The organism is Paenibacillus massiliensis subsp. panacisoli DSM 21345, assembly GCF_000426545.1.
GTDB classification, from domain to species: Bacteria; Bacillota; Bacilli; order Paenibacillales; family Paenibacillaceae; genus Paenibacillus; species Paenibacillus panacisoli.
Genome location: NZ_AUFO01000034.1, coordinates 1 through 57,671, shown reverse-complemented (window position 1 = coordinate 57,671; position 57,671 = coordinate 1). Strand labels below are relative to the sequence as shown.

Sequence of the window (57,671 nt, the reverse complement as noted above, 5' to 3'; positions counted from 1 at the left end):
TCGTGACATGAAGAAGAACAAGCGCGCCAAGGCGGGCAGGCTGGTGAAGCAGAGCGCTGCTGCACTAGTAGCACTCAACCTCTTGTATGGAGTGGCTTTGCCGTCCGTAAATGTACTTAACCCGGCTTTTGTAGCTGCTGCTGAAGGAACAGCGGCTGCCTCTACGAGTGCTATTGTGGGGCTTGGTGGCATTAAGACACCAGATCTGGAGCTCAGCTCAGCGATCCTGATCGAGCCTACTACAGGACAAGTCATTCTGTCCATGAATCCGGATCAGCCTTTGCCGCCGGCAAGTATGACTAAGATGATGACGGAGTATATTGTAGCTGAACAGGTGAAACAGGGCAAGCTAAGCTGGGATACGGTAGTCACCGTTGGTGAGAATGCTGCCAAAAGTGTAGGTTCACGCATCTTCCTTGCAGAAGGAGATCAACATACAGTTAGAGAATTGTATATCGCCATGGCAGTTGGCTCGGCAAATGATGCTACGGTAGCTTTAGCTGAGCATGTAGCGGGATCAGAGCAAAATTTTGTAGTCATGATGAATGAAGAAGCCCAGCGCATGGGAATGACAAATTCATACTTTATTAACTCAACGGGCCTCGATAAGAAAGATATGCCTGCAAAGTATCAGCCTAGCACGGATCGTGAGACACTAATGACGGCACGTGATGTGGCTACGCTGGCAGGCTATATTGTACGTGATCATCCAGACTATACCGAGTTCACAACAATTCAATCCTACCAGTTTAGAAAAGATGATAAAGCGCCTATTATTAACTGGAACTGGATGCTGGAGGCCAACAAGGATATTCGTAATTTCAAGCAGTATGCTTACGAGGGTCTGAACGGGATGAAGACTGGGCATACCAACGCTGCAGGAAATTGTTTTGCCGGAACAGCTGTACGTGATGGAATGACGCTTATAAGTGTAGTTATGGGAGCTGAATCTAATCCTAAACGTTTTACAGAGACACGTAAGGTGCTCGACTACGGCTTCAATAACTTTGAGATCAAACAGGTGGTAGCTCCAAAATCCGTCGTTCAAGGCGTGGAGAGCGTACCTGTTACCAAAGGTAAAGAGAAGACGGTTGGTGTCGTCACAAGTGACGCTGTGAGCTTCATTGTTCCTAAGAACGCGGCCAATCCGCAGCTTACTTTTTCGACGAATATTACACCTGAGGATCAGTTGGTTGCGCCTTTGACACAAGGTGCCAAGGTTGGAACTGTAACCTACTCCTATAAGACAGATGGGATGGAGCAGGCACAGGAAAAGACAGTGGATCTGATCACGACAGCTGCCGTGGAGGAAGCGGGTTGGTTCAAAATGTTGTTCCGTGCCATTGGAAGCTTCTTCGGGGATCTATTCGACGGGATTAAGAATCTCTTCTAGCTTTGAGCTGTGGGATTTTTGTTGTGATTTTAATCCTATTCCAGTAGAATAACAAGTTAGAATAATACACAAGATCATTGTGTTAACGCACAGTGAATGTCTAGGTTACATGAGCTTACAATTCTTCTATGGTAGAACCATAACACAGGAGGTCAGGTATGGAAACGGGAACATCGCGTGTAAAAAGAGGTATGGCGGAAATGCAAAAGGGTGGCGTCATTATGGACGTCATGAATGCTGAGCAGGCAAAAATTGCTGAGGCTTCGGGTGCCACTGCGGTCATGGCTTTGGAGCGTGTCCCATCTGATATCCGTGCAGCTGGCGGGGTAGCTCGTATGGCTGATCCTACCATTGTGGAAGAGGTTATGAAGGTTGTTACCATTCCCGTCATGGCAAAGGCACGGATTGGGCATTATGTAGAAGCCAAAGTGCTTGAATCCCTGGGCGTCGACTATCTGGACGAAAGTGAAGTTCTTACGCCAGCCGACGAGGTATTTCATATTGATAAAAGAGAATTTACGGTTCCATTCGTATGTGGCGCCAAGGATTTGGGCGAAGCATTGCGTCGGATCGGTGAGGGTGCCTCGATGATTCGTACAAAGGGTGAGCCGGGTACTGGTAATATCGTAGAAGCGGTTCGTCATATGAGATTCATTAACAGCCAGATCCGCAAGGTACAAAATATGTCCAAGGACGAGCTGTACGCCGAGGCTAAAAATCTGGGTGTTGCCTATGAGCTCCTGTTTGAGGTACATGAGAACGGCAAGCTACCTGTGGTGAATTTTGCAGCCGGTGGTGTAGCAACTCCAGCGGATGCAGCGTTGATGATGCATTTGGGTGCTGATGGTGTATTTGTTGGCTCCGGTATCTTCAAATCGGACAGCCCTGAGAAATTTGCACGTGCTATCGTGGAAGCGACCACGCATTATACGGACTATAAGCTGATCGCTGAAGTGTCCAAGAATCTCGGTACGCCAATGAAGGGCATTGAAATCTCCAAGCTAGCTCCACAAGACCGCATGCAGGACCGCGGCTGGTAAGGAGAGCTGGTTCATGAAGATTGGAGTACTGGCGCTGCAGGGCGCTGTAGCAGAGCATTTGAAGAGTATTTCGTCTGCAGGTGCAGAAGGAATTGCCATCAAGCATATCGAACAATTAAGTGAGGTAGCTGGGCTTATCATTCCTGGTGGAGAGAGCACCACGATTGGCAAGCTGATGCGGAAGTACGGTTTTATCGAAGCGATCCGGGAATTCTCGGAGCAGGGCAAGCCGATATTCGGCACCTGTGCAGGTCTAATCGTACTGGCCAAGGACATTGAAGGAAGCGAAGAACCACATCTTGGACTGATGAACATCTCGGTAAGCCGTAACGCCTTCGGTCGCCAACGCGAGAGCTTTGAGACAGATCTGGACATCAAGGGGATCGAGCAACCTGTACGTGCGGTGTTCATTCGTGCTCCGCTCATTAGCCAGGTAGGTGAAGGTGTGGAGGTGCTGTCAGAATACCAGGATGAGATCGTTACTGCGCGTGAAGGCCATCTGCTGGCATCGTCATTTCACCCGGAGCTGACCGACGATTATCGACTGCACCAGTATTTCGTAGATATGGTCAAGCAGCAGAGTATGTAAGATGCATATGTAAGCATAGCATGTCAATCAAACCAACCTTGACCCTTCATTCTGACTCCTTAACTCGGTACAAGTCTCTTGGAGCCGATTAAGGCATAGGATTAGCCAGAGAAGATGTTTCTGCTGGAGGGTCAGGGTTTTTGTGTAGGAGGGCTATTCGTGTTAGATGTCAAAATATTGCGTAACGATTTCAGCCGTGTAGAACAAGCGCTGCAGAATCGCGGCAAGTCGCTGGAGCTCATTAGTGGTTTCCCGGAGATGGATACGCGGCGCAGAGAGCTGCTGCAGGAGAGTGAGGCGCTCAAGAACCGTCGAAATACGGTCTCTGGTGAAGTAGCTAAGCTCAAGAAGAACAAGGAGAATGCAGATGAGCTGATTCTGGAAATGCGTCAGGTATCTGATCGCATCAAGGAACTGGATGATCAGGTCCGTGAGTTGGAGGAGCAAATCGAAGAGCTTACCATGGCAATTCCTAACCTGCCAAGCGGAGATGTTCCCGTAGGAGCGTCCGAAGAAGAGAACCAGGAGGTTCGTCGTTGGGCGGAGCCTAGAGTGTTTGACTTCACTCCCAAGCCACATTGGGAAGTTGCACAGCAGCTCGGAATCCTTGATTTTGAAGCGGGTGCCAAAGTAACAGGTTCACGCTTCACCTTCTACAAAGGGCTGGGTGCACGTCTGGAGCGAGCGCTGATTAACTTCATGATGGATCTGCACAGCACGGAGCATGGCTACGAAGAGATGCTTCCACCATATATCGTCAATAAAGACAGTCTGTATGGAACAGGACAGCTTCCCAAGTTCGAAGAGGACCTCTTCAAACTCCGGGATACCGAATATTATCTGATCCCTACAGCTGAGGTACCCGTAACCAACTATCACCGTGAAGAGATTATGGATGCAGAGGAGCTTCCTAAGCATTATGTTGCCTATAGCTCTTGCTTCCGCTCTGAAGCTGGCGCAGCTGGCCGTGATACCCGTGGATTAATCCGTCAGCATCAGTTCAATAAGGTGGAGATGCTGAAGCTGGTTCACCCGGAGACCTCTTACGATGAGTTGGAGAAAATGACGGCAAATGCTGAACGTGTACTTCAGCTATTGAACCTGCCATACCGCGTATTGTTGCTGTGCACAGGGGATATGGGGTTCAGCTCTGCGAAGACTTACGATCTTGAAGTGTGGCTACCTGAGAGCGGTGTGTATCGTGAGATTTCCTCTTGTTCGAATTGCGAGGATTTCCAGGCACGTCGTGCCAACATTCGTTTCCGGCCAGAGGCCAAGGCAAAGCCGGAGTTCCTGCATACGCTGAACGGCTCTGGATTGGCAGTAGGACGCACGGTAGCGGCTATCCTGGAGAATTACCAAGAGGAAGATGGCTCTGTTCGCATCCCAGAAGTGCTGCAGCCTTATATGGGCGGAGTACAGGTCATTTCCCCACGTTAAGAATAATTGCATTTCTCAATAACTTGTGGTAAAATAATTTTGTTGCGCTCTTGTGAGAAGTCAACATTATGTTTTACCTACTCGGAGAGGTACCGAAGCGGTCATAACGGGGCGGTCTTGAAAACCGTTAGGGGGCAACTCCACATGGGTTCGAATCCCATCCTCTCCGCCATATTATATAAATACAACTACTTGAATTGGATTGAGACCTTATACATGAGTGTGAGGAGGATGCCGTTTAAGTAGTTTTTTTGTATTTGCAGGAGATCACTCTATGATGGAGGTTAAGGGTTATGCACACAATTCAAAAGTTATTTGATCATATGGATTGGGCCAATCTGCGATTGCTTGAGGCATTGCGAGTAGCCACACCCGCTGAGGCAAGTAAAGCTGCAATTCTGTTTCGACACGTGCTCCAGGCGGAGAGCATTTGGCTGACAAGGCTTCAGGGTCAAAGTAGCAAGGGAATTGCAGTATGGGTCCATGAGGCTGACATGGATACTTGTGAGGAGCTAACCAAGGCCAACCGAGAGGGATTTCAGGCTTTGCTGGGCGCATTATCAGAGGATGCATTGGATTTGCCTGTAGAATACGCCAGTCAGAATGGCACACCTCATAGGACATCTACCCGTGACATTTTAATACATATTGCTCTGCATGGTCAGTACCACCGAGGACAAATCAACGCTATGCTTCGTACGGTTGGGTTGGAGCCGGTGCCTATGGACTATATTTTATATTCGCGAATTGCTCCACAATAACGGCCCATGCACAGGGGAATATTAGACGTCACTTTGAGTCACTTACCCAGTTGAGTGTCCCCAAGAAAAGGATAAGAATCAGCTCTAGCCGGGAGTAGGAGAGGATGTATATATTTCGCCTCTTTGCCGCACCTTATCAAGACGGAGGAGGTGCTAACATGAATAAGGAGCTAAACATAGACCAACAGCAGTTAGTTCAAGCTTGGCAAGAGCGTTTGCCTGAGTTGTTGCATCCGGGAGATCATTCGCTGGTCGCGGCAGATGAGGCAAATGGTAAAGCGCTGCGCATTCATATTGATGCTAATGGGCGTCAAAGCTATTCATTGGACTTCGCCTGTACGTACGTCGATACACGCGAGGTGCAGGTCCAGCTTGTCGATGTTGAACGGGATGGACAGACGATCGATGAGCGGGGAGATTATGTCCAGGAGCTCGCCGATCATTACACGAGACATATTCATCAATGCGCCCAAGCATTGCAACAGATTACGAACCCCTAGTTAGTATACGCGAACGTCTACCAGTATAAGAATTGAAAGCAAGGTGTTAAGAAAGCCTTAGGGAAGTGAAGCGTTCCTAATAACGAAGGATGTCCAATCCGATGGAGCATTCAATGGAATGGAAAGGATGTGCAGTGAACATGAGCAAAGCCAAGCAAGGTCTGGACAAAAACCTGAGCAATGTAGTGCAGGACCTGAATACTACCCGTGTGAATTCTCATCACGCACAGCAGCTTCAACAGGATCGCAATGATCGCAGACATCAGGACGGCCTGAACCATGATGAGACTGAGGATATGAACCCGAGTCATTCCTGAAGGCACAGATGAACAAGCTCTCCGGTAGAGAGATAAGCGGTTTATAAGTTCAGAACATCGATCTGCTTGAGATTCAAACACGTACTATACTGGCCAAGTGGACGGCGTCCATGACAGAATACATCTGTGTGCTTCAACTATGTTTGCATAAGGAGGTATATAGGATGAGCAAGCCCAAAGCAGTACCGGTACCGGAAGCTCAGGACAATAAGTCCAGAAGAAATGACGACCGAAGCGGTGGCATGCAGGAGCCGTTGTCGGGCTCCAAAAAGGTGAAAAATCGCAACCATGTCGACCATCTGAATCCGCAAGGCTAGTACCTTAACCGAATCAGATTACATGTGTAATGATCTGGGGCGTAGCATTAGCTGAAAGTGATCTATGCTCCGAATTTGACCTGTTTAAAATAACAGCTTGCGAAAGGAACCCTGATGAGTCACATACTAGTCAGGGTTGTTTTCTGTTCCATGCGTTAATATACACAAAGCTTATGTCTCAGGTATCAATTTCCCTTTAAAGTGTTTCAATACCTCGCTAGTTAGGTTATGATTAAGTTGATATGTGTTGTATTGATGAACAATCGATAAATGCATATCTATTTTTTTGAGGGGTTAATACGAGGGGAGAGACAGAACTTAGCATGAACAGAAAATTGACAACATTGGCAATGTGTGCGCTACTGGTCTTCATGTTGGCACTTGTAGGCTGTGCTAAAAAGCAGGAGCCAAAGGAGCTGATCAACTCAGTTGTAGAGAAGACGAGCACAATGACTTCCTACGAGATGGCTACAAAATTGACTATTAATGACCTATCCTTCACTTCACCAGCGCTGGAGAATGATCCAACAGCTGGCATGATGATGAGTATGCTGAAGGATGCTGAACTTACAGTGAATGGCGTCTACCAGCTGGAGCCAGCACAGACGGAAGTAACAGTAGGTATTCATCTGAAGGGTGATATGGCTACAGAGCTTACGATCCCTATGGTAGTAACCCAAGATAAAATGTATGTGAAAATTCCAAGAATTCCGATGCTGCCAATGCCGGAGACGGTTGTAGGCAAGTTCCTGGAGCTTGATCTGAAGGAGCTGGCGGAGCAAAGCGGTGGCGAGTTCACTGCAGGATCAGTGGATCAAGTCCAAGCACAGAAGCTTGTGAATGAACTGTCTACTGCTGTACTTGCAGAGTATGATCAAGATACCTATTTCAAGGACATTGATCCTAAGGATGCTGCTCTTCCAGAGGGTGTAAATGCCAAGCAAGTCGTGCAATTCAGTGTGACTAATGATAACGTTCAAGAGGCGCTGAATATTTTCATCACAAAGGCACTTCCTAATGTGCTTGATATTCTAGCCAAGGAAGAGTACAAGGAGCTGCTCCAAGGAGATCAGGCTGAGATTGTAAAAGCCAAGGAAGAGCTTCAAGCAAATAGCGGGGAGATCACCAAGCAGCTTGATGAGCTGAAAAAATCGCTGAAGGTGAATCAGTTCGACGTTAACACTGCAGTGAACAGCGACGATCTGCCGATCTATCAAGAAATGAAAGCAAATCTGGAGTTCAACGATGCAGAATCCCAAAGCAATGTGAAGGTTGCCTTCACGGGTACATCCCAATACTCCAAGATCAACGAGAAGCAGACCTTCGTCATTGGCATTCCAACGGGTGATGACGTAATCACGATGGAAGAGTTCCAACAACAGACAGGTGCAGGCTTCTAATACAGCTTCATCTTCATAAACTGACAACCGATTGTTTAGTGGGTTATCTTGCGATTTAAGAGGACCTTTCTACATCTGTTGGCTACAAAAACAACGCCCTACCATGCTAAAGATTGCATGATACGGGCGTTGTTTTGTGTACAGGGGATTCATACTAAATGCTACGCCATGCTAAGCGAGACCAATTAGACTACCCTTGCAAATAATCCAGCTGATCATCTACCATAACAGCGAATCTGCGATGATCCTGCCACTCACCATGAATCTTCAGATAGCGACGCGAGATACCCTCACTCTGAAAACCGGCCTTGAGCAGCACCTTCTGTGAGGCCTCATTATGCAGAAGAGTACAAGCCTGAAGTCGATGAAGCCGCAGGGCGTTGAAGCCATACTGGACAATAAGCTTTAGAGCGGCTGTCATATGGCCTTTTCCAGCATCGTCCTGATTAATGAAGTAGCCAATATCAGCGTATTGGGCCACGCCCCGAACGATATTGGATATGTTAATCTGTCCTATCAATCGCTCATCCTTTAAATCAAACAGACCAAATAAACAACCTCGATCGGCTGTTGCATCATCCAGACGTTGCTGAATAAACTTTTGCTGTCCGTCTAGGGTAAAAAAGGATTCCTCACGGATCGGCTCGTAGATCGCATGTGCCTCTCTATTGTTGATGCGAAGCTCCAGCAGGCTGTGTGCATCCTCTAGCTGAAGCTGGCGCAAAAAGATTCCTTGGGGAGTGTTATATAAAGTAATAGTCATGCTGGATTGCCTCCTTTAGTTTTTTTACGTAGCTGTCGGAAAAAATCAGTAAGCAAAGAGGAGCAGTCCGACTGAAGTACATTCGGAATCACCTCTGTCTGGTGGTTAAAGCGAGGTTCCTGTAACAGGTTCATCAGCGTTCCTGCACAGCCTGCCTTCGGATCTGTTGTTCCATAGATGATTTGGGGAACTCTGGACTGCACGATGGCTCCTGCACACATAGGACAAGGCTCTAACGTTACATACAGACGGCAATCCAGTAGACGCCAAGCGTCCAAATGCTCACTAGCCTGGCGAATGGCAACAATTTCTGCATGGGCTGTGCCATCTTTTGTCGTCTCGCGTAGATTATAGCCCCTTCCAATAATCTCATTATGATGCACAATGACAGCCCCAATGGGGACTTCGCCAAGCTCCTGTGCTTTTAAAGCTTCAGCTATCGCCTGTCTCATCCAATATTCATGATTATGCTCTTGCTCCATGATGCTTAATGTGGGCCCCTTTCTCCAACGGTTATTCGACGAACAAATATTCCGTTGTTAACATGATGTGCATAACTCTGTGTATAAGTCTGAATTTATACACAGAGTTATGCACAAACCGTTAATAATTTTGTGGATTTGTGTATAATTTGTGGATGAAATCCTTCTTTATTGTAGTCAATGCCAGAGTTAATGACAATACCAAGTGATCCAGGCTGAAATAACACCTTCTTTTCTTTTCAAAATGCTGTAAAGCGGTTATGATGGAATTACTATTGCCAGTTATCCCCATAACCCGTTAAGGGGTGAACTTTCAGTGTGTCGATGAAAATAAAACTAACTCTAATTATGTCAGGTTCTGCACTATTGATTCTGTTGTTGAACATTGCGCTTAATCTCTATTTATTGAATGAGAACGAGCGAAGGGCTGTTGAAGTACAGCTGCATCAACTGGCAGAGCAGCTTAGTCACGCTGCCAACGAGAGTGGAAATTATGTGAGTGATAACATTGTAGCGCATACGGTGGAAAGCGATCCAAGAATTCTGGAGATTACGGGTGTGCGCGCACAGCAGCTTTTGGAGGGAACAGCGAACGATAGCTCTTTGGCCGTAGCCTTCGGCAATTATGAGCAGGGTACTCTAAGTGATGAAAGATCTGCCATTGAGGAGGCTGTTCGCACCTCCAATATGGTATTCCAGTACAGTGGCTGGGGGCAGAATCAAGTCGTCAAGATCTTCTATCCGTTCTATTCCAATACCTTCGAGGCATATGTCATCCGCATCATGGCGGATAACTCTCAAGTGGCTATCATGGTACAGGAGCAGCTGCTGAGCATGGTAGTTATCTCATTAGTATTACTTGAGGTCATTATTATCGGCAGCTACTTCTTGGCCGGAATGATTATTAAGCCAATTCAGGGTATTCTCGGCAAAGTGAATGAGATGGCGGCAGGACAGTTTGATACGCGTCTGACGATTCGTAGTCAGGATGAGCTGGGACAGCTGGGAAGCCGTATTAATGTCATGGCCAACAATCTAAGCCTCTATACCCACCGTCTGGAGCAAATGAACGAGGAGAATCGCAAGGTCAAGGATTACCTGGAATCGGTCATTAATCAGACTGCTGATGCTATTCATGTGACGGACGCCAACGGGATTGTTGTGCGTGTCAATCGGGCATTCGAACAGCTATATGGTTGGCGGCAGCAGGAGATTCTGGGCAAGCAGCTGGACTTCATTCCGGAGGAATTGAAGGAAGAGCACATGCAGCAGCAGCTTAGACTGCTCGAAGGGCATCAGATTCATTCGTATGAGTCGGTGAGATTACATAAGGATCGAAGTCAGGTCGAAGTGAGTATCAGTATTTCTCCGATTCATGATGAGAACGAAGGGATTACGGGCTACATCAGCGTCTCTCGGGACATTACCGGGCACAACCGAATGGAGGAGCTGCTCCGTCGCTCCGAGAAGCTGAAGACGGTGGGACAGCTGGCCGCTGGGGTCGCACATGAGATCCGTAATCCGCTTACGACATTGCGCGGCTTTCTGCAGCTTCAGCAGCAGACAGATCGATTGAATGCAAAGCATGTAGACCTTATGCTATCGGAGCTCGACCGTATTAATCTGATTGTGGGTGAGTTCTTGATTCTGGCGAAGCCGCAGGCAGTTCAATATCAGAAGCTGGATATTCGATATGTACTGGGCGATGTGGTATCTCTTCTGGACAGTCAAGCTCATCTGCATGATATCCAGTTCGAGTTGGAGATCAGTCTGGCCTGCGCTATGGTCTATTGCGAGGAGAATCAATTGAAGCAGGTATTCATTAATCTTCTGAAAAATGCCATTGAAGCCATGCCGAGGGGAGGAATCATCCGTATTAGTTTGTTCTCTTCACCGGGAAGCGTTACAATCAAGATCAAGGATCAGGGTCCAGGCATCGCGCCTGAGATTCTGGCGAAGCTGGGTGAGCCCTTCATTACCAGCAAGGCTTCGGGGACAGGGCTAGGACTAATGGTGAGCCAGCGTATTATTCAGAATCATCAGGGTACGCTGGAGATTGAGAGTCATTCAGAGGAAGGAACAGTTGTTACCGTGCATCTGCCCGAGGCCCAGAGACATTCAGCTTCTAAGCTGGCAGGTCCTGCAGAGGGTGAGAATGAGATAGGAGTGTAGAGAGCTTGCGTATCAATAAGTTTATCAGCGAGACAGGCTTCTGTTCGCGACGTGAGGCGGACAAGTTGGTAGAAGGCGGCCATGTGACAATTAACGGCGTGACTGCTGTGCTGGGGAGCCAAGCCGAGGAGGGTGACGATGTCCGTGTGCATGGCAAGCCGCTGACGGGGAAGTCCGGGCATGTCTATATCGCCTTGCATAAGCCTGTAGGCATCACCAGCACTACCGAGAGTCATATTCAAGGGAATATTGTAGATTTTGTAGGACATACAGAGCGAATCTTTCCGATCGGACGGCTGGATAAGGACTCTGAAGGACTTATTCTGCTGACGAATGACGGGGATATTGTGAACAAAATTTTAAGGGCAGAAGGCCGTCATGAGAAGGAGTATATCGTCACTGTGAATAAGCCGGTGACAAGCTCATTCCTGTACGGGATGTCCACAGGGGTAAAGATTCTGGGGCAGCGTACCTTGCCTTGCAAAGTGACTCAGGTCGGGGAGCGAGTATTCCGTATTATACTGACAGAAGGCAAGAATCGACAAATCCGGCGAATGTGTTCTGCGTTCGGCTACGAAGTGCACCGTCTTCAGCGTATTCGCATTATGAATATCCAGCTCGGCACGCTAGCGAGAGGTAGCTGGCGTGATCTATCGCAGGCAGAGAAGCAAGAACTGGGGCAGCTGCTCGATTACAAGCTTACTTAGCATATATGTGCTAAGTCTGAAGCTGGGGAAGAGGTATTCTGCCTGTAGTTCCACCAGCAAGTATATTTGCAGCATGACAAGCACGAAGGCCTCAAGCTTGTAGTAAAAAGGTAGTAAATAGACAGCAAAAGAGGCATCACCTGACTCATGGAGTTCAAGGAGATGCCTCTTTTTCTTATGGATTATTGTTGTCTGAGGTTGCACTTATGACTTGAGTTCCGTTCTGATACTTACGAATGACGGATATTTCAACACGTCTGTTCTTCGATCTACCTACGTTATCATTATTGGAGGCTGCCGGACGATACTCTCCATATCCGATAGCGCTGAATTTGCGTGGGTCCAGCTTGTCGTCCAGCAGGAGAATACGCATGAAATTCAATGCTCGGTCTGCACTCAGCTCCCAGTTCGACGGGTACTGGCTGTTGGAGATTGGTATGTTATCCGTGTGCCCCGATACAATGATATCATAGTCTGGGAAGCGTTCCAGCATAGTAGCAATAGCTAGAGCGATCTCGCGTGATTCAGGCTTCACGATAGCCTGTCCTGATGAGAATAGTGCATTATCGGCGATGGTAATCATGAGCTGGGACTGATTGAGCTTGGTGCTGAGCAGATCTGTGAGGCCGTTGCTTGAGATGTATTGATCCATCTGCTGTTTGAGCTTCTCCAGGTCCTCTTGCTCTTGCTTGGCCAGCTGTTTTTGAAGGTTATCGGTCGTCTGCTTGCTCTTGCCCAAATCTACGGTAGGATCTGTAGGATTGGCAGATTTGTAATCAAGAACGCTTGTGCCGCCATTGAAGGCGGAGCTCATAGACTTCGCCATTTCTTCGAACTGTTTGGCATCCAGAGAGCTCATTCCGAACAGTACGATGAACAGGGCGAGCAGCAGGGTCATTAAGTCCGAATAAGGGAGCAGCCAGCTTTCGTCTGCATGTTCTTCATGCGGCTCATGTCTACCTTTTTTACTCACTGCCCCTCTCCTCCCTGTCGCTCATGGTTGCCCGCTCTGTTGGAGTCAGGAAGACAGTCAGCTTCTGGCTGATTGCGATCGTGGATACGCCAGATTGAATGGACAACAGACCTTCAACCATCATGAGCTTCACTTCGACTTCTTTTTTGGATAGACGCTTCAATTTATTGGACATCGGGTGCCATAGGACGTAACCTGTGAAAATACCGAGCAGGGTAGCGATAAATGCAGCTGCGATCGCATGGGAGAGCTTCTCCATGTCACTAAGGTCAGCAAGGGCTGCAATCAGACCTACGACCGCACCGAGTACCCCGAGCGTAGGAGCATACATGCCGGCCTGTGAGAACATTAACGCACCACTACGGTGTCGATCCTCTGTGGCATTAATATCTTCCATTAATACATCTCTTACAAATTCCTGATCGTTACCGTCGATAATCATCCGCATACCGCCGCGCAGGAAGGCATCATCAATTTCTTCGACTTTGGCCTCCAGGGCCAGCAGACCTTCACGACGAGTAATGGATGCCCATTCCATAAAGGTAGAGATTAATTGCTTGCGGTCAGGCAGCTTTTGTTCGGTGAACAGAATCTTGAACAGCTTAGGGACCCTTTTCATATCGGACATAGGAAAGGCCATGAATACACTCGCGGCGGTACCCACGAAGATGATCATGTAGGCAGCAGGGTTATTCACCAGATTGACAACCGGAGCTCCCTTCAAAATCATACCTACAACGAGCGAAACTAGCCCGAGTACCAGCCCGATAATTGTTGAAATTTGCATGATACACCTCATCCATGAGAAATTATTAACAATCTACGCCGAAAGGACATCCTTGACCCGGCGCATTGAAACGCGATTATAGTATTTATCGACACAATCCGCTTTTTTTTTAAGGGCAATTTTCCGGTATAATATAGTACACAAGAACGATTCTTACTTTTGGCTTACTGAATTTGCCCCAAAAAGAGCATCTAGCGATTGGAAATTATGTAACGGGACAGGGAGCAGAAGCCGCTATAGGAAGGATGAAAGGGCCGGTATGGGAGTAAAGCATGGACGTGAATATGAAGAGATTTTGAGGGAACTAACGACTGCCGTAGGACAGATTGAGGATAGCTATTTATTTTTTGAGATGGAGTCGGACGAATGGGGGGCCCTTGGCCAGGAAGAGCAGCACGAAGTGAATGAGGCGCTTGCGGAAGATTTGTTCTATGCACTGAGTGAGAATCCCGTCATTACGGTGGGCAGTGGGGTCGTCATTCATGATCCGGAACACCATCGGATTAATATCCTCATTGGTGAGGAAGAAATTACCGTTGTATCCCTGGTGTAGAAGCCCTTGGTGGCATTCTGGCTATCGTCATGGTAATATGAAACACGATATTAATCGGCGCATTGCACCATCGAAGGCAGCTGATGCTGTGAAGAGGTGTAATGGCGGGGGTTTGTCTAGCGGAGAGGAGTAGAGAATCATGCCTTTTACACAAGAAGAAGTTGAGGCCCACCTGGAGAAGCTCGAAGGCTGGGAGTTGGAAGAGGGGCGCTGGATTATCCGCAAATTCAATTTCTCAAGCTTCATGAAGGGAATCGCATTCGTTGATGAGGTTGCTGGCATATCAGAGGCCTTTAATCATCACCCCTTCATTACCATTGATCATAAAATTGTTACGCTCCGTCTAACCTCCTGGGATGATGGAGGAATAACAGCTGTGGATATTAAGGAAGCTCAGCAATTTAATGAGCTCTACGAGAAGATGCGTTCAGTTGATTAGAATAGGGCATGGATGCGTGAGGTCTGCTCTGGATTGTGAGAGGACAGAGTTCACGGCTCAGCTATGTGCTTAGCACAGGATGGAGAACGAGACGATGAATGAGCGCAAGGATACTATTGCTGTTGTAGGAAGCCTGAATATGGATCTGGTGGTTAAGGCGACTCGGGCACCTGAGCAGGGGGAGACTGTGTCGGGTGAGGCACTGTATTATCTTCCGGGGGGAAAAGGAGCCAATCAGGCTGTTGCTGCTGCAAGACTGGGTGCGTCTACGTACATGGTTGGGACGGTCGGTGACGATGCCTTCGGTCAACAGCTGATCGACTCCTTGCAGGCAAGTGGCGCAGACACAACGAAGATTCGCAGATTGTCTGGGCAGACGACAGGAACGGCCTCCATCTGGCTGTCTGGCGGAGATAATCGGATTATCGTCATTCCCGGTGCAAATGGACAGCTGACCCCTTCCATCCTACATGAGGAAGAGGTAGCAGGGACGATTGGTCAGGCCAAGCTGGTGCTGCTGCAACTGGAGGTACCACTGGGCACAGTGACCGAGGCGGCACGTATAGCTGCTGCCGGAGGAGCGCGGGTCGTGCTGAATCCGGCCCCAGCCGTAGAGAACCTTCCCGAGGAACTACTGCGGAATACGCATGTGATCACACCTAATCGAAGTGAGCTTGCCATGCTCACCGGGCGTGGGGTGTTGGAGGAACGTGAGGCGGTCGAGGCCGCTGTAGCAGAGCTGGCTGCATCCATTGGAGCCGATGTAGTAACGACTCTGGGGGCAGATGGAGCAGTGTACGCCTCCATCCCGGAGGCTGGCAAGGACATCGTTGTACGCCATGTGAAGGGCTATACGGTAGATGTTGTAGACACTACGGGCGCGGGAGACTGCTTTAACGGAGCTCTGGCTGTGTCCTTGGCACGAGGGCAATCGCTCGATGAGGCGGTATCTTATGCGATGGCTGCGGCCGCTCTGTCCGTCACCAAGCTTGGAGCCCAATCGGGTATGCCCACTGCGGCCGAGGTCGAGGCCTTCCAGAAGGAGCAGTCTCAAGCCTGAGTGAATGCCTGGCGAAGAGTTATGGCCGCTGGGGAACAGCTATTACAATAGAAAAATAGCGAATAACGTAAGGGAGTCGTGCACTAGCACGGCTCCCTTTTGCATTATTCGCTCTGGCTACCTGCCTGATAGACCATACAGTGGAAGGGCTTCATACCCTCAGGAGTCTGTCGCTCGTAGGTGTCCGTAATTCGAAAGCCTGCCGCCTGATAAGCACGGATGGCCCGTTCATTCCAGATCAGCACCTCAAGGTCAATCTCGTTCTCCGGATTCCTTCGTATGGCTTCATTAACGATGGCTGTGACAAAATTCTTGCCCTGTCCGTGTCCGCACAGATCGGGGCGCATACCTAGACCGAGACGGGTAACACCAACCATGGGAAAGAATTGTACAAATCCACATAGCGTGCCGGTAGCATTGAGGACAACCGCATATTGGGCCTGTCGTAGCTCGGGATTACCGAATTCAATCTCCAGTGCTTTCATCTGCTCCCAGGGGAGCCAGCCGTATATGTCATAAGGTGGAGTGTATTTCCAGCTGCTTATGATGGCTCCATGGGCCTCCTCCATGGGGAGGACATGATAGTCACCTGCTTCAGATGTCACCGTCTTCAACTCCTTGCATATCTTGAATATTAGCTTAATATCCCCTAATGGAGTGGGTCAAGTCAACCTCTCATCTTATGTGATAGTATGTTTGGAAGCTAGCCGACGGGGTAATTAGTCTATATAAAACGTTATAACCATTCGGTTATGTGCATAATTTCTGCAACCTTCCTTTGACTTACATCGTTAATGAAGTAGAGAATACAAAAAAACCGCAGAATGATCTGCGGTCTTATCCGTTGGATATATTATTGGAAAAATTAGCTTAATTATTCCACATCGTCGAAATCTTCACTGTCGACAGCTGCTTCATGATAAGTGTCTGTACTCATGATGCGTTTTGCACCTACATAACGATTCACATAGTAGCTCTCGCTCATAGAACTGATAATAACGCCACGAGAAGAAGAGGAGTGGGCGAATTTGCCGTCGCCGACATAAATGCCTACATGAGATACGCCTCTACCGCTAGTATTATAAAATACCAAGTCGCCTGCTCTCAGATCCGCGCGGGAGACAGCTGTCCCCATCTTGTATTGTGCACCGGATTGGTGCGGCAGCTTGATGCCAAGTTTGTTGAATACAAATTGAGTGAATCCTGAGCAATCAAATCCGTTAAGAGTTGTTCCACCAGCACGATATTTAGTACCAACGGCATCATCGATGACCTGATTCATCTTAGAGTCCGCAAAAGCGCTTCCTGCCCCAAAGGAAAAAGTGGAGAATGCGATCGCGAAGCTCACAGCTGCGATAGTTAGTTTCTTCTTCAAAAAAGACAAGCCCCTTCCAATGCCTACGAGGTTAGCTTAAGGATTCGGTAAGAAGGTCCCCTATGATCCCTCTGTTACAAGATCAATTCACCCAAAACTGGTTCCCCCGCTCCCCAGGTGCGAGGATTCGGCAACACATAATTTTGCACCTAGATTCAAGCGATATCAGCAGATTACAAGTTATTCATAATCATCACGGCAAAAATTACAAAGTTGTTACTATCCAATCACTGCGATTATTGTAACAAAGGATTATCATTTTGGCAAATGTTTCAAAGCAAAAAGCAACAAAAAAGAAGCCCTTGCATTTTTGCAAGGGCTTTCTTTGTAAAAATAATGCGTAACTATGAACAAGAACAGACGTTTTTTCTCGCTTTTTGGTCAAGATTCCTTCGTGTATGTGCAGTGGGTTTCCTCAAGAATGTCCCTCTTTCGAAATACGATTACAACGATTTGTTCCTCAACATTGCCAATAGTTCATACTTTTTCTTGAAATTTTCTTTAAAGTATTTCTCGCCTTCTGAAGATAGCTTCCCCTCTTCGTGGCCCAGGACAACAGATACTCCTGAAGACTGACATCAATCTTGAGCGATAAGGGGATACATTCTGGCGGTCGCTGGGCTGCTTCGATTATATTAGTACAGTTTTCATTATATATCTACTGATGTGAGGGAGCACTACTATGAAGACAATCTGGATGTTGAAGCTGGTGGAGCAACAGAGTGCCAGAGTGCATATTGCGAGCTAACGTGCCAGAGCCCGAAGAGACTGGTCACCACATGATACAACTGCTGAAGAATGAGCGCAGCGAGACCTGTCCACAGCCACTGTACACCACCGAAGAGAAGGAATAGCAGACAGGAGAACAGACCGAGCAGTAAGGATATCGTCATCCCAGGGAGCAGATACCGCAGACAACGTAGGAGAGCTCCCCAGGCTCCAGTATGGCTGACTGTGCCGAGCTGCATGTGCAGAATGCATTGCTTTATAAGCCAGCCATAAGCGATCCATGCTGCTACATAAGGAAGGATGTAGGTAAGATGAGCGAGATTTTGCGGAAGTCCTTCGATATGGGGAAGCAATCTCTGAAGTATCCAGTATCCAGGCAGCCAGATCAGGCAGGTCTCAATCCAGTAATAGAGCATGGATGAGCGCCAAGTCGTCTTCATGCCATGGAAGAAGGCGAGCTTACCGTGCTCTCCATCTTGGGCATGCAGTGCGTAGTAGATGCCTGCGCGAATGATTGGAGTCACTATCATGCGTATAAGCGCCATCACAATGATGACCCATATATAGGTCTGGACGATACGCTCTCCTGTAAGCGCGAGCTGGCCCTCTATCCAGAACAGCGCCTGGTTCAGCTCGCTTTGCTCCTTTCCAGGATAACGAAGCAGGATAGGGACTACAGCGTATTGCACAACTTGGTAAATGAAGACACCCCAGAGCAGACGGTATAAAAACAACATCACGACTATGTGCAGCCGGGCGCACACCAGCCCCCAGCCTTCCTTAATATATGCAGGCATTCAGCAGACACCTCACCATGACAGACTTCCAAGCCATAGCTCAATCAGCTTGGTAATACCTAGATTCCAGCGGGTAGAGACCTGCTCATCAAGCCGGGCCCGAAGCATGTTATTGATATGCTTGTGCTCCAGTACGATGGTATGCAGTGGATCGATGGTAACGAGAGCGACTGGTGAGCTGCCTTCGAGCTTATAGGTAACGCTGCTGTCTGCACCGTTCCAGGACTTCATGAGCTGTTGTCCATTTTCAAATGTGATCTGAATGGGTACTGCCGGCACATCTCCCCCGCGCTTGGAGATCGTGACTGTCGATTCATAACGACCGGCTCCAAGTCTCTTCGTCCTTATCTGATCGACCGCAAAATCGGCCATCTGACCACCGTACACATATTGATCAAAGAAATCACCCCAGGACTTATGGGTAACCTGTTCCACGACAGACTGGAAATCCTGCGAGGTCGGATGCTTGAAGCGGAATTTGCGTGCATAGGTACGCATAATCGTATTCATTTTGTTCTTGCCCACCTGCTGCTCAATGGAATATAGAATCAGCTTTCCCCTGAGATAGGAGTTCTGGGCGTAGTTCGTGGACGAGCTGTATTTCCATGCTTCCCGGGTCAAAGGCTCTGGTGATGATATCTGACTGGCCTGTAAGGGCAGATTAGGGATTAAACCATACTCCTGCTCCATCAGGCGGTCTTCAGCATAGCTAGTGAAGCCTTCGTCAAGCCAAGGCTCTTCGAACTCATTACTCGCAATCATCCCGTAAAAATACTGATGCCCAATCTCATGTACTACCGTGCGCTCAAGCTCATAGCCAGGCTGGCTGTCATCTGCTCCAAAGGCTGTGATCAGAGTAGGATACTCCATGCCGCCGGCTCCATTGCCCGTCTTGGGAGGGACTACAATGGATAGTGTGGAGTACGGGTAGGTGCCGAACCATTTGCTATAGTTCTCCAGTGCTGACTTGGCTGCATAGAAGTAACGATCCTTAAGGTCCTTGTGAGCAGGATCGAGATATAGCTTGATCTTAACGCCAGGTACGCCCGCAGAGGAGAAGGGCTCCTCCGCTGTTACGAAGTCGGGTGAGGCTGCCCAGGCAAAGTCATGTACATCATCTGCATAGAACTGATAAATCTTCTGCCCATTTTGTGTAACAGGGGTACTGGTCGGGAAGCCTGTAGCAGCTACAATGTAGCGGTCAGGGACGCGAATGCGGACACTGTAAATTCCGAAATCTGCATAAAATTCCGAGTTGCCATGATATTGATGCAGGTTCCAGCCTTCCACAGCCCGTCCTCTACGGCCTTTAGGTTCATATACACTCAGCTTGGGGAACCACTGTCCAGCCATTACAAAATCCCCAGCCACGCCCATGCGGGCGAAGATCTGCGGAAGCTTGACCTCGTACTTCATATGCAGCGTGATACTCTCCCCACCCTTGACTGGCTTAGGAAGGCGAACCTTGAGCAGGGTGCGGTCATTCACATTTCCATCATCTGGCTGTACATATTGCGTACGATGCATCAGGGAAAGCCCGTCCTCGGTTGTTAGCTCCTTTAGCGTAATGGAGCCATATCCATCCTTGGGCATTCGGTCATTGCGCAGCTTGCCGCCTGATTCCTTCATGAAGGTAGAATCGGCAGATTCGAAGGCATTCGGATACATGTGGAGGTATAGCTCGGTTACAGTTTTCGTGCCGGGATGCTTCCAGGTTACGGTCTGAGTGCCTTGCAATATCCCTCCATCCTCCAAGGCGACATCCATGTGATATTCCACAAGCCGTTTGCTTAACACTTCAGCCTGGGGTGCAGGAGGGGGCGTGGGTGGTGTTGGAACCGCCGCTGCTGCGGAGGGCTTGGCCGGATTGGAGGCAAGCGCAGAGGCGGGATCAGGATACAGCCAGCTGCCAGCTACCAGCTCTCCTGTGATGAGCACGATCATAAGCAAGCACTGAATAAAAGTTTTGGCGCATGTTGGAGCCATACATTGGATACCTCCCGTTGACAAGCATCTACAGCATGTATATGTTTGCAATCAGGAGATTATTAGTTAAAATATTTAGAGTACATACTGGTTGGTATGGATACTATGGAAGTTACCTGCTGGAATTAGGCTTGATATACTAAATACAACGTGTCATGGAGGATCGATATGGAGCAGAATCAGGATGGCAAGAAGCAGATTGCCTTGAATATTGTAAGTGCGAAGAGCAAGCACAAGGGCTTTGGTGCAGGGTCCATTGACCTGAATAACATGTCACCGGTCATTATTGATCGTGGTGAGGCCAAGATTGATATTGGAGCGATGCATGCCAAGAGCAAGGTGGAGCGCGGTATCAAATTTTCTACCAATAAAGAAGATGTGCCCAATGGACGTCAGGTATGGCTCGTCTGGGTAGCGGTGGATCGTACACCAGAAGGCCGCTTGTATGCAGGGGCTACGGCATGTGAGATGTGGATTGATGAAGAGGCCAAGCGTGGCTGGAAGATTCTCGCCGAACATGTAAATAAGATGGATTATGCCCTGAAGCGTCGCATCATGCTGGATGAGCTGGGGCAAGAGGAGAAGACAGCGCTGAAAGCTCTGCTGATCTCCCACAATGAAGAATGGTGGAATGCTTCACCTGATGAGCTGAAGCAAGCACTGGAGGCCTAGCATTCGTAGCTGAGATTGATGTATCGTTAGCAGATAGAGCATGAATTCTATTGTACAAAGTATATGTATACAAAAATAAGACCGGAAGTGATCCTATGATCCTTCCGGTTATTTGTATGGCTGGAAAGCAGCTATTATGTTAGGTATAGGAACGAAGCAGCCTTTGCAGGGCAGGCAGAACCTCACCGCTGAAAATCCCGCCATGATAGCAGATCAGTGTATCGATCTCATAGTTGGCCAGTTGCTGAACGGAGCTCACTGCTTGGGGAAGATTCAGCGTATATTGCGGATTAGCAATTCCTAGCTCTCCACTGGGCTCAATAACTACAGCATCACTGGCAATCAGTGTGCGGCTAGCTTCCAGATAAATGGAGATATGTCCAGGTGTATGTCCAGGCGTATGCATAATTTTCATTCCTGGGCACCCAGGTGGCTGCTCCTGATCCTGCACAGTCTGATCGACTGGGGCTGATTCAAGTGACTCCAATACCCGGATGAATTCCTTCGCTGCGGGCAGCTCCTGTACAGGGAGGAGATTCAGCGAATCCAGCGCCTGTTGTAGACGTGGTGCGGTGCACTTTCCTTCTATATATTGAGCCTCCAGCTCATGGGCAATAATACGGATGTGGGGAAACGTTCGTTTGATCTCGGCAAGCGAGCCTACATGGTCCAGATCATGATGTGTCAGGATTATTCCTGTTAGGCTTGAGAAGGAAGTCCCTTCTTGATTTAGTGCTTTTTCGAGCTTAGATATGAAGCCCGGGTACCCACAATCCACCAGAAAAGTATGCTTCTCATCTCTAATCAAGGTTGGGGTAATGACCTGGGTCGCTCCGTTAAACATAAACTCAATATTTAGAGCTTTACTGTATAGGCTCATTTTTTACACACCTCCATGATCTTATGATCTTTACCCAAAATAGATACGGTTTGTAAGGTTTGTAGGGTTTCTAAGGAAAGAGTAAAGTATCCTACCGTCAGGGAAAAGGTCATAGATAAAATAGCCTCAATGTTGTCCGGTGAGCTGGTCCAAGTCACCATATTTTTTATAAAAGGATAGTGGCGCCTTGGGCACCGAATTAAACGCATGATCCCGGATGATGAAGCGCCAAGGCTTCTCGGCGTAGGCGCCTGCGTAGTCGATATTGATGCGGGGGCCGCTCATAATTTGCATATTCGGGTCTATCGTGGCCGTCTCCAGCCAGAGAGGCCCCTCTGTACTGCGAAGCGAGCAGCCGTTAAGGCTCTTATCAATACGCAATGCACGACATAGCTTGCCTGGACCATTGCTCATATCAGCGGGCTTCCTGAGCTCAGTTCCTCGATAGCGCCTCATTAACAGCTCATCCTTTGGTGTCAGCGGTTCGACGGCACGGATTAGTACGGCCTGAGGGTCGTCTATGGCGCCAGTGACTACATTGAGACAGTGGTACATTCCATAGATGAGATAGATATATGCAGGCCCACCCGCCTGGAACATAAGCTCCGTGCGAGCCGTGCGCCGATTCTGGTAAGCATGGCTCCCCTGATCCTCAGCCCCTCCATAGCTCTCCGTCTCCACAATGCGGCAGCGGATGACCCCATCCTCGGTAGCTCTAACCAGCGTATGGCCCAAGAGTAGTGGAGCAGCTTCTAGGGCGGTAAGGGCGTAAATGTCGGATATAGTGATTCTCTCAGCATCGGCAGAGCTATTATTCAGCAAGTGGACGACTCCTTTCTCGACCTTTCTCGTTCAGGGTGACCTGAAGCGTCTAATACTTCTGATCCCTTTCTTCTATTGTATAGGCAATCGGATGTATAGCAATCTTATGTATGGTTGTTAACCAAGTATGGTTACCAATGTATAGTCATCGAATGTGTGGCCATTGAATGTATAGTCATTGAATGTAAAGTCATTGAATATATAGCTAACGAAGGATTACGACATAACAAGAGCTTCACCCTGACCACAGCCAGGGTGAAGCTCTCTTTTACCTCATCGACTTAATCCATCCACCAGCGCTTGAAGTCAGACCACCAGGAGCGCTTCTCTTCGTGTCTAATCTCTGTGGTTCCAGCTGGCTCTGGCACAAGTGGCTCTCCACCATGTCCGTCACATGTCTCCTTAGGCTCGGTGCCACTGACGAATACCTCCAATTGCTTGTTCGGGCACTGGGCTGAAGCCAGCTTGCCTGAGTCAGGATCAACATAGACGCTCACGACTCCATCCGGAATCGGAAAAATCTTGGGTGGCACATTCTCCAGAGCTTGCTCAGTATACTCCGCGAAGATCGGAGCCGCCCTTCTGCCATCCGTCGTACTGATTGCACGATTCTTATCGTAGCCGACCCAGACGGCTGTAGCGAGCTCTGGTGTATACCCGACCATCCAGGCATCGGTATGCGTCGTGCCGCTTTTCCCAGCTACAGGGCGTTTCATCGTCTTCGCAACACGGTTGCCTGTTCCGCCTTCCTCGAAGACTCCCTCCATCAAACGTGTCAACACATAGGCGGCGGCCGGCTTCACGACCTGGACTCCAACAGGTTGGGGGGCTTCATAAAGGATGCGCCCGGCTGCATCCGTGATTCGGAGCACTGCGATAGTAGGACGCTTCTGGCCTCCGCCAGCCATGACGGCGAAGGCCGATGCCATCTCGAACGGACTGACGGGGGAAGCACCCAGAGCCAGAGAAGGGACTGCCTCCAGCTCAGTGGTGACACCCAGCTTATGTGCCATCTCGATGACGGATTCCGCTCCGAGCTGCATGATTGTGTTGACCGCGTAAATATTGTCGGAGGCCGCAATGGCTCGCCGCATATCGATATCTCCCCAGTATTTATCCCCGAAATTGCGGGGCTGATAGGTCTTGCGGTCATCGTCGTATCGGAACAAAGTAGGCCTGCTCTCGAATTTGGAGGAGCTGGTCAATTGCCCCGAATCAATGGCGGCCAGGTACATGATCGGCTTGAACGACGAGCCTGGTTGCCGGGTCGCAGTCAACGCGTGATTATACTGGTTGACCCTGTAGTTACGTCCGCCGACCATGGCCTTGACGTGACCTGTACGGGGATCAATCGAGAGAAGGGCTGTTTGCAGCTCCTCGGTGCCCTGCAATCCTTTGGCTACGGCCTGTTCTGCAGCTTCCTGCATCCCCATATCAAGCGTCGTATAGATGCTTAGTCCCCCATGCTCCAGCAGTGCTTTGCTAATTCCCAGCTCGTTCAGAACGACATTGCGGACGTAATCCCGAAAATATGGCGCAGCCTCCACCGTGGTTCGTTCGCTTGGCGCCTTCAGCGGCAGCAGCTGTTCATAGGCCGCAGATGCCTCGGCGGGGCTAATTTTGCCAGTGTCCACCATGGCCTGTAGCACAACTTTTTGCCGGTTTTTTGCATTCTTCATGTGATTATAGGGTGAATAATAGGTAGGGCCTTTGGGAATCCCGGCTAGTAGAGTGCTTTCCGCCAGATTAAGCTCACGGGCAGTCTTCCCGAAGTACATCTGGGCAGCTGCTTCAATGCCATAGGCCCCATGACCGTAGTAGATCTGATTCAAATACATCTCCAGAATCTGCTGCTTGCTGTATTTCATCTCAAGCTGAGCTGTATATACGGCTTCCTTGGCCTTCCGTGTCCAGGTCTTCTCATGACTTAGATAGAGGTTCCTGGCCAACTGCTGTGTCAGGGTACTCGCCCCTTGTGACATGTTCATCTCTTGCAGATTCACGAGTACGGCACGGGTAAGGCCCTTAAGATCAAAGCCAAAATGCTCGAAGAACTTTCGGTCCTCCACAGCAATAGTTGCATCAATGACGGGCTGTGCAATGTTCTCCAGTGCTACAGGGATGCTGTCTTTGCCGCCGGCTGAGAAGGTGGCGATCACTTGTCCGCTGCTATCTAGCATTCTGGAGTTGCGGTCCGTATCTGCCAGAGGCAGGCTGGTCGTATATAGATACAATGCGGCTACTGCGGTTAGTAATACGCATAACACGCCCGTAACCCACATGGTCTTGAGAAGCAGTATAAAAGCACGCAGGCGTGATTTGGGCCTGCCATCTGCGCGACTCACGCTTCCACCTTCTTCCATGGTTTTATACTCAGTATGTGCAATCTGCATCCGTCTATTCATATTCCCGGGACAGACGGCTAGTGGCGGATATGCAAGAAGGGTTGTGGGATGGTTCTGGATGTATGCACCATGGAAGCCAAGGTGATGATAGGAAGACCAACACTATGTTAACGGAAAGAAGGGATATACGATGGAATTGTGGTACACGGAGAAGCAGACACCATCCTTCGGAATTACAGCCAAGATCACACAGACCTATGTAAGAGAACAGACGGAATTCCAGGAGCTGGCCATGATCGAGACGGAGGAATTCGGCAACATGCTCGTGCTGGATGGGATGGTTATGACGACGGTAAGGGATGAATTTGTATATCATGAAATGGTGGCTCATCCGGCGCTTCACACGCACCCGAGCCCCAAGAGCGTGCTGGTTGTTGGCGGGGGAGATGGTGGTGTAATTCGTGAGGTGATCAAGCATCCCGAGGTAGAGAAGGCTGTGCTGGTTGAGATTGATGGCAAGGTGATCGAATACGCCAAGAAATATCTGCCGGAGATTGCAGGAAAGCTGGATGAACCGAACGTAGAGGTGCTGGTGAACGACGGATATATGCATATTTTGGAGCACAAAAATGAATATGATGTCATCATGGTCGATTCTACCGAGCCTGTCGGTCCAGCCGCGCCGTTGTTCGAGCGGGGCTTCTATCAAGGGATCTATGAGGCGCTCAAGGAGGATGGCATCTTCGTCGCTCAGACCGATAACCCGTGGTTCAAGGCGGACCTCATCCAGAAGGTAAACAAGGACGTCAAAGAGATTTTCCCGATTGTTCGCGTCTATGGCGCCAATATCCCGACCTATCCGAGTGGGCTGTGGACGTTCACGTTGGGCAGTAAGAAATACGATCCGCTAGAAGTGGATGAGTCACGGATTCCTGAGATGGACACGAAATACTACAGTCCACGCCTGCATAAAGCAGCATTCGTATTGCCTAAGTTCGTAGAAGATTTGACGAAGTAGACTGCTGCAGCTATGACTGCTTGTAGCTAAGCTACTGGATGCATTCAAGTCTTTATCCAAGGACAGTCCCCAGCAGTATGACAGCCCACGCTCTACTGGAATGTGGTAGTAGATTGGAATTATGAGGTTAGCTGAATATAGCGAGGTATGGCCATAGTAGCCGTCTTCCCTGGTGGTCTGCAGGCGAAGGCGGTTTTTCATGCGGACATGGGGCATGCTGGTGTCATTTTTTTAGCCGGATATGTAAATATCGTAACTTGTATATGTATACCTTGACCTATAAAATGTGAGGTGTGAGACAAGCCATCCAGGAGGTGTTCATCATGAAACGAATGAAATCAAGTCAGTCAGCCAGATTGTCATGGAGCACCCTATATCGGCGAATAGGAATCATAATGCTTATGGGACTGCTGACGGTGGCGAGTATGCCAGCAGGGACAGTGAATGCTACAGCGGCAACCGGAGCATGCATGAGTGGAGATCAGGGATTGTTAAGCAAGCTGAAGCAGGAGGGCACAGGCCATCCCAGAGAGCAGCTGGTCCTGACGGATATTGATTTTCTGAATACGAAGACGGGCCGCGTAGCGGGCAGTGGATTTTTAATAGGGACATCGGATGCAGGCTGTCATTGGCAGGCAATTTACACAGGACAGTGGAATTTCGCGCAGATCGACTTCCCCAATAATGTGCAAGGCTGGGCTTTGGCCACTGTAGGCGAGCAGCCGACGATGTACTTACTAAGAACAGAAGATGGTGGATCGCATTGGAAGCGCCTGAATACGCCAGCTCCGTTCATCCGCATTCAGCTGCTGAACAAGAGCACGGGGTTCGGCTATACATCGTCAGGTGCGTATGTTACCAAGGACGGTGGTGATAGCTGGAACAAGGTCAAGGTGCCAGCCAACACGCGTGGAGCGACCTTTGCTAGTGCACAGGATGGATGGGTAACCGTCGTTCGTCCGGGAAAAGGATATGCGGTAATGAAGACAGTGAATGGCGGTACTAGCTGGAGTCTCGCATTGGAGGTTCCCTTCAAGGACCCCGTTCAAGGTGATCTGTATGTAAAGGATAATCAGGTCTATGCCTTGCTGTATGGCGACTCTGGTATGTCACAGGTGTCTTACGCGCTGTACGGCAGCAAGGATGGGGGCAAGCAATGGCGACAGGTGCTGAATCAGGCAACAGCAGGCGGAGGCCCGGCACCAGGTGGACAGGTATCCAGGGTGCACGAAGGTCCTGCTAACCCTGGGGGACATCCAGGTAATATGGAGCTGATCGGGAGTCAGACTGCATTTCTGGCTGGTGGCTCTCCGGCAGGCGGCAAGGTGGCCGTAGGCTACACAACTGATGCCGGTGTCCATTGGACCAACAACACTCCTGTAGTAGAAGGTTATGGTGCGAGAATATCATTTACAGACAGCAAGACAGGGTATATGGCAGTGACCGGCTCTTCGACACCAGCAGTGTATGCTACACAGGATAGCGGTAAGCATTGGAGCCAGCTGCTGAGGTTACCATCCCTTTGATATTCCATGTGAGGTTTGTTTGAGGTTGCTGCAAGGTGTGGAGCGGAGGAATTGTAAAATCTTCGCTAAATTCATCGTCTACTCCGAAAATAGCATTATATTTGCCATTTCATATGATCTAGATCACATGTGAAAACATCGCTCCCTCCCTATAATGAGTACAGCCCGAGGGCCTTAACGGCTTTCGCGTACAATTTCATATGGGAATGGGAAGTGAGTTATGGGCTTAGCATCTAAAATTACGTATAGCCTGATTGCTCTGCTGTTGGTCATGGGCATGATGCTGGGGATATTCAGTTACCAAACTGCTTATGAGCAGGTGAAGACGTCGGCTGGCGTTGAATTGGTCGGCTGTGCCAATATTACGACAGGGCTGGTCAATCCCAGCGATGTCGAGCAGCTGCTGCAAGGTAATAACGCAGGTCTGGCAAGTATGGAGCAGCGATTGAATTGGACCGTAGAGCATAAGTCTCTCTTCAAGGAGGTCTTTCTGCTCTCGCTAGACGGTAAGATTCTAGCCGCCGATCAGAATGTGAAGGCACGTGGGTATCAGTCAGGAGATACCTTCTATTTTGATCCAGTGGCGCAGCAGATGATTAAGGAACAGAAGCATTCCATGTACTCCGATGTATTTACCTATGATGGTGTTGAGCTGATGTCTGGATATGGGCCTATTTATAAAAATAATGACTCCAATCAGGACATTATTGCTGTGATGGTGATCAACTTCGATGCCTCCATCCTGAACGAGCGTACCTGGGATACCCTGTCTACGCCGCTAATGATTGGAGCTGGGGTGCTACTGGTGACAGCTCTGTTGATCTATCTTCTAGTCCATTGGATGATGAGGCCGATTACGCTGCTAACAGCGGAGGTGGATCGGGTGACGGCGGGAGATCTGACGATCAAGCCGCTCCCATGGACGAGCAAGGATGAGGTGGGAAGGCTCGCACGTAGCGTGGAGACGATGGTGGCGCAGCTACGGGACATGATAACGAAGGTGAACGATGCCTCCTTGCAGGTGGGCTCATCGGCACAGGAGCTGTCAGCCAGCTCTGAGGAGACCAGCAAAGCCAGTGAGCAAGCTGTCATGATTATTCAAGAGATGTCTGATGGCGCAGAGAGACAGCTACAGAGCCTTGAGTCCGGATCTGCAACGATACAAGACATGGCTACCCACTTATCCCGCATGACTGAGCATGCTCATGAGGCCGCACGTATTGCTCGAGAATCGTCCTCTTTTGCTCTAGCGGGAGGACAGTCCGTGGCGCTCAGCAATCAGCAGATGAATGCCATGGATCGTCGAATCAGTGAGCTATCTTCGATTATTCAGAGCTTAACAGGCTTCTCTACACAGATTAACAGTATTTTGGGCGTTATCACCGGTATTGCAGGCGAGACCCATTTGCTGGCGCTCAATGCAACCATTGAAGCCCAGCATGCCGGAGAGCATGGGAGGAGCTTTGGTGTCATTGCACAGTCTGTCCGTCAGCTGTCAGAGCGCTCCACGGCTTCTGTGAAGCAGATTGCGGATATTGTATCGGTTGTCGTGCAACAGATGCAGCTGGCCTCTGAGATGATGCAGACGACTTCCGGGGAGGTTGCCCACGGGACGGAGCTGGTGCGCAGCGCCGGAGAGGCTTTTGTCGCCATCGAGCAGTCTGCGCGTCAGACAGAGACAGCTATTGCAGAGGTAGCGGGGGCGGCGGACCATCTATTGCTGCGCTCGGACCATCTCGTGCAGTCTATGAACGAACTGGTTGAAGTAGCGGATACGACAGTGGACGGAGCACAGAGCATGTCCGCTGCATCTCAGCAGCAGCTTGCGGCGATGCAGGAGGTAGATGCCTCCGCAGCGCTGCTGTCCGAATTGTCGGGCAAGCTACAGCAATTAATCGAGCGATTCAAAGTATAATCGAAATGAAGAATAAGGACCGGAGATTTCTGCTCTTGCAGTATGAAATTTTCCGGTCTTTTGTGATAACATAGGAATGTGCTGCTAAATCCCAATTGAATTGCTTGGGTGAACTGGATATAGTAGTACAATAGGACAGATATGCAGGGAGTCAAAGCCATGCCGCAATTCACACAGGTAAGAGTCCGTCTGCACAGCCGCCACCAAGGTGAAGATGTGGTGCAGGACATTCCAGCTGAGGCCATCCTTCGCGGCAGCACGCTGTACATAAGGTATGAGGAACCGCAGGAAAGTCCGCTGGGCGGAACAACCAATGTCACGATTAAAATAGGACAAGCTGAACTGAAGCTGATTCGACACGGTGAGGTGCAATCCGAGCAGTCCTTCGAAGAAGGAAAACGACTGCCCGGTTTTTATCGTTCTCCTTACACTAATTTTTCCATGTCCACGGATACTAGCAGGTTAACCATTCAGCGTGAAGGTCTGACTGCGCATGTGGAATGGGACTATGATTTATATGTGTATGAGGATTTGTCCGGAGCGTTCGCTATCAGTTTGCATATACAGGAGGAACAGGAATAATGACGAGCAATCCCCTTGAACGAATTCACCAGCAGGTGGTGGAAGCCATCGAAGCTGCGGTACTGGCAGCTGGTATTGTGAGCCAGGAAGAGATTCCGGCGATTACACTGGAGGTCCCGAAGGACAAAGCGCACGGCGACCTCGCTACGAATGTGGCTATGCAGTTGACTCGTATTGCCAAGCGCAATCCGCGTCAGATTGCCGAGCAGATCATCGAGCATTTGGATCGGAAGTCTGCATCCATTGAGACAGCGGAGATTGCAGGGCCGGGCTTCATTAATTTTCGACTGGACAAGAGCTATTTGTATCCGGTAATTCAGCGTGTCTTGGAACAGCAGGCGCAATATGGACGGGTAGAGGATGGGGCTGGCAAAAAGGTACAGATGGAATTCGTCAGCGCGAATCCGACGGGAAGCCTTCACCTCGGTCACGCGCGTGGTGCGGCTGTAGGGGATGCACTCTGTAATGTGCTGGATTTTGCAGGCTACAAGGTAACCCGTGAGTACTATATCAACGATGCCGGTAATCAGATCTATAACATGAGCCGTTCGATCGAGGCGCGTTATCTTCAGGAGCTGGGGCAGGATGCCGAGATGCCTGAGGACGGATACCACGGTGAGGATATTATTGGTTTCGCCAAGGAGCTGGTGGCTGAGAAGGGGGATTCGCTGCTGTCGATGAGCCCTGGTGACCGTGCAGGCTTCTTCCGCGATTATGGCCTTGAGAAGGAGCTTGGCAAGATCAAGCGTGATCTGGAGCGCTTCCGTGTGCCATTCGATTCCTGGTTCAGCGAGACCTCACTGTATGAGAATGGTGAAGTATTGAAGGTGCTGAATGAACTTCGCGATCGCAACGAGATCTACGAGGAGGAAGGCGCAACCTGGTTGAACACCACCAAATACGGTGATGACAAGAACCGTGTATTGATCAAGAATGATGGGACTTACACCTATCTGACACCAGACATTGCTTATCATCGGGATAAGTATGCCCGCGGCTACGATACGATCATCAACATCTGGGGAGCAGACCATCATGGTTACATTCCACGGATGAAGGCAGCTATGGAGGCGCTGGGTAATGATCCAGACAAGCTTAAGGTCCTCATTGCGCAGATGGTCAGTCTCTTCCAGAACGGCGAGAAGGTGAAGATGTCCAAGCGTACGGGCAAAGCGGTAACGATGGAGGATCTGATGGATGAAGTGGGCGTGGATGCCATCCGTTATTTCTTCACCATGCGCAGCATGGACTCGCATCTGGATTTCGATATGGACCTCGCGATCTCCACGTCCAACGAGAATCCAGTATTCTATGTACAATATGCACATGCTCGTGTATGCAGTGTGCAGCGTCAAGCAGAGGAGCAGGGTATTACATTGCGCCCACTCTCCGAGATCGCGCTGACCGAGCTGAATACCGAGCGCGAGTATGATCTGATTCGCAAGCTGGGTGAGCTGCCTGAGGAAATATCCGTAGCAGCAGCCAACTACGCACCGCATCGTGTCATCCGCTATGTATATGACCTGGCATCCATGTTCCACAGCTACTACAAGGCTGAGCGTGTCATCACTGACAATGTAGAGCAGACCCAGGCTCGTCTGGCGTTGCTGTCTGCAGTACGTGTTGTCATTGCGAACGTACTGAAGCTGGTAGGTGTGAGCGCGCCAGAACGGATGTAGCCTGCTCAACCGTACCTCTTAAGTGATTACAATTTGAATAAGATTGTCTCAGAGCTAGTTTTGTTGTAGGACGGATTGTAATGCGAAGTGTGCTGAGACTGAAAGAAAGGGCCATCCTAAGGGGTGGCCTATTTCCTTTATAAGGTGCAGTAGCCGCTGTTTCAGCCCATTTTGGTGCTCTCTGCCAGGATTCTTTGGACCGTGAGTTCGTGAAGATGCTCCCTAATCTCGTACATTCACTGCCGACGATCACTTTTGATCAACAGATGACCATACATGGCAGCAAGCGTAGCATTCAGCTCCTTACCTTTGGCGGTGGTCACACGCAAAGCGATGCAATCGTGTACATCCCGGAGGACAAAATTGTCGTAATGGGAGACCTGGTACTATCACAGCATCACCCGGTTCTAATGTATGCCAATCCTCAGGAATGGCTGAATATTTTGGGGCAGGTCGAACAGCTGGATGTCGAAACTATCGTACCGGGACATGGCGAGGTATGCTCTTTGCAAGAGCTTGACGAAGTGAAGGGATACATAACGCGTATCACTGAAATAGTGACGTAAGCCATTCAACGTCAGGAAAGCATTGATGAGATTCATGTACCGCAAGAATATCATGACTGGTACTTTACTACATATTTCAAGTCAAATTTGAGTAAAATTCATGCCATGATTACGGAATCTGAGGGTGCACGATAAGTATTCGTTTAAATATTTATAAATTTCTGAAAAATGGGGATGTTCACATAGGTGACAGCCCCATTTTTCGTATGAGCTGAAGCCTTCCTGTCTGAATCTTTACTTGGGCCCAACAGAGATTAGACAGGCTGGTACGCGAGTGCGATATACCCGGCTAGATGTTGAATGAGTGCCGAACGGTGCCGATCGGAGTTGCTGACGAGGTAGATGTACCGTTCGTAAGGGTTGTCAGGAATCGGCTGAGCGATAAGTTGCCCCCTATCGACTTCGGCCTCCACAGCGATACGGGATACGAAGGATACGTGCTCTCCCAGCATGACTGTCTGTTTAATGGCCTCCAGAGAATCCATCTCGAGTCTGGACGTAAGGGATCTTCCTGCATTGTCTAGCCATTTGTCCGTTAGCTGTCGTGTGTTGGAATCCCTGCCGTGGAGTATGAAGGAGGCCGAGGCCAAGATATCCGCGGTAAGCTCCTGCGTGCTCGCCAGTGGATGTGTCGGTGCACAGATTAAGACAAGCTCATCCTTACAGATCTGTTCAGCCGTTAGGGAGCTCATAGTGAATGGCTCGGTGGAGACGAGACCAAGATCGAACTCACGGCGATGCAGCTTCTCTTGGATGACTGGAGCAGTCTTGACGGACAACGAAATTTGAATACCAGGATACTCCTGGGAGAACCGATGCAGAATGGCTGGCAAAATATACGTCGCCGATACGTAGCTTGCTCCTATGGAGATATGACCACGCTGCAGGGTGTCGAATTCACGGACCACCCGCTGCGCTTCGTTCGCGAGCGCGTTAATTTTGACCGAATAATGCAGTAAGGCACGTCCCGCATCCGTCAGCAGGATTCGGCCCATGCGTGCATCGAAGAGCTTAACCCCCATCTCCTTCTCCAGATTTTTCATATGAAAGGTCACCGTTGGTTGCTTTAATCCTAGCAAATCGGCGACTGCGGTGATTTTCTGATGCTTGTCCAGCAATTCCACGATATGTAGCTTTAGTAGATTCAGGTGCAATTCACTCTCTCCTTTCAAGCTGGTATCCAGCTGAAGATCCCTCTATATAGATTAAATCTATGAATGTTAATAGAATTCATTGAAATTATTAATTTTGCGCTTACCTTCCGCTGACACTGCTCTTAAATTGAAGAATTACACTGTAAACAGTCATGACAGATAAGAAATAGCAGGGAGTAAGCAATGGATCTGAATATACAAGGAGTTAGCAAGACATTCGGTGAGACCACTGCATTGCATCAGACGGATCTCATCGTACGTCATCGTCGATTCACTACGTTACTTGGTCCTTCCGGCTGTGGCAAAACAACGCTGCTGCGGATGATAGCTGGTCTGGAACGACCTGACACGGGACGGATATCCCTTGGCGACCAGACTCTGTTCTCAGCTGCGGAGCGCAAGGATGTGCCTGTGCACAAGCGTCAGTTCGGCATGGTGTTCCAGGATTTTGCCCTCTGGCCGCATATGACGGTGTATGACAATGTAGCCTATGGACTTATGGCAGGCAAACGTCACAAAGATGTGCGTAGCACGGTGATGGAGGCATTGGCATCAGTACGGCTTCAGGGTATGGAGCAACGCTATCCTCACGAGCTCTCGGGTGGCCAGCAGCAGCGGGTAGCATTTGCCCGGGCAGTGGCGATCCGTCCAAGACTGGTGTTGTTCGATGAGCCGTTAAGCGCGCTTGACGCTGTATTGCGTGAGGAGATGCGGGTGGAAATGATGTCATTGGTACATGATCTCGGACTGACGGCGCTCTATGTCACGCATGATCAGATGGAGGCCATGTCCATGTCGAATGAGATTGTGGTGATGAACAGCGGGCAGATTCTGCAATCAGGAGCCCCGGAGGACATTTACAATCGTCCTTCGAATGCGCTGGTAGCTCGGTTCATTGGCAAATCCAACTGGTTGATCGAGGACGAGATCATGTTCCGGCCAGAGCACATTTTATGGGAGTCAGATCACCAGTCTTCTGCTAAGCAGTTAGAGCGTTATCGTGTGAACATACGACATGTCAGTTATTTAGGAGACCGATACGAGATTGGACTCACAACAGATACAGGACAGCACTGGATGGCTTACCATCACACAAGACTATCTGTTGGCGAGCAGCGTGATGTCTTTGTATCCAAAGAACATATTCACTATATGAAGCAATCATGAATTAGGGGAGATGGAGAAATGAAGAGCAAGATGAAATGGACACGTGGGCATGTGCTGAGCAGTCTGGCCTTGATAATTGGGTTGGCGGTGACAGGCTGTGGAGCGGCGGGCCCTGCGGCGACGACGGGGACATCTGGAGCTGAAGCAGGTGCAGCACCAGCATCAGCAGAGAAGAAGCTCGTCGTGTACAGTGCCGGACCAGAGGGGCTGGCCAAAAATCTGATTGCAGGCTATGAGCAGGCAAGTGGTGTTAAGGTGGAGATGTTCCAAGGTACGACTGGCAAGATTCTGGCCAGAATGGAAGCAGAGAAATCCAATCCGGTCGCAGATGTCGTCATTCTGGCATCTTTGCCATCCGCACAAGGTCTCAAGGCTGACGGCTTGACCATGGCTTATCCAGAAGCTGCGAACGCAGACAAGCTGAACCCGGACTGGTCTGATGCTGAGGGTCATTACTTCAGCACCAGCGCATCTGCACTTGGCATTGCGTACAACACGAATGAGGTCAAGACACCACCGACATCTTGGGCAGATCTCAGCAAGCCCGAGTTCAAGGATCAGGTGAACATTCCTGATCCATCGCTGTCAGGCTCTGCATTGGACTTCATGACGGGCTATCTGAGCGTGAAGGGCGAGGAAGGCTGGACGTTGTTCGAAGACTACAAGGCTAACGGAGTTGCGCTCGCTGGAGCGAACCAGGAGGCGCTTGATCCGGTTATTACTGGTGCAAAGGGCGTAGTGGCGTCCGCGGTGGATTATATGACCTATAAGGCCAAGGATAAGGGCGAGCCAATCGACATCATTTACCCGAAAGAAGGCACTGTCATCAGCCCACGACCAGCGATGATTATGAAATCCAGCGAGCACGTGGATGAAGCCAAGGCATTCATTGACTACCTGCTCTCGGATGAAGCACAGAAGCTGGTGGGAGATGCTTATCTGCTACCAGGGCGTACGGATATTCACGCTGAGAATCGTGCCAATCTCGATGAGATTCCGGTGCTTGCCGTGGACTGGAACTGGATGTCTGAGCACGGTGCTGATGTAACTGACCGCTTCCTGAAGCTATTCAAGTAATACGGGAGTATACATGACAAGTCGTTATATACGGGCGTGCAGCATAGCATTGGCGCTGCTCGTCCTTACTTTTCTAATTATTGTTCCGCTGGGTATGATCTTCGTTCAGAGCGTGTATCCCGAGGGGGAGCTGGATATATCGTCTCCATTCCGCATTATGCTGGAATCGGAGCTGTCTGGTGTGTTGCTGGACTCGATTTGGCTAGGTGTATGCGTAATTGCGGGAACGACGGTGCTGGCGCTGCCCTTGGCATGGATGATGTCGAGTACCAGCTTGGGCAGGTACCGCTTCCTGGATGTTATTTTCCTCATTCCGTTCATGACGCCACCTTATATTGGGTCCATGGGCTGGATTCTGTTCATGCAAAAAAATGGTTATCTGGAGCAGCTCGTACCATCTGCCTCGGGTATCACTCCTGCCTTCTTCAGCTTTGGGGGCATGGTGATGATCATGAGTCTGCACTTGTTCCCCTTCCTGTATTTGCTCCTGAGAGGGGCGCTGATTCAGATCGGGGGAAGTCTTGATGAGGCAGGAGCCGTTCATGGTGGGGGCTTCCTGTACCGCTTCCGCAGAATCATTGTCCCCCTGCTGCTGTCTGCCTTCGGCATGGGCGCGATGCTGATCTTCGTGAAGACCATCGCAGAGTTCGGCACCCCTGCTACCTTCGGAAGAAGGATCGGGTATGAGGTGATGACGTCAGAGATTCACAAGTACATCTCTAGTTGGCCTATTCATTTTGGCAAAGCAACGTCGCTGGCTTCCGTCCTGCTGGCTGTATGCTTGGTCGTATGGTACATGCAATCCCTTATCAGCCGTAAATACTCCTATCGACTGGTAGGTGGTAAGGGAGCGAGAGGTACCTCATATCGTCTAAAAGGCTGGACACTGTGGCTCTGTTACCTGTATGTATTGCTGCTGCTGTTGTTCTCTATAGGCGTACCTTACTTCTCCATTATTGCGGCATCTACAATGAAGCTGAGAGGCGTGGGATTGGCCTGGGATAACTTTACGCTGGATTATTATGTGCAATTGCTGACATGGGGTTCTGAGAGCATGAATGCTCTGGTTAGCAGCACGCTGTTGTCGCTCGCCGCATCTACGGTAGCCGTCATCTTGGGTACCTGGTTCGCTCTCATTATTGGGCGCTCTGCGACGAGAGTTGCACGGGTGACGGATTTGTTCAGTCTACTGCCTAACACGGTCCCTGGCATTGTCATTGTCGTGGGTCTAATTCTACTGTGGAATTCACCATGGATGCCGATCCGACTGTACAACACATATGGAATGGTAATATTGACGTATGTAGTGCTGTTCGTTCCTTATACAGTTCAATACGTCAAGGCAGGCCTGAATCAGCTTGATCCTTCTCTATTTCAGGCAGGCGCGGTATTTGGAGGGGCACCCTTCTATATTTTCCGCCGGATTATGTTGCCTCTGATATTACCGGGGATGCTGGCAGGCTGGATGATGACGTTCACCATTGCCTCACGTGAGCTGGTAGCTTCATTGCTGATCCTGCCGCCTTCTGTTCAGACTTCTGCCACTTATATCTTCGCGCAGTTCGAGCAGGGACAGGTATCCCTTGGTATGGCGATGGCTGTCGTCACAGTGGGCCTTACTACAGCGATATTGATATTAATCGAGAATGTAAGCTCGACAAGAAAGTGGAATGCACGATGATTAGTGTGACAATCTGGGGGGGAGCAGGGGAGCATGGACGTTCCTGCTACCTGATCACAGGCGAAAGACATAAAATCCTGCTGGATTGCGGTGTGAAGAAGGTTGGCACAGGCGAATATCCGTTGCTGTCCAATGAACGGGTGCCTGAGCTGACCGCAGTATTCCTGTCCCACGCCCATGAAGACCACTCCATGGCATTGCCCTTGCTTTACAAGCTGGGCTATCGAGGGGAAGTATGGACGACGCGCGCGACAGCAGAACAGCTTGCCTCCTATTTCCGTTCATGGTCTACCTTCGTTCATGCAAGACAAGGCGAGCTCCCCTACGAGGAGGAGCATATTCAAGCGATCACTTATCGTTACATTGAAGAGACTGTATCTGCAGGACAATGGCATGAGCACACTGAAGGATTATCGTTCAGATGGGGGCGCACTGGTCATTTGGCTGGATCCGTATGGTACGACGTGATCATGGAGGGCCGGCGAGTTTTCTTCTCGGGAGATTACAATGCTGAGTCTGAACTCATTGCAGCAGATCGACCAGAGGTTCAGGTAGCTGAGGAAGCTTTGCTATCTGGTCAGCAGAATGAGGGCGGTTGTCCCGATATTTCGATCGTCGATGCAGCGTATGGTATGGATGTGGAGACGCAGGAGGACAAGCAAATTCAATTGCGTGCGGAACTAGTGGCGACCTTTCAGAATGGGGGGCATGTGTTAATGCCTGTTCCGGCCTTTGGAAGGGGACAGGATCTGCTAGTGTGGGTCGGAGAGCAATTCCCTGACATCCCTCTGATCGTTGAGAACAAGGTCTGGAATGGCTTGAGGCAGTTGCTACAGTGGAAGGATTGGCTGCGTCCAGAGGCCGAAGCCAGAATTGCGGCGGCAATGGATAGGAAGTTACTGCATATCCCGTCCAGTGATGCTGAGAGAGTACAATTGCTCGCCGCAGGTCCAGCTGTCATTTTCACGGCGGATGGCACAATGGAGTCAGTGAGCTCTCAATGGTATTACCAGCAGTTAGCCACGGAGTCCGCGCATACAGTGCTGCTAACGGGTCATACCTACAAGGATACATTCGGCAATAGGTTGCTGAAGGGGGAGCTAGTCTCCGGGTGTGCTGTGAAACGAATCACATACAAGGTGCATCAAGGACTGGAGGATGTCCGTGTCATGCTTCGCAGCATGACAGCGCGCCAGACGCTGCTGGTGCATGCTCCTTGGGAGGAGACCAACCTTGTACGCGATGAATTGGAGGGCTCCGGGTTCAGCGGCATATACTCTTTAAAGCCAGGGATGACTTTAGGCTGCACCGAAGTACTGAGTGTCCCTATAGGGTCTACAGTGTCTGAGTCAGGTCCAGCAAGGTAGCAGGGCAGATCGCAGATTGGGGCTTAATGGCGACCACACAACACAGCGGGAGATCAGCCTTGGTGAGATAAAGTAGTCAAATGGCTAGTTTCAGGTCAACAAAGGTCTTAAGGGGCAGCCCAAGCCGAATAAACGGTCAGGCGCCCCTTTGTTGTGCTTCATCGTCGAAAAAACCAGCCCATGCCTATTTCATATTTCGTAGCCTTATTGGCCGCCTAATCAATAGGGTTAGGACACTACCTCACGAATGTCGCCGTCTACACCATGCTGTAGCTCCAGTGACTCGAAGATAACCTGGCAGCCTTGGCCAATAGGAGATTGGGCAACAATGCCAATCTGAATGTCCTTCGGACAATCCAAGCCGAAATAGCGAACGAGCTTCCAGCGCAGTCCATCCTTCGAGTAATGAAAGGCGAAGCTGTTGCCAGCTCTTGCAATACTTAAATAAGGTGCAGGGACACCAGTAGGTGCCGATACACAATCATCGGATGTGCGACGGGTCACGACACTGAGAATGGAGGGCTCCTCCTCGAAGAATTCAAAGCATACCTTCGCCCAATAATCCTCCTTCGCCATGATCATTAAGCAGCCAGAGTCATATTGCTCCTTCATATCGACACGGACCTGTGTGGTCAGCCGGAAGTCCCCGCTTACGTTGGTATAGAGAAAAGGCGCTGAATTCTTGGGTGCGGAACCGCCTGGGTCAAGGAAGAAATCACCGCCAGCAGGAGCCTCGATGACAAGCCTGCCATCCTGAAATCCCCAGTCTTGAGGCTCATTAATCCATTTCAGATTTGGAGATAGCGCTTTCTCAAAACAGCCTTCAAACAGGTTCATTAGACTCGCTCCTTACCATCAATCATCATTATTCGAGGTGGAGATCGGGATGAATTGATAAAATATGACTGTTCGAGTGTGCATGCTCATCCCATCTACTTACCTAAGATTCTATATTCGGCTGCGAGCTGCTGAATTCCTGTTAAAGGTCTGAGAACTCTTGAAATACCGTTAATCAGCCAGTGAGATTCACATAAGACTATGAGGTTCATCACCAGCCTGTGAGTTCGCACGAGGAACAGTGGGGCAGCCACTTCTCGTTCTGCCCCGCTCGTTATCTTGTTTCCGGTAGAAGTGTAGCGACAGGCTTATTTCAAGCCTTCCTGAAGCAGACGATAGGCATCGATCTCTCCAAGTTTGCTGGTCCGACGCGTAGCCCCCTTGGGAGAGCGAATGGGAGAAGATGTCTTGCGTAGCAGCGCCTTGATCTCGGACGGAGACAGGTCAGGCTTCTGGGCGAGCAACAAGGCAATGGCGCCGCTGACATGAGAGGTGGCCATAGACGTTCCACTCATCTCATGGTGTCGACCCTTGATCCAGGAGGATACGATTTTGTCTCCAGGGGCATATACGTCTACGTAAGGACCACGATTGCTGAAGCTGGCGACTCTTTTGAATCTGTCTGTAGCACCTACAGCGATGGTCTGTGGGTAACGTGCCGGATAATCAATGCTGCTGCGTTTGCCATCATTTCCAGAGGAGGCGACGATGGTAATCCTGCTTTGATGGGCTCGGTTCACGACATCCAGCAGCGCCTTGCTACGGGTCTTCATGCCGAAGCTCATATTAATGATATGAACCTGGTTGCGTACACACCAGTCAATGCCAAGGACAATATCTGATACATAAGCGGAGCCATTATGGTCAAAAGCCTTCACAGGATAGATGATGGTATGTGGGGCGACGCCCATCAAGCCGGATTGGCTGTTGATGCTAGCAATGGTACCGGCAATATGAGTTCCATGACCGTTATCGTCGTAGGGCCATAAAGCACGGTTCAACAAATTAACCCCTCGTGCGAGTGCGTGCTGAAGATCCGGGTGCTGAAAATCCACACCGGTATCAATAATGCCGATCCGGACACGGGAGCCTGTTGAGATTGGCCAAATGCGGGGGGCACGAATTTGCTTGATCCCCCAAGGAATGTCACCCTCTGGCTCAATACGGATCTGCGGGGTACTACTCTTATGAATTCGAACACTGGAGTCACGTTCAATCATCAGTCTGTCCTGAAAACGCTCCAGACGTTCGCGGCAGGCGGCAGGGGCAATCAGGGCACGAATGGAGTGAGCAGCCTGAATACGACGAAGGCCAGAGAATCCGGATTTCATCTTCTGTAGGTGCGACAGACATTCCCGATATTGTCCAGGCCTGTTGAAGCGGATGATGTGCTTGTGACGTCCGCCATGGGCGGCGGAGTTCTGGATAGCTTCATGTAGCTGCTGCAAAAAAAACGAGTAATCCATACTCTGCGCTCCCCTCAGATGAGCTGTGCTGAGGTATTGTATGAAGGACATGGGGGAACGGCATGAGGAACTTGCCCCTTTTTTTACAGAATAGGCCTGCGCTCGTGTCAAATGTGTTGAACAGACATAGGATACATAGAGGGCTTAGGCCCTTAATGCACCAACTTTGAGGGCGCGTCCTTCAAAGCGGATACAGTCGAGAGGCGGGGGGAACTTCCTTCCGTCCTTTTTCCTTGATTGGACTTGGCCTTACATACTTGCATTTTGTGCCTAAATAGGTTTTACTTATGTGTGATAATGGATAGTGACTTGTGAATTATGCGTGAGAGGAAGTGTCCTTTAGTGAGTACGCCACTCAACTTGAAGATTGACCCTGAGAAGGTCCATGAAATTCCTATGGTGGATCTGGCGTTTATGGTGCTCAAAGCAGCCAATACGCCTTATTACTACCGTGACTTGATGAATGAGGTCGCCAAATTGCGCGGCTTGACCGAAGATGAGATTAATGATGTTATCGCTCAGCTATATACGGAAATCAACATCGATGGGCGGTTCGCTTGTGTCGGCACGAATCTGTGGGGACTGAAGCGCTGGTATCCTGTAGACAAATCCGAAGACGCCCTTACAGGCGCCAAGCGTCCACGTATCATCAATGATGAAGACGATGAGGACGATGATTATCAGGACGAGGAAGAGGAAAGCTACGACGCGGACGACGACTTCAACAGTGATGATTCCGATGATGTGGATGATGATCTGTTCGATGGCGAAGACGACGACGATGATGCGGATGAAGAAGTTATCCTTGATGATGAAGATCTTGAGGAAGAAGAAGAGGAAGACGAAGAGTCCGAAGAAGAAGGCGAGCCGGACGATCGTTAATTCGACTTGGAGAAGGGCGAGATCTCTGCTTGATAGCAGGGGTGTCTGCCCTTTTTTTCCTGTTGTAACGCCTTGGAGGTAGTCGTTTGAAGAGGCGGCAAACTTTTGTAAAATCTAGTCCCAACTTTCCTTGACACGGCAATACACACAAGGTAAACTATTGCTTGGGCTTATGATTAGTATGTATATTAAATCATTCCGAGTGATAAAAAGTGCCCCGTACAGCGGGAGTGCTTTTTTTGTTTTTATAATGTCAGAAGTATAAGTTACGGAGCATCAGCTTCCTGATATTGCAAGGAAAACAACGATATATGTTTTTCTTATAGGGTGCTTGCACCTGTGGTAACCAGGGCGAGGCGGCAGGGTTGAAAGATCATTCTGCTGCCTTCTTTCATGGATGATGATCCGTGCTGGATGGATGACGATCTGGCGGGTTACGCTAACATCATAATGTCGCCTGAATTTTTGGACTATATTTAGGAGGGTATTAAACAGTGGCAAAGTATATTTTCGTGACGGGCGGGGTTGTATCATCTCTTGGTAAAGGTATTACTGCGGCTTCGCTAGGAAGACTTCTCAAGAACAGGGGATTGAAGGTTACGATCCAGAAGTTCGATCCCTATTTGAATGTCGATCCCGGGACTATGAGTCCTTATCAGCATGGTGAAGTATTCGTTACGGATGATGGCGCAGAGACGGATCTGGATTTAGGCCACTATGAGCGTTTTATCGACATTAACTTGTCCAAGAATAGCAATGTAACCACTGGTAAAGTCTATTCCAGTGTCATCAGCAAGGAGCGTCGTGGTGAGTATCTGGGCGGTACAGTTCAGGTTATTCCTCATATCACGAACGAGATCAAGGAGCGTGTGTTCCGTGCTGGTCGTGAAGCAGGTTCCGATGTAGTCATCACTGAGATCGGTGGTACAGTGGGCGACATCGAGAGTCTTCCGTTCCTGGAAGCGATCCGTCAGATCAAGAGTGAGGTTGGACGTGAGAATGTGATGTACATTCATGTAACCCTCATTCCATACATCAAGGCTGCCGGTGAAGTGAAGACTAAGCCGACTCAGCATAGCGTAAAAGAACTGCGTAGCATCGGTATTCAACCGAACGTGATCGTGTGCCGCACCGAGCATGAGCTGTCGGCCGACATGAAGGCCAAGATTGCCCTGTTCTGTGATATTGACGCGAATGCTGTAGTGGAATGCCGCGATGCTTCTACTTTGTACGAAGTACCGCTTAATCTCCGTGAAGAAGGCCTCGACGAGATTGTCGTGAACCACCTCAAGCTGACCACGCCACCACCAGATATGAAGGATTGGGAGAGCTTGGTTGAACGGATTAGCAAGCTGGAGAAGACGGTTGAGATCGCGATTGTAGGTAAATATGTAGCTCTGCATGATGCGTACCTGAGTATCGTGGAATCTCTCTCGCATGCAGGCTTTGATGCCAATGCAGATGTGAAGATTCGTTGGGTCAATGCAGAGGAGATTACAGACGAGAATGTACAAGGACTTCTGGGCGGAGTTGCTGGTATTCTGGTACCTGGTGGCTTCGGTGATCGTGGTATCGAAGGTAAGATTAGCGCCATTCGCTATGCCCGTGTGAACCAGATTCCATTCTTCGGCATCTGTCTGGGTATGCAGGTATCCGTCATCGAGATTGCTCGTGCACTCGCAGGATTGGAAGGAGCGAACAGCTCGGAGATTAACCCTTCGACTGAATATCCGGTTATTGATCTGCTGCCTGAGCAGAAGGACATTGAGGATCTGGGTGGCACTATGCGTCTGGGATTGTATCCTTGTAAACTGGCAGAAGGCTCTCTGGCTATGGCCTGCTATGACGATGAGCTGGTGTACGAGAGACACCGTCACCGGTATGAGTTCAACAATGAGTATCGTGAAGTGATCGAGAAGACAGGTCTGAAGATCAGTGGTACTTCACCAGATGGACGCCTGGTAGAGATCGTCGAATATCCAGATCACCCTTGGTTCCTGGCTGTTCAGTTCCATCCGGAGTTCACCTCCCGTCCGAACCGTCCGCAGCCGCTGTTCCGTGAATTTGTCAAAGCAGCCCTGCAATTGCAAAACTAAGCTCGATCGATTACGACGTTGTGCCGTAGGTGCATGTCTGGATCATCGGTATAAAATAAAAAATGATCTGCAGCAGTCCGGTTGGTTATAGCAGCTGGTATTGCTACCTAAATAGCGCGTGTCGGTGGAGCTCACCGATGTGCGCTATTTGTGTTCTGGAGTACATATTATCATAATGCAGCAGGTGTATCCCTAAGCACAGGCTCTAACTAGAATTCCCCTTTCCAAACAGGGCGCAGATTGGTGTAGCCCATATCCCGCAGTATGTCCCATGCATTTTCAATAAGGTGTGGTTGCCCCTTACACCAGAGCTCTGGCCGCTCCTTCTTCAGATAATCAACGATCTCGGCTATATGTCGAGGCTTGCCTAGATGAATGATCGCCTGTTCATTGTTTTTCTGTGCAGTGACGTCGTAAAAGCACCAGGAGGTGAAGGGGTCCTCGTCTGGTGGATCGGCTTCAAAGACGAGCGTCATTTTTATATTTTTGTCTGCCTTGGGTGAGATATGTAGGACAAAGCGTGGTCCACCCGAATGCCAGTACACAAATGCGTGATCATCGACGGTAATATTTCTTAACGTGCTCTTCATTGTGTGTCCTCCCCTTGCATTAATACACTGAACTTTACTTAACTACTCTGCTAAAAATACTAATTTGGGATGCCTCGACCGTCCACTGTTGGCACATCAATTCGTTGCCCTTTCATATGCATAGTGTATCTTATTTTAGGTGGCTTCTACAGTTTGGAGACACGATATTTTCCACAATTTTGTATCTGTGCAGGATTTCCCCGTACAATCTAGAATATCTTTGTATCAAACCTTATCTGATGCAATGGCATACTGCGCAACTTGAAGGGAAAGGCATCTGTTGTTGTTTTCATGACCTTGGGAGGTAAGAATGTGGAAAAGAAGAAAGTGTTGATTGTCGATGACCAGAACGGTATCCGTATTCTACTCATGGAAGTGTTCAGCAGTGAGGGATACGAGACATTCCAGGCTCCTAACGGCAAGATCGCTCTGGAGATTGTCGAGCAGGAGGTTCCTGATCTTGTGTTGCTGGACATGAAGATCCCGGGAATGGATGGACTGGAGATTCTCAAGCACATCAAAGCTATGAAGCCAGCCGTGAAGGTTATTATGATGACAGCTTATGGAGAATTAGACATGATCAAGGAAGCGACAGAGCTGGGTGCTCTGATGCATTTTACCAAGCCGTTCGATATTGATGAGATGAGAGTTGCCGTTAATGGACATTTGCAGCATAGTGGAATTAACCGTTAAAGCTGATTGTTGAGTCCTGCGCCCAGCAGGATTTCTTTGTCGTGTGCATAGGCTAAGCCGCTGAGGGTCCAACTAGGAAGACGGCATATCATTGACGGCTTCTAACAACTGGAGTAATTCCTTCAAGCCCTAGTATAGGCCTTTCAGAATACAGATTGGCAGTTAGAGCTGAGCGTCGATGAGGTGCCTCTGGACAGGGTATAAAAGCAAGCCTTTTGTCCGAGGCTACTGATATAATATTCAAAGCTGGATTATTTATTTTCTGTGCTGGTGTGAGGAATTGTATAAATCGACAGGTAGCCCTTCAATCCTCAACATATAGATCGAAGTGATTCTATTCGTCTATACGTTGTGTTGATCAGGGCACTTCCTCCTGTCAATATTGCGAACCCCATAAATGTTGGGAATGAATTATGAAAAATACTTATGAAACAACGTGCAATATTCCCTTCAATGATTGTAAATGCTTGTTTAGTATTTGACATGGGATGTGGTATAATAACCCCGTATTGTAAGTCGGCTAAACAAATACAGACAAACGATAATCCTAGGAGGATGAACCATGCCATTAGTATCGATGACAGACATGTTGAACAAAGCGTTGAAAGGAAAATACGCAGTAGGTCAATACAACATTAATAACTTGGAGTGGACCCATGCAATCCTTGAAGCAGCTCAAGAAGAGAAATCCCCAGTAATTCTGGGTGTATCCGAAGGTGCAGCTCGTTACATGGGCGGATTCAATACCGTTGTAAAAATGGTTGAGGGTCTGATGGCTGACCTGAAAGTAACTGTTCCTGTAGCTATTCACTTGGACCACGGTTCTTCCGTTGAGAAATGTAAAGAAGCAATCGATGCTGGTTTCACTTCCGTAATGATCGATGATTCCCACAGCCCGATTGATACTAATATCGCGACGACGAAGCAAGTCGTTGAATATGCACATGCCAAAGGCGTATCCGTTGAAGCAGAAGTTGGTATGGTAGGCGGTCAGGAAGACGATGTTGTTGGCGACGTAATGTATGCGAAGCTGGACGATTGCGTACGTATCGTTAACGAGACAGGCATCGATACACTGGCTCCAGCTCTTGGCTCCGTTCACGGTCCTTACAAAGGCGAGCCTAACCTGGGCTTCAAAGAAATGGAAGAGATCTGTAACGCAGTAAGTCTTCCACTCGTACTTCACGGCGGAACTGGTATCCCAACTCATGACATCAAGAAAGCAATCTCTCTGGGAACTTCCAAAATCAACGTGAACACTGAGAACCAAATCTCCTTCTCCAAAGTTGTGCGCGAAGTATTGGCTGAGAAGCCTGAAGCTTACGATCCTCGTGTATTCCTGAAACCAGGCCGTGAAGCTATCAAACAAACAGTTATCGGCAAAATCCGCGAATTTGGATCCAACAACCAAGCTTAATCTAGCTTAGGCAACACATTGAATGGCGAGTCTAATTGGACAAGTCTGCATGAATGTAAGCCTTAGCGGCTAAATGTAGCCAAATTTGAATAGAATGATATGGAGAGCACACCGCTTAGCCGGTGTCTTTCCATTTTCACCACTTTCACAGTGCAAGCACCTCAGCATCATGTCTGCATCACCAGTTGCAAGTCACGTAGGAGGAACTTCTGGATTATGGAAAAATTGATGATCACCGGCGGACGTAAACTTCAGGGTATGGTATCCATCAGCGGAGCTAAGAATAGTGCGATCGCTTTGATTCCTGCCGCGATATTGGCGGAGTCGGAAGTAGTATTAGACAATCTGCCGCTCCTCAGTGATGTGGCGGTGTACGCAGAAATATTGGAGGAGCTCGGGGCCTCTGTAGCTTGGGAAGGCAGTCAGATGCGAATTGATCCTTCGGATATCAAGTCAATTCCTATGCCGAATGGTCCGGTGAAGAAGCTGCGTGCTTCTTATTATATGATGGGAGCTATGCTTGGACGCTTTAAGGAGGCTGTAATTGGCCTGCCTGGTGGCTGTAACTTTGAACCTAGACCGATAGATCAGCATATTAAAGGATTTGAGGCACTTGGTGCAACCGTGAAGAATGAGCATGGGGCGATTCACCTTTATGCGAAGGAATTACGAGGGGCCAAGATTTATCTGGATGTGAGCAGTGTAGGTGCTACCATTAATATTATGCTGGCGGCAGCAAGAGCCAAAGGCGCGACAACTATTGAAAATGCGGCCAAAGAGCCTGAAATTATAGACGTGGCAACACTATTGAACTCCATGGGAGCCAGCATTAAAGGAGCAGGAACCGAGACCATTCGGATTGAGGGTGTATCGGAGCTGCATGGCTGCCGACACTCTATTATTCCTGACCGGATACAGGCTGGAACCTACATGATTGCAGCCGCCGCCACCCGTGGCAATGTATTGATCGACAACGTAATCCCCAAGCACATGGAAGCTCTGACGGCCAAGATGCAGGAGATGGGTGTGGGTATTGAGGAGTATGATGAGAGCATTCGCGTCATTGGTGCTCCAGAATATGCTCATGTTGATGTGAAGGCTTTGATCTATCCAGGCTTTGCTACGGACCTTCAATCCCCAATGACCAGTCTGCTGACGCAGAGTCGCGGAGTCAGTGTATTGAGTGATTTTGTATATAGTAATCGCTTCAAGCATGTCCCGGAATTAGTTCGTATGGGAGCGAAGATTCGCGTGGAAGGTCGATCAGCAATCATTGAAGGCAGCCCGCTGAATGCAGCTAAGGTCAAGGCCTCTGATCTGCGAGCCGGTGCGGCACTTGTCATTGCTGGCCTAACTGTCGAAGAGGGTATAACCGAGGTTACGGGTGTAGAATACATCGACCGCGGCTATGATCATTTGGTATCGAATCTGCGTATGCTGGGTGCAGATGTGTGGCGTCAAACGGAGTAGTAGGGTTGCGTTGACACATCTAACATCGAGTGTTATATTATCCGATATATTCCATAGGCGATCTTGCCTGGAAATATCGCTAAGCTAACGCAAACAAGGTGATAGATATAGAGGCTGCGGATACATTTGATATCTGTATAGCCTCTGTAATATTATAAATTCTTAAAGAGGTGCATAACCGCTCTATAATTGGGTAATTATAGTTTAATGGGGTTTTTGTGCCTGTCTGATGGACTTATTAATTGAATAGGTGGTTATTATATGGATCTGCAAATTTCCAATTTGGAAGAAATGAAGCTGACCGATTTGTATAAACTGGCGAAACAGCACCAGATACCTTACTACGGTCAGATGAAGAAGAAGGAGCTCATCTTCGCGATTCTGCGGGCGCAGGCCGAACAAAGCGGACTGATGTTCATGCAGGGAGTTCTGGAGATTCTTCCTGAAGGATACGGCTTCTTGAGGCCGATTAATTACCTCCCGAGTGCTGAGGATATTTACATCTCTGCATCACAGATTCGCAAGTTCGATCTTCGTACGGGCGATCTGGTATCAGGGAAATGTCGAGCACCTAAGGAAAACGAGCGTTACTTTGGATTGCTGCAAGTGAATGCAGTGAATGGTGAAAGCCCCGAACATGCTGCTGAACGGCTGCATTTTCCAGCACTGACTCCACTCTATCCACAGAAAAAGCTAGTCTTAGAAACATCCCCCAAAAATCTGTCTACTCGCATCATGGATATATTAGCTCCCGTCGGACTTGGACAGCGCGGACTGATTGTTGCACCCCCTAAAGCCGGTAAAACACTGCTTCTCAAGGAAATTGCCAACAGCATTTCTACCAACAACCCAGAAATTGAGTTATTTGTGCTGCTGATTGATGAGAGACCGGAAGAGGTTACGGACATGTCGCGCTCGGTAAAGGGTGAAGTTGTTGCGTCTACCTTTGATGAGCTGCCAGAAAATCATATTAAGGTTGCTGAACTGGTGTTGGAGCGTGCACTGCGTCTCGTAGAGGCCAAGAAGGATGTTGTAATCTTGCTGGATAGCATCACTAGACTTGCTCGTGCCTACAACTTGGTCATTCCTCCATCTGGTCGTACACTTAGTGGTGGTATTGATCCTGCTGCATTCCATCGTCCCAAACGGTTCTTCGGTTCTGCGCGTAATGTGGAGGAAGGCGGTAGTCTGACGATCCTGGCAACGGCTCTGATTGATACAGGGTCACGGATGGATGATATTATCTATGAGGAGTTCAAAGGAACGGGGAATATGGAGCTACATCTCGATCGCAAGCTGGCGGAACGGAGAATATTCCCGGCTATCGATATCCGTCGATCTGGTACGCGCCGTGAAGAGGTGCTGCTGAACAAGGAAGAATTGGATACGATCTGGGCAATTCGCAAGAATATGAATGACAGTCATGATTTTGTAGAAGGCTTCCTGCGGAAGCTGCGTAATAGTGAGAATAATGCCGAATTCCTGGCGTCTTTCGACACCAGTTCGCTTGGTAATAATACAAGCAACTCTGGCACAGGAACCAGTGGCCAGCGTAGAACGTCTCGTTCCACGACAGCTTCTGTACCAGCCTCCACGAACTAACAATTCTCTGACTCCCACCGACGACGTTGCCTTTCTGGCATGAGTGATTACGGGTTGTTGGTGTGGCGGTCTGATTCCCTCAGTGACGTATTACAATCAACTTGAATCTACACTGGAAGGAACGAAAGGAGTTCCATTTATGTATTTGGTATACGCCGATGCTAACGGGAATGTATATGACCATGCTTCCTTGCATGGACTTGCCCGCAGCGCGGATATGATTGTCGAGATTATGGAAGAGGAGCTAATCCCTCTACCAGCGGGAGCTACTCTGGTTAGCCTTCCAAGCACCCGACCAATAGGTATGGACCCGAGCACGGGTGAGATGGTTCCGTTGCCTGGCGATCTGCAAGCCGTAGGTGCCCTGCTACCGCAAGGTTTTACGCGGCTGTGTCTTCCGGGCTATGTGAAGACGGATAAGGATTATAAGTTGCCTTTATTCGGATATGCTGCGGTGGTGTGGAAGGATGGTAATTTCTATGTAACTGCTGAACAGAGCGATAACCCGGATCAGTGGAACCCCGATCACTGTGACCGTACTCAGGTGAAAAGGGGAGTAGAACGACTGGCCCAGCAATACCCGGACAATCGTCTATACGAGCATTTAACCAATTGTGCTCTCGGCTATGAATGCCTGACCTCGTCGAATACCTTCCTTGGTCGCTGGGAGGGTGGAGTCCCCGTCTCCTATTCCTGTAATGCTGGCTGCTTCGGATGTATATCGGAGCAACCGGAGGATAGCGGCTTCGTCTCTCCGCAGACCCGGATGAATTTCCGTCCCCGTGTGGAGGAGATTGTAGAGGTGATGCTGGAGCATCTGAAGACACCGGAATCGATTATCAGCTTCGGGCAAGGCTGTGAGGGAGAGCCATCCACTCAAGCCAAGCTCATTATCGAAGCGATTCGTGAGGTTCGATCCATCACAGATATGGGCTACATCAATATCAACACGAACGCAGGACTGAATGATCATATTCGTGGCATCGTCGATGCAGGACTTGATCTGATGCGTGTGAGTACGATCAGTGCGCTGGACGGACATTATAATGCGTATTACAAGCCACGTGGTTATACACTGGAGAATGTTGAGAAGTCCCTGGCCTACGCGGCCAAGCAAGGCGTCTACACCTCTATTAATTACTTGATCTTCCCGGGCGTAACCGATCGTGAGGAAGAGATTGAAGCAATGATTGAGTTCATTCGCAGAACAGACCTGAAGCTCATTCAGATGCGGAATCTGAATATTGATCCGGAGAGCTATCTGGAGCTGATTCCTCCGGCCCAAGGCGATGTGCTGGGAATGAAGCAGATGCTGGAGATCTACCGGGAAGAATTGCCGGATGTTGTAATTGGATCGTTCACACATGTACCCCCAGCAGGCAGTGCACGTCTCAAGAAATCCATTACCTTGCTCTAACATTCCTGAATGATGGAAGTATTCCTATCCAAAGGGCTATTGGGCTTGAAAAAGGTGGAATATGTCTATGTGGCTACAGCATGTTGTGCTGAGGTGGGATAAATATACTAGAGGTGCCCCTTACTCGTCACTCAGGAACAGGTATCAGCGTGCATTCAAGCTTCCAGCAACGGTTCTTGAATTCCATCGGGAATATGGTATGCCCTGTCATACGATCAGTATATGGCAAGATCAGGAGGGCTTTCGCCCAAAGGAAGGTCTCGCTATACTTAAGCATGGTGCTAAAGAGTGGAAGATCGGTTGTGTTGAGATAGTTCGTGAGGACGGATTATTACACGTTGATTTTCGCTATGAAGCCTTCCTTGGTGCTCCTTACAGGTATGACTATTGGGGGGGGTTCTTCATGAGCGCGCGCTAAGTCTGAAGCCTGATGAATATGGGCGAATCCAGTATAATGGGCGAATTGCAACCCACGAGGATCCTTATTATGAGCTGAACATTATGAACATCTATAATGGGGAAAAGGTGGACAAGCATTGTTTTAGCAGCCACGATCCTGATCAAGAGTATAGACAAATTGAGCATTTATACTAAGATGTGTTTTGCGGCATTTTAAATACAATAAAATATTTGCATATTAACATGGGTGGTGCTATAATTCGTTCATGTGTCTACATTACTCTGGGTGGACTAAGAAACTCAGGGCGGAAAGAGGTGAAACTCAATGCAACAAGCAATCCAACCGAAATACTTCAAGACAACTGTAACTTGCGCTTGCGGTAACACGTTCGAAACCGGCTCCGTAAAAGAAGCACTGCGCGTAGAAATTTGCTCCGCTTGCCATCCTTTCTTCACAGGTAAGCAAAAATTTGTTGACGCTGGTGGCCGTGTTGATAAATTCAAGAAGAAATACGGTATCTAATCTGAATGTTGCCTGATGGCATCATTTAGTAGCCATTCCCCCTGTCTTTGGCAGGGGGATTTTTGTGCGCCTATCCTTGATAAATGGATAGGATAAATCATGGCATAATTGCCATACACCTGTTGGTTGCAATTTGTACATGCTTGAGATATACTTATTTTCACCGTGCTAGATGGGGAGGTAGCGGTGCCCTGTAACTCGCAATCCGCTATAGCGAGGTTGAATTCCTGTTAGAGGTATTGCTGATGTGAGGCTGGTCCCTGCGCTTGGCGTTGACGGCTGGGTCCTCCGCAATGAGCACTTGTGAACCTGGTCAGGTCCGGAAGGAAGCAGCCATAAGCAAGAGCGCTCTTGTGCCGGAGGGTAGCCTAGCCTGAGCTGATGTTCAGGATTGCCGCTCGGATCTCAATATCAATAACAGGTGCACGGCTTAATTTTATCCACCAGACTTTTTTTCTGTAGTATCAATATTCTCTGGATGGAAATTTAATTAGGTTATACAAATTAGCGATCGACATCTTGCGCAGCAGCGCGAGATGTTTTTTTGTGTTCAGGATTATAGTATAATGAGTAACACGATGAAGGTCACCATAGTGAACTGAAAGAGGGTAACGCGAATTGGAACACATAGCGTTATACCGTGCTTGGCGATCCCAGTCGTTCCAAGACATGGTAGGACAGCAGCATATTATCCAGACCCTGCAGAATGCTATTCGCGACGGGAGGACCTCTCACGCCTATCTGTTCAGTGGGCCGCGGGGCACAGGAAAGACCAGTGCAGCCAAGATTTTGGCCAAGGCAGTCAACTGTGAGCGTGGGCCGTCTGTAGAGCCTTGTAATGAATGCGAGACCTGTGTTCGAATTACGGCGGGGGCGGTCATGGATGTGCAGGAGATTGATGCTGCATCCAACCGCGGTGTAGAGGAGATTCGTGATCTGCGGGATAAGGTGAAATATGCACCGACCGAGGTAAGACGCAAAGTCTATATTATTGATGAAGTACACATGCTGACGACGGAAGCGTTCAATGCATTGCTCAAGACGCTGGAAGAGCCTCCGACGCATGTAATGTTTATATTAGCTACAACAGAGCCTCATCGCCTTCCAGCGACAATTATTTCTAGATGTCAGCGCTTTGACTTTCGGCGGGTGCCGTTTGAGGAGCAGTCTCAGCATCTGGCACGGATCTGTGAGCAAGAGAATATCTCTGCTGATCCAGACGCATTGCAGTATATCGCTCGTTTGTCTGATGGCGGGATGCGGGATGCGATCAGCTTGCTGGATCAGATTGCTTCATTCACAGATGGGACTATAACCTACCAGCAGGTGCTGGGTATGACGGGGGGAATCCCTGCTGAGCAATTCGGCAAGCTGGCACGTGCGCTTCACGCTGAAGATGTGGCTACTGTATTACAGATGATCGATGCCTTCATGCAAGAGGGTAAGAGCGCGGATAAGTGCATGGAGAATCTGCTCTACTATTTCCGCGATCTATTGATGGTCAAGATGGTGCCTGGTGCCGACCGTATGACGCAAAGGTTGCTGGAGCCTGAGCATTTCAGAGACGTAGCCGACCTGTTCACTAGTGAACAGCTGTTCCAGATTATTGACACACTCAATCACTATCAGAACGGGATGAAGTATGCTTCACAGCCGCAGACACTCTTCGAGGTGGCTTTGCTCAAGTTGTGCAGCGTCCCTGCTTCGCCAAGTCAGGCGCCTGCGGCATCAGCCGAGGCGGCTGATCGTGGCGAGGTGACGGCATTGCGTAAGCAGCTGGCAGACCTGGAACGTAAGCTGGAAGGTGCCCTGCAAGCGGGCCTATCGGCTGGCAAGGGACAGGAACAAAGCTCTTCAGGGCGTGGGCCATCCAAGCCTCCAGCAACACGGGTGTCGTCACCTGCGAAGCTCCCTTCCCAGCTTAGTGAATTCGTTGCACAGAAGGGAAGCTCTGAATTCTCCGAGGCTACTCGAAAATGGAGTCAGATTTTACAGCGGGTCAAGGAAGAGAAGGTCACGGTCCATGCGTGGTTCATGGATGGCGAGCCAGTATCGGTGTATGATGATAGTGTACTGGTAGCCTTCAAGAACAACATTCACCGTGAGACCACGGAGAAGGCAGCTAATCGTCAGGTTATTGAGCGAGTGCTTCAAGAGCAGCTGGGCAGACCTATGCGTCTGGTGACGATGATGCTGCGGGATTGGTCCTCCGCGATTGAAGGCTCAGCCACCAAGCAGGAGGAAGAATTCCGACTGGAGCCAGAGGATGCTGGTTCGGGAAAGTCGAAGGAGCCCTGGATTGATGAGGCCATGGAGTTATTTGGCAAGGATCTGATCGTCATTAAAGACTAGGGCTGGTAATAGTCTATCTAGTAAACCAATTAAGGAGATGAATAACATGAACAATATGAACCAGATGATGAAGCAAGTGAAGAAGATGCAGGAGCAGATGCTGAAGGCACAGGAAGAGCTTGGAGGCAAGACTGTAGAAGGGACATCCGGTGGTGGTGTAGTAACTGTCGAGGTGAATGGTCACAAGAAGGTTCTCTCCATTGCGATCAAGCCAGAGGCTGTTGACCCGGATGATGTTGAAATGCTGCAGGATCTGGTCCTGACTGCTGTCAACGATGCGCTTACGAAGGCGGATGAGCTGGCTAACAATGATATGGGTAAATTCACAGGCGGCATGAAGATCCCGGGCCTGTTCTAATCTAATCTTTATATACGAAGGAGCAACAGACCATTGTACTATCCGGAACCGATAGCCAAGCTGATTGATGCTTTTACACGCCTGCCGGGCATTGGTCCCAAGACGGCTGCGCGTCTTGCCTTTCATGTGCTGAACATGAAGGAAGATGATGTGATTGATTTTGCCAAAGCCCTGGTCAGTGTGAAGCGCAATCTCCATTATTGCTCGGTCTGCTGCAACATCACTGATACCGATCCCTGCCGAATTTGCCAGGATAAGACTCGAGATGCCTCGGTTATTTGTGTAGTCCAGGATTCCAAGGATCTGGTAGCGATGGAGCGTACCAAGGAGTTCAACGGGTATTATCATGTGCTGCAGGGGGCCATCTCTCCTATGGAGGGTGTGGGACCGGAGGATATTCGCCTGAAGGAGCTGCTGACTCGTCTGAGTGATGAGCGAGTGGAGGAGTTAATTCTCGCTACGAATCCGAACATTGAGGGAGAAGCGACGGCTATGTATATTTCTAAGCTGGTCAGACCTTTCGAAATGACGGTTACCCGGATTGCCCATGGATTGCCTGTGGGCGGAGATCTTGAATATGCAGATGAAGTTACGTTGTCCAAGGCATTGGAAGGTCGACGTCAGTTGAACTGAGCGAAATATAATTGTCATCCAACTTTATAGCCAAGCCCAGTATTTGGGCAAGCCTAAAAGCCGCTATTGCGGCTTTTTTGTCATAGGATGGCATTATTTGAAGTGGAAAGGAATCAGGATTATCATAGGGGCGGTGATTGTATGTACGAGCGTATTCACATCATGGAATATGAAGGCTGTGATCAGTCACAGGTGTCGGAGCTTATATTACATATCCAGCAGGAGGAATATCGGATTTCCATCACGAGAGAGGATCAGCCGGATCTGTTGGCTATTGAACAGTATTATCAACGAGGCAACGGGAACTTCTGGGTAGCTAAGGAGCGAGACCGAATCATAGGTACGATAGCTCTATTAGATATCGGACAACAGCAGAGTGCTTTACGGAAAATGTTCGTACACCATGAGTACAGAGGGACAGAGTGGAAGGTAGCCTATCGCTTGCTACAGGAGGCTATTCGTTGGGCTGGGAGCAGGCAGGTAAGCGATATTTTTCTGGGAACAACGCCGCAGTTTGTAGCTGCTCATCGCTTTTATGAGAAGAACAGCTTTGTTGAGATCACAGCAGACCAACTACCAGATAACTTCCCGGTAATGCAGGTGGATAAAAAGTTCTATCACTATCATATTCAGCGTGCATAGTCTTTAGGGAACTAGAGAATTATCCTATGAACACGGCCATCTTACCGGTGATGATACGCGGTTTCCTATGTGGTGTTCGTTTTCTTAGATTAGGTCGATCTGGAGTAGAACTGTTGTAGAGTGGTTGTAGAGCTGTTGTAGAGCTGTTATAGATTTTCGCTATGGAATGCAGCAAACTTGTCATCTGGCTACAATGTATTTGTTGTCTTGTTCGGAGTAGCCCCCATCTTCCGTTCCGTAAGTAGAATGCGGTTCTAAGTTTGTCCCCTTTTCGATATGAATGAATAGAGGACAGTCGAAAGACTGTGATGCGAATGGTAGGGAGGCGCGCGATGATGACTATCTGGTATAGCAAGAAGCTGCGCAATCAGCTCCGCAAGGAACGAATCAGATCGGAGCTTCATGCAGAGATTATCGAGGGTGTCCGCCTTGCCCATGCGGACTGGCTTAGAGCACAAAGAATGTTTGAGGAAGCCGTGGGTAAGGATCAGGTGGACTATGCTATTTTTCTGCTGGAGGCAGCAGAGTTGAATTATCAGATTCAGCTAAAGCGAGCAAAGCAAGCGAATGTACATCGTCCTGATTATGACAATGATGGTGAAGAGAGCGGAGGGGCCGAGGGGGCCGCTACAGGGGAGGTGCTGTAGGGTGAGGAGTGTTCTGTGGATACTGCTGTCATTCTCTTCACTTATGCTTGTATATATTCTTATCAAGAAGAGCATGGGGTTCAGATGGTTGGGTGTATTCGTAACACATATGGCCCTTGCAGCAGTTGCAATCTATGTAGTGAACTACTCAGGTTGGATCACACATGCATACATTCCCATAAATCCAGTAACAATTGGGACTGTCGCCACTTTAGGTCTTCCGGGGGTTGGGTTGCTGCTGGGGATCAAGCTGGCTCTCTTTACTTGATTGCGGTCATGCGCACGGTGGGAGGAAGCATATTGCCATCATGTCCTCCACTCTGCGGGCTCTATATGGATATTCGAAATGAGATCTGCAGGCTTATGGGGGAATGATGTGGAGGGAGTAAGCTGTGGAACTATGCCAAAATTATAGGTCTAGACCATGTGTAGGGGCTTCTGGGGAGAAGCTCTTTTTTGTTGAAATATAGCGTGTGGAGAAAAAAAGAAAAAAGGTGTTGACCTATTTGTGAAGTGTATGCTATATTATAAAAGTCGCCGCTGAGATGCGGTGGTAACGCAAGAAAAGCAACAAATGAATGAAGTTGATCTTTGAAAACTGAACAACGAGTGAGCG

At 49.2% G+C, this 57,671-nt stretch carries 54 protein-coding genes, 1 tRNA gene, 1 other RNA gene and 1 riboswitch (1 of these 57 running past the window's edge); of the genes, 41 read left to right on the top strand and 15 right to left on the bottom strand.

The annotated features are described in order from the left end of the window. The 10 genes from K331_RS0120955 to K331_RS0120910 form a co-directional block, all read left to right on the top strand. Positions 1-1,393: the 3' portion of a D-alanyl-D-alanine carboxypeptidase family protein gene (locus tag K331_RS0120955; protein ID WP_404821515.1), read on the top strand. Its footprint begins 11 nt before the window's first position; the window shows 1,393 of its 1,404 coding nt (coding positions 12-1,404); its start codon lies beyond the left edge, outside the window; it ends in the stop codon at positions 1,391-1,393. 158 nt (positions 1,394-1,551) lie between these two features. Beyond that, positions 1,552-2,433: a pyridoxal 5'-phosphate synthase lyase subunit PdxS gene (pdxS, locus tag K331_RS0120950; protein WP_028591801.1), complete on the top strand. Its 882-nt coding sequence runs from the start codon at positions 1,552-1,554 to the stop codon at positions 2,431-2,433. 13 nt (positions 2,434-2,446) lie between these two features. Then, on the top strand, positions 2,447-3,022 hold the full coding sequence (pdxT, locus tag K331_RS0120945) for a pyridoxal 5'-phosphate synthase glutaminase subunit PdxT (protein ID WP_028591800.1): 576 nt from the start codon (positions 2,447-2,449) through the stop codon (positions 3,020-3,022). A 159-nt stretch (positions 3,023-3,181) separates the two neighbouring features. Next, positions 3,182-4,462, top strand: a complete 1,281-nt coding sequence (serS, locus tag K331_RS0120940; protein ID WP_018888127.1) for a serine--tRNA ligase — start codon at positions 3,182-3,184, stop codon at positions 4,460-4,462. Positions 4,463-4,545: 83 nt separating this feature from the next. Further along, a tRNA-Ser gene (locus K331_RS0120935) sits at positions 4,546-4,634 on the top strand. A gap of 121 nt (positions 4,635-4,755) precedes the next feature. Further along, positions 4,756-5,223 carry a DinB family protein gene (locus K331_RS0120930; protein WP_018888126.1) on the top strand — a complete coding sequence of 156 codons (468 nt, stop codon included), beginning with the start codon at positions 4,756-4,758 and terminating at the stop codon, positions 5,221-5,223. A 158-nt stretch (positions 5,224-5,381) separates the two neighbouring features. Beyond that, the gene (locus tag K331_RS0120925) at positions 5,382-5,723 is read left to right on the top strand and encodes a hypothetical protein (protein ID WP_018888125.1); all 342 of its coding nucleotides are present in this window, start codon (positions 5,382-5,384) and stop codon (positions 5,721-5,723) included. 140 nt (positions 5,724-5,863) lie between these two features. After that, positions 5,864-6,040 (top strand): hypothetical protein, encoded by a 177-nt coding sequence (locus K331_RS32305; RefSeq protein ID WP_169718368.1) that lies wholly within the window; start codon positions 5,864-5,866, stop codon positions 6,038-6,040. Between the two features lie 164 nt (positions 6,041-6,204). Continuing rightward, the gene (locus K331_RS0120915; protein ID WP_018888123.1) at positions 6,205-6,357 is read left to right on the top strand and encodes a small acid-soluble spore protein P; all 153 of its coding nucleotides are present in this window, start codon (positions 6,205-6,207) and stop codon (positions 6,355-6,357) included. Between the two features lie 323 nt (positions 6,358-6,680). Beyond that, on the top strand, positions 6,681-7,757 hold the full coding sequence (locus K331_RS0120910; protein WP_028591799.1) for a hypothetical protein: 1,077 nt from the start codon (positions 6,681-6,683) through the stop codon (positions 7,755-7,757). A gap of 190 nt (positions 7,758-7,947) precedes the next feature. On the opposite strand, the gene K331_RS0120905 is transcribed toward K331_RS0120910, so the two are convergent. Together K331_RS0120905 and tadA are read right to left on the bottom strand one after the other, a co-directional pair. Next, positions 7,948-8,520: a GNAT family N-acetyltransferase gene (locus K331_RS0120905; RefSeq protein ID WP_028591798.1), complete on the bottom strand. Its 573-nt coding sequence runs from the start codon at positions 8,518-8,520 to the stop codon at positions 7,948-7,950. Further along, complete coding sequence (gene tadA / locus K331_RS0120900; RefSeq protein WP_028591797.1) at positions 8,517-9,002, bottom strand: tRNA adenosine(34) deaminase TadA; 486 nt, start codon at positions 9,000-9,002, stop codon at positions 8,517-8,519. The genes K331_RS0120905 and tadA overlap by 4 nt, the downstream gene beginning before the upstream one ends. A 324-nt stretch (positions 9,003-9,326) precedes the next feature. On the opposite strand from tadA, the gene K331_RS30090 reads away from it, so the two are divergent. Then, entirely contained in the window at positions 9,327-11,174 is a 1,848-nt protein-coding gene (locus K331_RS30090) for an ATP-binding protein (protein WP_226383658.1), read from the top strand. Positions 11,175-11,179: 5 nt separating this feature from the next. Next, the gene (gene rluF / locus K331_RS0120890) at positions 11,180-11,881 is read left to right on the top strand and encodes a 23S rRNA pseudouridine(2604) synthase RluF (protein WP_028591796.1); all 702 of its coding nucleotides are present in this window, start codon (positions 11,180-11,182) and stop codon (positions 11,879-11,881) included. A 175-nt stretch (positions 11,882-12,056) separates the two neighbouring features. Here rluF and motB read toward each other — a convergent pair whose 3' ends face one another. Both motB and motA read right to left on the bottom strand, forming a co-directional pair. Next, positions 12,057-12,854, bottom strand: a complete 798-nt coding sequence (motB, locus tag K331_RS0120885; RefSeq protein WP_028591795.1) for a flagellar motor protein MotB — start codon at positions 12,852-12,854, stop codon at positions 12,057-12,059. After that, complete coding sequence (gene motA, locus K331_RS0120880; RefSeq protein WP_028591794.1) at positions 12,847-13,641, bottom strand: flagellar motor stator protein MotA; 795 nt, start codon at positions 13,639-13,641, stop codon at positions 12,847-12,849. Before motA ends, motB begins: the two co-directional genes overlap by 8 nt. A gap of 259 nt (positions 13,642-13,900) precedes the next feature. Here motA and K331_RS0120875 point away from each other — a divergent pair, with 259 nt between their 5' ends. The 3 genes from K331_RS0120875 to rbsK all read left to right on the top strand — a co-directional run bounded on the left by K331_RS0120875 (position 13,901) and on the right by rbsK (position 15,693). Then, entirely contained in the window at positions 13,901-14,194 is a 294-nt protein-coding gene (locus K331_RS0120875; protein WP_028591793.1) for a hypothetical protein, read from the top strand. Positions 14,195-14,333: 139 nt separating this feature from the next. Continuing rightward, positions 14,334-14,633 (top strand): 4a-hydroxytetrahydrobiopterin dehydratase, encoded by a 300-nt coding sequence (locus tag K331_RS0120870; protein WP_028591792.1) that lies wholly within the window; start codon positions 14,334-14,336, stop codon positions 14,631-14,633. Positions 14,634-14,727: 94 nt separating this feature from the next. Beyond that, a complete protein-coding gene (gene rbsK / locus K331_RS0120865) occupies positions 14,728-15,693 on the top strand; it encodes a ribokinase (protein WP_028591791.1) in 966 nt (321 codons plus the stop codon). Between the two features lie 104 nt (positions 15,694-15,797). Here rbsK and K331_RS0120860 read toward each other — a convergent pair whose 3' ends face one another. The 4 genes from K331_RS0120860 to K331_RS0120845 all read right to left on the bottom strand — a co-directional run bounded on the left by K331_RS0120860 (position 15,798) and on the right by K331_RS0120845 (position 20,538). Next, positions 15,798-16,298, bottom strand: a complete 501-nt coding sequence (locus tag K331_RS0120860; protein WP_028591790.1) for a GNAT family N-acetyltransferase — start codon at positions 16,296-16,298, stop codon at positions 15,798-15,800. A gap of 269 nt (positions 16,299-16,567) precedes the next feature. Beyond that, positions 16,568-17,068 (bottom strand): C40 family peptidase, encoded by a 501-nt coding sequence (locus K331_RS0120855; protein WP_028591789.1) that lies wholly within the window; start codon positions 17,066-17,068, stop codon positions 16,568-16,570. Positions 17,069-17,073: 5 nt separating this feature from the next. After that, positions 17,074-17,211: riboswitch (cyclic di-AMP (ydaO/yuaA leader) on the bottom strand. A 537-nt stretch (positions 17,212-17,748) separates the two neighbouring features. Next, positions 17,749-18,594: a hypothetical protein gene (locus K331_RS0120850; protein ID WP_028591788.1), complete on the bottom strand. Its 846-nt coding sequence runs from the start codon at positions 18,592-18,594 to the stop codon at positions 17,749-17,751. Between the two features lie 12 nt (positions 18,595-18,606). After that, positions 18,607-20,538, bottom strand: coding sequence for a M1 family metallopeptidase (locus tag K331_RS0120845; RefSeq protein ID WP_226383657.1), 1,932 nt, complete (start codon positions 20,536-20,538; stop codon positions 18,607-18,609). A gap of 210 nt (positions 20,539-20,748) precedes the next feature. Here K331_RS0120845 and K331_RS0120840 point away from each other — a divergent pair, with 210 nt between their 5' ends. Further along, the gene (locus K331_RS0120840) at positions 20,749-21,252 is read left to right on the top strand and encodes a YwhD family protein (protein WP_028591786.1); all 504 of its coding nucleotides are present in this window, start codon (positions 20,749-20,751) and stop codon (positions 21,250-21,252) included. A gap of 139 nt (positions 21,253-21,391) precedes the next feature. Here the strand turns inward: K331_RS0120840 and K331_RS0120835 are convergent, their stop codons facing one another. From K331_RS0120835 to K331_RS0120825, 3 genes are all read right to left on the bottom strand, one after another. Then, positions 21,392-22,132 carry an MBL fold metallo-hydrolase gene (locus tag K331_RS0120835; protein WP_028591785.1) on the bottom strand — a complete coding sequence of 247 codons (741 nt, stop codon included), beginning with the start codon at positions 22,130-22,132 and terminating at the stop codon, positions 21,392-21,394. A gap of 126 nt (positions 22,133-22,258) precedes the next feature. Next, positions 22,259-22,954 carry a DNA-3-methyladenine glycosylase gene (locus tag K331_RS0120830; RefSeq protein ID WP_028591784.1) on the bottom strand — a complete coding sequence of 232 codons (696 nt, stop codon included), beginning with the start codon at positions 22,952-22,954 and terminating at the stop codon, positions 22,259-22,261. A gap of 281 nt (positions 22,955-23,235) precedes the next feature. Then, positions 23,236-25,236, bottom strand: a complete 2,001-nt coding sequence (locus K331_RS0120825; RefSeq protein ID WP_226383656.1) for a transglycosylase domain-containing protein — start codon at positions 25,234-25,236, stop codon at positions 23,236-23,238. 253 nt (positions 25,237-25,489) lie between these two features. On the opposite strand from K331_RS0120825, the gene speE reads away from it, so the two are divergent. The 6 genes from speE to K331_RS30085 all read left to right on the top strand — a co-directional run bounded on the left by speE (position 25,490) and on the right by K331_RS30085 (position 32,585). Then, positions 25,490-26,317 (top strand): polyamine aminopropyltransferase, encoded by an 828-nt coding sequence (gene speE / locus K331_RS0120820; protein ID WP_028591782.1) that lies wholly within the window; start codon positions 25,490-25,492, stop codon positions 26,315-26,317. A 323-nt stretch (positions 26,318-26,640) separates the two neighbouring features. Further along, positions 26,641-27,843 carry a WD40/YVTN/BNR-like repeat-containing protein gene (locus K331_RS0120815; protein WP_028591781.1) on the top strand — a complete coding sequence of 401 codons (1,203 nt, stop codon included), beginning with the start codon at positions 26,641-26,643 and terminating at the stop codon, positions 27,841-27,843. 220 nt (positions 27,844-28,063) lie between these two features. Beyond that, complete coding sequence (locus tag K331_RS0120810; protein ID WP_028591780.1) at positions 28,064-29,758, top strand: methyl-accepting chemotaxis protein; 1,695 nt, start codon at positions 28,064-28,066, stop codon at positions 29,756-29,758. A 159-nt stretch (positions 29,759-29,917) separates the two neighbouring features. Continuing rightward, positions 29,918-30,340, top strand: a complete 423-nt coding sequence (locus K331_RS0120805) for a DUF1934 domain-containing protein (protein WP_018888100.1) — start codon at positions 29,918-29,920, stop codon at positions 30,338-30,340. Further along, positions 30,340-32,019, top strand: a complete 1,680-nt coding sequence (argS, locus tag K331_RS0120800) for an arginine--tRNA ligase (RefSeq protein ID WP_018888099.1) — start codon at positions 30,340-30,342, stop codon at positions 32,017-32,019. The genes K331_RS0120805 and argS overlap by 1 nt, the downstream gene beginning before the upstream one ends. Positions 32,020-32,234: 215 nt before the next feature. Next, entirely contained in the window at positions 32,235-32,585 is a 351-nt protein-coding gene (locus tag K331_RS30085; RefSeq protein ID WP_226383655.1) for an MBL fold metallo-hydrolase, read from the top strand. A 254-nt stretch (positions 32,586-32,839) separates the two neighbouring features. On the opposite strand, the gene K331_RS0120790 is transcribed toward K331_RS30085, so the two are convergent. Then, positions 32,840-33,739 carry a LysR substrate-binding domain-containing protein gene (locus tag K331_RS0120790; protein WP_028591779.1) on the bottom strand — a complete coding sequence of 300 codons (900 nt, stop codon included), beginning with the start codon at positions 33,737-33,739 and terminating at the stop codon, positions 32,840-32,842. Between the two features lie 183 nt (positions 33,740-33,922). Here K331_RS0120790 and K331_RS0120785 point away from each other — a divergent pair, with 183 nt between their 5' ends. The 4 genes from K331_RS0120785 to K331_RS0120770 are packed head-to-tail and all read left to right on the top strand — an operon-like array spanning position 33,923 to position 39,031. Then, complete coding sequence (locus K331_RS0120785) at positions 33,923-34,906, top strand: ABC transporter ATP-binding protein (RefSeq protein ID WP_028591778.1); 984 nt, start codon at positions 33,923-33,925, stop codon at positions 34,904-34,906. An 18-nt stretch (positions 34,907-34,924) separates the two neighbouring features. After that, on the top strand, positions 34,925-35,983 hold the full coding sequence (locus tag K331_RS0120780; RefSeq protein ID WP_028591777.1) for an ABC transporter substrate-binding protein: 1,059 nt from the start codon (positions 34,925-34,927) through the stop codon (positions 35,981-35,983). Positions 35,984-35,996: 13 nt separating this feature from the next. Then, positions 35,997-37,664 carry an ABC transporter permease gene (locus K331_RS0120775; protein WP_028591776.1) on the top strand — a complete coding sequence of 556 codons (1,668 nt, stop codon included), beginning with the start codon at positions 35,997-35,999 and terminating at the stop codon, positions 37,662-37,664. Beyond that, positions 37,661-39,031: an MBL fold metallo-hydrolase gene (locus K331_RS0120770; RefSeq protein ID WP_028591775.1), complete on the top strand. Its 1,371-nt coding sequence runs from the start codon at positions 37,661-37,663 to the stop codon at positions 39,029-39,031. The genes K331_RS0120775 and K331_RS0120770 overlap by 4 nt, the downstream gene beginning before the upstream one ends. A gap of 228 nt (positions 39,032-39,259) precedes the next feature. Here K331_RS0120770 and K331_RS0120765 read toward each other — a convergent pair whose 3' ends face one another. Next, positions 39,260-39,868, bottom strand: a complete 609-nt coding sequence (locus K331_RS0120765; RefSeq protein ID WP_028591774.1) for a DUF1349 domain-containing protein — start codon at positions 39,866-39,868, stop codon at positions 39,260-39,262. Between the two features lie 308 nt (positions 39,869-40,176). After that, positions 40,177-41,334, bottom strand: coding sequence for a S8 family peptidase (locus K331_RS0120760; RefSeq protein ID WP_028591773.1), 1,158 nt, complete (start codon positions 41,332-41,334; stop codon positions 40,177-40,179). Between the two features lie 342 nt (positions 41,335-41,676). On the opposite strand from K331_RS0120760, the gene rpoE reads away from it, so the two are divergent. Continuing rightward, positions 41,677-42,216: a DNA-directed RNA polymerase subunit delta gene (rpoE, locus tag K331_RS0120755; RefSeq protein WP_028591772.1), complete on the top strand. Its 540-nt coding sequence runs from the start codon at positions 41,677-41,679 to the stop codon at positions 42,214-42,216. Between the two features lie 494 nt (positions 42,217-42,710). Then, on the top strand, positions 42,711-44,312 hold the full coding sequence (locus K331_RS0120750; RefSeq protein WP_018888089.1) for a CTP synthase: 1,602 nt from the start codon (positions 42,711-42,713) through the stop codon (positions 44,310-44,312). A 209-nt stretch (positions 44,313-44,521) separates the two neighbouring features. On the opposite strand, the gene K331_RS0120745 is transcribed toward K331_RS0120750, so the two are convergent. Beyond that, complete coding sequence (locus K331_RS0120745) at positions 44,522-44,902, bottom strand: hypothetical protein (RefSeq protein WP_028591771.1); 381 nt, start codon at positions 44,900-44,902, stop codon at positions 44,522-44,524. Positions 44,903-45,214: 312 nt separating this feature from the next. Here K331_RS0120745 and K331_RS0120740 point away from each other — a divergent pair, with 312 nt between their 5' ends. The 13 genes from K331_RS0120740 to K331_RS0120680 all read left to right on the top strand — a co-directional run bounded on the left by K331_RS0120740 (position 45,215) and on the right by K331_RS0120680 (position 57,323). After that, positions 45,215-45,595 carry a response regulator gene (locus K331_RS0120740; protein WP_018888087.1) on the top strand — a complete coding sequence of 127 codons (381 nt, stop codon included), beginning with the start codon at positions 45,215-45,217 and terminating at the stop codon, positions 45,593-45,595. A gap of 562 nt (positions 45,596-46,157) precedes the next feature. Next, entirely contained in the window at positions 46,158-47,012 is an 855-nt protein-coding gene (fba, locus tag K331_RS0120735) for a class II fructose-1,6-bisphosphate aldolase (RefSeq protein ID WP_018888086.1), read from the top strand. Positions 47,013-47,228: 216 nt separating this feature from the next. After that, complete coding sequence (locus K331_RS0120730; protein ID WP_018888085.1) at positions 47,229-48,482, top strand: UDP-N-acetylglucosamine 1-carboxyvinyltransferase; 1,254 nt, start codon at positions 47,229-47,231, stop codon at positions 48,480-48,482. Between the two features lie 261 nt (positions 48,483-48,743). Then, positions 48,744-50,084, top strand: coding sequence for a transcription termination factor Rho (gene rho, locus K331_RS0120725; protein WP_018888084.1), 1,341 nt, complete (start codon positions 48,744-48,746; stop codon positions 50,082-50,084). 139 nt (positions 50,085-50,223) lie between these two features. After that, the gene (locus K331_RS0120720) at positions 50,224-51,501 is read left to right on the top strand and encodes a radical SAM protein (protein ID WP_028591770.1); all 1,278 of its coding nucleotides are present in this window, start codon (positions 50,224-50,226) and stop codon (positions 51,499-51,501) included. A gap of 724 nt (positions 51,502-52,225) precedes the next feature. After that, positions 52,226-52,423 carry a 50S ribosomal protein L31 gene (gene rpmE, locus K331_RS0120710; RefSeq protein WP_018888081.1) on the top strand — a complete coding sequence of 66 codons (198 nt, stop codon included), beginning with the start codon at positions 52,226-52,228 and terminating at the stop codon, positions 52,421-52,423. Positions 52,424-52,586: 163 nt separating this feature from the next. Beyond that, an RNA gene (ffs, locus tag K331_RS31665) (signal recognition particle sRNA large type) lies at positions 52,587-52,852 on the top strand. A 189-nt stretch (positions 52,853-53,041) separates the two neighbouring features. Continuing rightward, complete coding sequence (gene dnaX, locus K331_RS0120705) at positions 53,042-54,775, top strand: DNA polymerase III subunit gamma/tau (RefSeq protein ID WP_028591768.1); 1,734 nt, start codon at positions 53,042-53,044, stop codon at positions 54,773-54,775. 46 nt (positions 54,776-54,821) lie between these two features. Further along, positions 54,822-55,133 carry a YbaB/EbfC family nucleoid-associated protein gene (locus tag K331_RS0120700; protein WP_018888079.1) on the top strand — a complete coding sequence of 104 codons (312 nt, stop codon included), beginning with the start codon at positions 54,822-54,824 and terminating at the stop codon, positions 55,131-55,133. Positions 55,134-55,166: 33 nt separating this feature from the next. Then, the gene (gene recR, locus K331_RS0120695; protein WP_018888078.1) at positions 55,167-55,766 is read left to right on the top strand and encodes a recombination mediator RecR; all 600 of its coding nucleotides are present in this window, start codon (positions 55,167-55,169) and stop codon (positions 55,764-55,766) included. Positions 55,767-55,907: 141 nt separating this feature from the next. Then, positions 55,908-56,408, top strand: a complete 501-nt coding sequence (locus K331_RS0120690) for a GNAT family N-acetyltransferase (protein WP_028591767.1) — start codon at positions 55,908-55,910, stop codon at positions 56,406-56,408. Positions 56,409-56,740: 332 nt separating this feature from the next. Next, positions 56,741-57,055, top strand: a complete 315-nt coding sequence (locus K331_RS30080) for a DUF2508 family protein (protein ID WP_226383654.1) — start codon at positions 56,741-56,743, stop codon at positions 57,053-57,055. A gap of 1 nt (position 57,056) precedes the next feature. After that, the gene (locus tag K331_RS0120680) at positions 57,057-57,323 is read left to right on the top strand and encodes a pro-sigmaK processing inhibitor BofA family protein (RefSeq protein ID WP_028591766.1); all 267 of its coding nucleotides are present in this window, start codon (positions 57,057-57,059) and stop codon (positions 57,321-57,323) included. The last annotated feature ends 348 nt before the right edge of the window (positions 57,324-57,671 follow it).

What these genes read in the sequence shown, in the direction of transcription:
- pdxS (WP_028591801.1), top strand. Translation starts at nt 1,552, where the DNA reads ATGGAAACGGGAACATCGCGTGTAAAAAGAGGTATGGCGGAAATGCAA.
- pdxT (WP_028591800.1), top strand. Translation starts at nt 2,447, where the DNA reads ATGAAGATTGGAGTACTGGCGCTGCAGGGCGCTGTAGCAGAGCATTTG.
- K331_RS0120930 (WP_018888126.1), top strand. Translation starts at nt 4,756, where the DNA reads ATGCACACAATTCAAAAGTTATTTGATCATATGGATTGGGCCAATCTG.
- K331_RS0120925 (WP_018888125.1), top strand. Translation starts at nt 5,382, where the DNA reads ATGAATAAGGAGCTAAACATAGACCAACAGCAGTTAGTTCAAGCTTGG.
- K331_RS32305 (WP_169718368.1), top strand. Translation starts at nt 5,864, where the DNA reads ATGAGCAAAGCCAAGCAAGGTCTGGACAAAAACCTGAGCAATGTAGTG.
- K331_RS0120915 (WP_018888123.1), top strand. Translation starts at nt 6,205, where the DNA reads ATGAGCAAGCCCAAAGCAGTACCGGTACCGGAAGCTCAGGACAATAAG.
- K331_RS0120910 (WP_028591799.1), top strand. Translation starts at nt 6,681, where the DNA reads ATGAACAGAAAATTGACAACATTGGCAATGTGTGCGCTACTGGTCTTC.
- K331_RS0120905 (WP_028591798.1), bottom strand. Translation starts at nt 8,520, where the DNA reads ATGACTATTACTTTATATAACACTCCCCAAGGAATCTTTTTGCGCCAG.
- tadA (WP_028591797.1), bottom strand. Translation starts at nt 9,002, where the DNA reads ATGGAGCAAGAGCATAATCATGAATATTGGATGAGACAGGCGATAGCT.
- K331_RS30090 (WP_226383658.1), top strand. Translation starts at nt 9,327, where the DNA reads ATGAAAATAAAACTAACTCTAATTATGTCAGGTTCTGCACTATTGATT.
- motA (WP_028591794.1), bottom strand. Translation starts at nt 13,641, where the DNA reads ATGCAAATTTCAACAATTATCGGGCTGGTACTCGGGCTAGTTTCGCTC.
- K331_RS0120875 (WP_028591793.1), top strand. Translation starts at nt 13,901, where the DNA reads ATGGGAGTAAAGCATGGACGTGAATATGAAGAGATTTTGAGGGAACTA.
- K331_RS0120870 (WP_028591792.1), top strand. Translation starts at nt 14,334, where the DNA reads ATGCCTTTTACACAAGAAGAAGTTGAGGCCCACCTGGAGAAGCTCGAA.
- rbsK (WP_028591791.1), top strand. Translation starts at nt 14,728, where the DNA reads ATGAATGAGCGCAAGGATACTATTGCTGTTGTAGGAAGCCTGAATATG.
- K331_RS0120850 (WP_028591788.1), bottom strand. Translation starts at nt 18,594, where the DNA reads ATGCCTGCATATATTAAGGAAGGCTGGGGGCTGGTGTGCGCCCGGCTG.
- K331_RS0120845 (WP_226383657.1), bottom strand. Translation starts at nt 20,538, where the DNA reads ATGATCGTGCTCATCACAGGAGAGCTGGTAGCTGGCAGCTGGCTGTAT.
- K331_RS0120840 (WP_028591786.1), top strand. Translation starts at nt 20,749, where the DNA reads ATGGAGCAGAATCAGGATGGCAAGAAGCAGATTGCCTTGAATATTGTA.
- K331_RS0120835 (WP_028591785.1), bottom strand. Translation starts at nt 22,132, where the DNA reads ATGAGCCTATACAGTAAAGCTCTAAATATTGAGTTTATGTTTAACGGA.
- K331_RS0120825 (WP_226383656.1), bottom strand. Translation starts at nt 25,236, where the DNA reads ATGTGGGTTACGGGCGTGTTATGCGTATTACTAACCGCAGTAGCCGCA.
- speE (WP_028591782.1), top strand. Translation starts at nt 25,490, where the DNA reads ATGGAATTGTGGTACACGGAGAAGCAGACACCATCCTTCGGAATTACA.
- K331_RS0120815 (WP_028591781.1), top strand. Translation starts at nt 26,641, where the DNA reads ATGAAACGAATGAAATCAAGTCAGTCAGCCAGATTGTCATGGAGCACC.
- K331_RS0120810 (WP_028591780.1), top strand. Translation starts at nt 28,064, where the DNA reads ATGGGCTTAGCATCTAAAATTACGTATAGCCTGATTGCTCTGCTGTTG.
- K331_RS0120805 (WP_018888100.1), top strand. Translation starts at nt 29,918, where the DNA reads ATGCCGCAATTCACACAGGTAAGAGTCCGTCTGCACAGCCGCCACCAA.
- argS (WP_018888099.1), top strand. Translation starts at nt 30,340, where the DNA reads ATGACGAGCAATCCCCTTGAACGAATTCACCAGCAGGTGGTGGAAGCC.
- K331_RS30085 (WP_226383655.1), top strand. Translation starts at nt 32,235, where the DNA reads ATGCTCCCTAATCTCGTACATTCACTGCCGACGATCACTTTTGATCAA.
- K331_RS0120785 (WP_028591778.1), top strand. Translation starts at nt 33,923, where the DNA reads ATGGATCTGAATATACAAGGAGTTAGCAAGACATTCGGTGAGACCACT.
- K331_RS0120780 (WP_028591777.1), top strand. Translation starts at nt 34,925, where the DNA reads ATGAAGAGCAAGATGAAATGGACACGTGGGCATGTGCTGAGCAGTCTG.
- K331_RS0120775 (WP_028591776.1), top strand. Translation starts at nt 35,997, where the DNA reads ATGACAAGTCGTTATATACGGGCGTGCAGCATAGCATTGGCGCTGCTC.
- K331_RS0120770 (WP_028591775.1), top strand. Translation starts at nt 37,661, where the DNA reads ATGATTAGTGTGACAATCTGGGGGGGAGCAGGGGAGCATGGACGTTCC.
- K331_RS0120765 (WP_028591774.1), bottom strand. Translation starts at nt 39,868, where the DNA reads ATGAACCTGTTTGAAGGCTGTTTTGAGAAAGCGCTATCTCCAAATCTG.
- K331_RS0120760 (WP_028591773.1), bottom strand. Translation starts at nt 41,334, where the DNA reads ATGGATTACTCGTTTTTTTTGCAGCAGCTACATGAAGCTATCCAGAAC.
- K331_RS0120745 (WP_028591771.1), bottom strand. Translation starts at nt 44,902, where the DNA reads ATGAAGAGCACGTTAAGAAATATTACCGTCGATGATCACGCATTTGTG.
- fba (WP_018888086.1), top strand. Translation starts at nt 46,158, where the DNA reads ATGCCATTAGTATCGATGACAGACATGTTGAACAAAGCGTTGAAAGGA.
- K331_RS0120730 (WP_018888085.1), top strand. Translation starts at nt 47,229, where the DNA reads ATGGAAAAATTGATGATCACCGGCGGACGTAAACTTCAGGGTATGGTA.
- rho (WP_018888084.1), top strand. Translation starts at nt 48,744, where the DNA reads ATGGATCTGCAAATTTCCAATTTGGAAGAAATGAAGCTGACCGATTTG.
- K331_RS0120720 (WP_028591770.1), top strand. Translation starts at nt 50,224, where the DNA reads ATGTATTTGGTATACGCCGATGCTAACGGGAATGTATATGACCATGCT.
- rpmE (WP_018888081.1), top strand. Translation starts at nt 52,226, where the DNA reads ATGCAACAAGCAATCCAACCGAAATACTTCAAGACAACTGTAACTTGC.
- K331_RS0120700 (WP_018888079.1), top strand. Translation starts at nt 54,822, where the DNA reads ATGAACAATATGAACCAGATGATGAAGCAAGTGAAGAAGATGCAGGAG.
- K331_RS0120690 (WP_028591767.1), top strand. Translation starts at nt 55,908, where the DNA reads ATGTACGAGCGTATTCACATCATGGAATATGAAGGCTGTGATCAGTCA.
- K331_RS30080 (WP_226383654.1), top strand. Translation starts at nt 56,741, where the DNA reads ATGATGACTATCTGGTATAGCAAGAAGCTGCGCAATCAGCTCCGCAAG.